This window comes from Mediterraneibacter massiliensis, from assembly GCF_001487105.1.
GTDB lineage: Bacteria > Bacillota > Clostridia > Lachnospirales > Lachnospiraceae > Mediterraneibacter > Mediterraneibacter massiliensis.
Genome location: NZ_LN913001.1, coordinates 1,000,403 through 1,058,073, shown reverse-complemented (window position 1 = coordinate 1,058,073; position 57,671 = coordinate 1,000,403). Strand labels below are relative to the sequence as shown.

The following is a 57,671-nucleotide window of genomic DNA, read 5'->3' as shown; positions in this document are numbered from 1 at the left end:
TCGCAGATACATTGCTATCTTCAGTCTATTTTTCATCGTCTGTTCCTCCCATCACCTTCGCAAACTCATCATTCCACTTCCAGATGATCTCTACCCGTTTTCCACGATACACATAAATTTTCTCTATCAGGTTTTTGACCAGTTCCGCATTTAGTTCGGTACAGCTTTTGTACTTCAAAATAGTACGGAGAAATTGATTCTGCTTATCTACCATTCTGTCAATGGAAGAATACTCTGTATGTAAATCACGTAATGTCTGCCGATCCTGTTCCCTTTTTTCTTCCATCTTCTTCTTTGTTTCCAGAAATTGTACCTGTGAAATGCTCCCGTTTCGATACTCCAGATAATAGGAACTGATCTTCCTGTCAGCACCATCCACCGATTTTTGCAGTTCATCCTGTGCTTTCTGTATCTGTTCTTTTCGTTTTTCTCCTGCCTCTTTATTAAAATCCATCAGTTTTTTCATCTGTGTACTGCTTAAAAGAAATTCTTTTTTCAGCAGATGAAGGATCACTTTCTGAATCTGAAAAAATGTAATCTGTTCATTTGCACATTTTTCTTCATCAATCCGTTTGCTATTCGGGCAGCTATAAAATACAAATGTTTTTACTTCTTTATAAGAAACCTTTCTCTCCGTCACCATACGGCTTAACTTATGTCCGCACTCACCACAATACAAACCCCCACGGAAAATATCTTCCATCGTATCCTTTCTAAGTGGTCTGCGGTTTTGTATTTTAATATTTTCTTCTATTCTTTCCCATACCCGATAAAACACTTCTTCCGAAACCAGAGGTTCGTGGGTATGTTCCGCTGTAATCTGTTCTTTCATGTGCTTACCGGACTGCACAAGATTCCCTATGTAGGCATCGTTGGTTAACAGAAACCGGATAGATTCTCTTTCCCACTGTCTTAACTGCTGTCCCTCCTGCTGATAAACCATTTTGTATTTTTTATAATCGCTTGGACGATGAATCTTTTGCCCATACAGCCATTTTGCAAGAGATACAAATGTCTCCCCGGAAGCATATCGGTTAAAGATTTCCCTGATAATCTCACTGGTCACAGGTTCCGGCACTAAAGTCCGTTTCCCGTCTATCTTTTCGATTTGAAAACCATACGGCGGAATGCTCCCCAGATATTCTCCCTGTTTCATCTTTGCCTGTTTACTTGCTGTAACCTTTTCTGCAATGTCCCTTGCATACAGTTCATTGGCAATATTTTTCAAATGCATGGAAAGCGCTTCGTTGCAGTCCGCCTGTTTAATGCTGTCATACTGATCTGTAATGGCAATAAAACGGACACCTAAAAACGGAAAAATCTTCTCTACAAAATTTCCTGTCTCAATATAATTTCTTCCAAACCGTGAAAAATCTTTTACAATGATACAGTTGATCAATCCATCTCTCACATCTTGCATGAGCCGTTCAAAATCACTTCGCTGAAAATTTGTCCCGGTAGCTCCCAAATCTGAATAGCAGTCATACAGCGTAATTTCTGTATGGGATTTCAAATATTCTTTTGCCATCTCAATCTGCGTTTCAATGGAGATTTCTTTCCCATCATGATTATCCACAGATAATCTTGCGTAAATACCTGCCATGTATGTTTTCACTGATACATTTTCTTGCAGTGATTGGCTTTCTAACCGAACCTTACGTTTGGATGTTCTTGCCATTTAGATCACCTCCTTCACGACTTCCGATTGGGAAGAAAGAAATTCTGACAACACCAACATTTTCTCCATTTCTTCCTGACAGCAAAACTGTACCGATACTTTTTTCTCCTCGTACACTTCTATCCTGTCTACAAAGGCTAATAGGGTATCCCTATCTAATGTAGTAATCTGCATGGTCTCTTTCAGGCGTTCCAGCTTTACACCGGACTGCACACCATTGTAAAACAGTTTCTTTAACATATCCTCCTGTCTTGTCAACGCTTTCTCTGTTTCTACATACTGCTTTTCATAGATTGCGCTAAAATTCTTAAAGTCTGTCTGTGTGATGATTCCCGTTTTCAAATCTTCATAAAGTCCTGCCCGCAGCTCCAGATATTTTTCCTGTTCATTCCTTAATCGAGTAATCTCTTTATCAAATCCGACCACATCCTCAAAGTTCATTTCCTTTGTCTGGATATGCTGCATCTGCCGGTTTACATCAATCAGAAGTTCAACCTGCGACTGTATGATCCGGAATACCACTTTTTTCAAATCTGCTTCTGAAATACTGTGTCTGCTGCACCCCTCACTCCGATTTCTCGTAGAACAGATATAATATATTTTTTCTGTTCCCTTATATCGGTTTATTCTACGTACCATAGGTTCTTTACAATCTCCGCAAAACAGAAGTCCCGAAAACATGTGCGCCTTTTCTTTTCCCTTCCCTGCTCTGGTATCAACTTTTAAAAGCCGATGCACATTTTGGTAATCCTCTTTGGAAACGATTGCTTCATGAGTTCCCTCTACCTTAAACCACTCAGACTCTGGCTTTTCTAAAATCTTATCTACCTTATAATTGACTTTCTCTCGTTTTCCCTGTACCATCGTCCCGGTGTAAATCTCATTCGTTAAAATACGCTTTACCGCCACCGCAGACCATTTGGATACGATTCCTGCATGAAACCCTGTGGCATAATGCTCTCCGTGGGATTTCTTATATTCCAATGGAGAGAAGATTCCATTCTCATTCAAGCGTTTCGCAATGGCAAGGTTGCTCATGCCGTCCAGTTTCCATGTAAAAATATTTTTCACAATCTTTGCTGCATATTCATCTATGACCAGCTTATTTTTATCTTCATGGTCTTTCTGATATCCATAGACTGCAAATGCCCCGATAAATTTCCCTTTCTCCCGTTTTATTTTCTGATGTGATTTTACTTTTTCTGAAATATCCTGACAGTAGGAATCATTCACAAAGTTTTTGACCGGAATCACAAGAGATGTGGTATTCTGGTCCGCAGTCAGACTATCATAATGATCTGTGATCGCAATAAAACGCACAGAAAAAGCCGGGAAGGTCTTTTGAATGAACCGCCCGGCTTCAATATAATCTCGTCCAAATCTGGATAAATCTTTTACAACGACACAATTTACATTTCCATTTTCAATGTCCGCCATCATTCTTTTAAAATCTGGTCGGTCAAAGTTGGCTCCCGAATATCCGTCATCGATATAAATATCGAATAACTCCATATCCGGCTGTTCTCTCACAAAGGAACGTGCCAGCTCTCGTTGGGATGAAATACTGTCGCTTTCTCGTTTTGCGCTGCCATCAATATCTTCATCATCCCTCGACAAACGAAGATAGATCGCAGTATGATAACATACATTTTTCTGCATTTTGCTTCCTCCTGATTTTACTATTTTGATTTCAGTCAGTCGAACCTGTCCTACGAGATTCTTTCTTATAGTAATTTCAGGATTTCACTGTTTTGTCCTGCATCTAAATTACCATGACATCCTGATATTGTAAAGAGCAAATTCAACTTTAATATTTCGTTTCTGCAATTTTTGAAATATACTGTTTCATCCGGTCATTCAGAGTCTCTTTACAGTCAGAATATCCAATCTTCACAACATACTCACCCACCCGGACAAGATAAGGGTTATGTACCTGTTCCACATATTCTTTCACTCTTTCTTGTACTGACTGTTTCGTATCAATCTCAATTTCACTAATATCCACAAGCTCATCTGGATTTACTTCTTTTATATTTACACGCTTCAATTCCTGCAAAGTTTTCCCATCCAAAAGCATAACCCCCTTCCTATTTGAGATTCTATGCGTCCAGAAACTTGTCTCATTCTAAAAAACATTTTTCTTTTTTCAAGGTTCATCCTTACATAAACTCAATCCCAGCGCATGAAAAAAACAAGCATCGAAAAGATTTTCTTTTTTCTGCTTGTTTCTTAACCTCTCCTAAACAAGGTTATTGAAGGAGAAAAACATTTCAGAGCAAGATTCGCCTATGTCCGACAAAAACCCGTTTCCGGTTTTTTGCAGACTTAGCATTTCTTGATGGGGATTTCGGTCTCCGCTCCGCTACGGTCCGTGCTAAGCGGATGTCCTCCGGACATCCAGCACCCCATTCCCTCGATATAAAACCTGCACTTAAAACTTACAGGTTGGCTCTCACAAAAAGTTGTGTTCGCAGCACAATACCGAGGTATTGATGATTTGCATACGCACGAAGAAGAAAGGAGGCTTACTATGACAAAACAAAAAATGCTCTATCCATTCTCGCTATGTCGACATACGATTAACGGACATGGAATACATATCGGCAACAAACACCGTCAAAGTAATCGTACTTACGCTCTCTGAATATATCTGAAAAATGATTTTAGAAGTGAAAATAAAAATGCGATATGATGTAATTACAAATATACCAGAATTACAGAAACTGACCACTGAGTTTAAAAAGATCGGAAGTAACCTCCAACAGATAGCTCGCTATTTTTACATGAACGCTATCTAATCAAAGGTAATGCAGAACGATATTCGTGCTTATATAAATTGTATTTGGAATCTGAAAAACAGTATGGTGAAATGGGAATGTCCTTTTGCCATATCAAAAGGACACACTAATATGATATAAATAATACTAATATTATTAAAATCGAACTCATCTTATCGAATCAGAATTGATATGAGGCGAATTACCACAAAACAGCTCTTTATAATCTATTTTTGGCATTTTCCAATCTATCTTTATCAATAGAAATCATTTTTATTGAAGGATGATTATTTTCTCTATAATATACAATCATATTAGACAAGAGTCTTTCTTTACAACAGATTGCCTCTTTTCTTAATTCAAATTCATTTGTTGCATTTTCAATCCATTGTTTCATAATACTCTTAGGTAACTGAAATGTATATTGTGCACCACATGCTAACTTCCAAGGAAGATTTGGACTAACCCAACAAAGATTATATTCTCCTTCAAACTTATGTTTATTCCCACTCTCTCTAAACAAAAATAGCATCTGCCCTGAATTAGTAATTGCAACTGCCATTTTTTCACCTATCTCATCCGCAAATTCGAATATCTTTCTTTCCTTCTCCGTCTCAAGCAATTCTGTGCTATTAACTATGTTATCTAATATCTCTTTAAAATCCTGCCAAAACACCATCTTATTAAACTCAATCAATGGTATACGATGAGTCACTGCAAATTTTTGTGCTTGAATCGTGTATCCTTCCATGGAAGCAATTGCTACTTGATAGGAACATCGCTCAAAAACATTCATAATACCTCTACGTCTTTGATTTTTACGTTCCTTGAGTTCATTCAAGTCTATCATTTCAAAATGATTAATATCTTCTCTTAATCCCAATACACTCCTTACAGTATTTAATCCTACTTTTTTACTATAATCCTTACACTCAATTAATAATCTCGTTTTATTGAAAAACGGAGTTTGAACTGGCGGTTCTAACAAAACATCTGCGTTGTGCGCTTCACCTAATCCTTGAATCATTTGACCTGGTGCTCCATCAAAGATATAGAAACCATCTGACTTTACTTCCGCAAAGCCAACATTAATAAGAATTCGTTTTACAAATATCTCAAATGCTTTTCCCTTCTTCATCGTATTTCTCCAATTCATCTATCTCACTCGCACATAATATATCATTCACAATTATTTTCAAAGAAAATGATGACTTTGTTTTCACCTTCAAAGTCATCGCCAAAATAAATCTACACTTAATTCTTCTTTGATAGCTGCTGTGCTTCTCTTTCAAATACATGTGAGATATCGTACAATTCCGGCACATCAGAAATCGTACACACACTCACACAATAATTCAGCCACGGAATTTCTTTCGTCATCCGGTAAATTACTGCCATTGCTTTTGCTTCAGACATTTCCTTTGTTGAATGATAACCTGATCCTTGAATGTGTTCAAAGCCATTCTTCTCAAAATATGACCTGACATCATAATACGCATTATGCCAGTCCCCTTTAGGATAATGTTCTTTCAATGCCTCTGTATCTAAATCAAAATTGATACCTTTTCTCTGCGTACTGTCCATTCACTTAATTCCTCAAAAAATCAGTAATCAGATTTTCTTTTTCATTTCCGTTATACCAGAAACATTCCTGTAAATGTTTGGAAATACCTGCTGCACTTTTGAGTGCAAAAATAGCCGCCCAAAACCTTCCGTAATCCTGCTGACGTCCTCTGTCCAAATATACTCTGCGTCCCGGCTCCCGGTTGGCACAACTTAAATCTTCCCTTTCAAAAATCTGATCTGTCTGCTCACAAATTCTGTCCATATCACTTGGTGTCAAATTATCAGAATCAAATTTTAATTCTACTCTATACATTTCATTCACCCTTCCACTTATCTGAATGATTCTTTCCCTGTTTCTCTACAATCATTCTATCACATCTCATCCCAAAAGTCATTTTCTTTTTTACTTGTTGTTTTCCCCTACTTATACTTCGGTAAAATTATAAAACAATTTCCAGCCATGTCGTTTCGACACCTCTGAACGTGTGATTTTAACATCTCCAGACATGTCAAAACGACACGCTAATAATACTGATATAAATAATACTGATATTATTAAAACTGAGTCTATCTTATCATATCAGAAAAAATAAGGATAGAATTCGATTGTATTTTCTCTCCTCCTTATCCTTTTTACGCAAAGATAATTTCTTTCTCCACAAATTCCCTGGCACTCGTGTGTATGTAATTCATTCTCCGTATCCATTCTAATGCATTTTTAGTCTTTAGCTGTTCCGTTATCCCCTGTGCCTGTTTTAATTGCTCTACGAGCCCTTCAAAACGTTCCTGAGCCTGTTCATCAATGTCAGCCAGATAATCATTCAATCTGCCACCCGTAAGCAACTCTAAATATACATCTTTACGATATTCCTTTAGATACTGCAAATGCCGTTGTCCCCATACTCCCATCTGTCTCGTTTCTTTCTCTGCTGGTAAGGCAAGACTAGGGATAAGATAATCACCATGTCTGATATATGTACCACCCATTCTTTCATAAATTGTCTTTTTCAACTCCCATATCACCTTTCTTTCGTTTTACTTCACAAATATAACTCACAACATTGCTACATAATACATTATTCTTCCGGGCGAGAAAGAACTCCACATCACATAGGCAAGCAGTATATTCATATTCCAACTACCATGAGTTATATTATTGCAAGCCGCCTTTTCACCACTCAATTTTGACTTCTGACACCGGTACTCATCATCAAAATTATCATGGTATTTCTCATTTTTTCGTAGGACAAAAGTCAGTGAAACCCTTATATTTACTGGGTTCTTTCTAACTTAACAATATATTAACTCATTCCCCCGTATCTAATATCGCCGCACATACACCCTGTCCTATATACTTGCCGGATATGGTATCTTCACACCAGTATCCTGTCGTTTCTTTTACCCATCTCATACAAACACCTTTTTTACCAGAATATGAATCTTACATCGAAAAGTGTTTATTTTCTTTACCCCTGACCAGATGTCGCCTTATCTTCCACCTTGATCATTCGGTAACCTATCCCTATATGCGTCTGTATATATTGAGGGTGCGCCGTATCTTTCTCGATCTTTTTTCTCAAAGATGCCATGTATACCCGCAAAGAGGACATATCGCTTTCCAGCGCATTAACCCACACCTTATCTAAGATGAACTGATAGGTCAGGACCTTTCCCACATTCTGTGCCAACAGGCAAAGAAGACTATATTCCAGCGGCATCAAATGTATTTCACGCCCTTCTACAGATACTGTTCCGGCTCCATAATCAATCATAAGTTCTCCATTATAAAAAACGCTCGCATTGACAGACTCTGTATGCAACAAATATTGCAGCCTCCGTAGCGTAGAACGCAGTCTTGCAAGCAGTTCTTACACACTGAACGGCTTTGTCAGATAATCATCTGCCCCGACATCCAATGCATCTACCTTATCCTGATCATCACTTCTTGCACTGATGACAATAATCGGCACGACAGACCATGTACGTATCTTTTGTATCACTTCGATCCCGTCCATGTCTGGCAGCCCCTATTAAAATGGTATTAAAATGTTTTTTCTTTTTCCTCACACATTCTCTGAAGAGGCATATTATGTAACTGTAAATAAACATATTTGGAGGATTTCAATATGAGTGAATTAAGTGCTACAAACTGTGGATGCGGATGCGAAAATGGAGGCGGAATGTCTTCCTGTCTGTGGATCATTATCCTGCTTTGCTGCTGCGGCGGATGTGGAAATGGTTTTGGCGGCGGTTTCGGCGGCAATGACAGCTGCCTGTGGATCATCTTACTTCTGTGCTGCTGCGGCGGTTTCGGAAATAACGGCTGTGGATGCTGATCCATATGTGATCACTGATTTTAACAAGCTGCGGCTTGGGCGGGTAAAACATCCGCCCAAGCCGCAGCCTTTTATTTTTTTCTGTGCTCTCCAGTAATACTGTCATTCTTTATATACATGCTAAAATTCAAGTTTTATAACTGTCGATACGATGTTGTCTCAACATCCTTGCCTTCAGTCAAAGAACGATTTTCTCTTGTCTTTATTCTGTTGAGTCCGTTTTTTTGGTTTGTTTCACACTTTTGTCTGTATTCGTCTGTTCTTTTTTCTCCTCCTTCTTTTTTTGAAGCATACATTCCTCATCTAATTCATAAACCGCATTTCCATCAATGATCAATCTTCTTTTCATATTATACGCACCATTTTTTATCTTCTTATTACAATATGTAACGTACAATATATGCGTGTGCCTCCCCTATGCCGTCCCGGCGAAATCATATTTTTGCTTCCAAAGACATATATATTTATAACGCTGTATCCAGGAGCGCTTATGGAGAAAAAAACGCCCAGACTGATGACCCCTTTTGATGCTCTCGTCACCCCTCCTATACTTCAGACATTAAAACTTATACTCCCCTACACGCCTGTATCGGGGCAGCAAATATTGGGAACCTTTATCAAATTTGTCGAATTAAAAGAGACACTGGCCTTTTTCCAAAAACGCGGTCCTGCCTTGCACTCTCAGACGTTTAGCAAGCCTTTCCCCTCTTCCCCGGCAGAAATATTGGATGATATGGCACCCTATCTTCCCCCGGAAGAATCTTCTGCTCTGGAACAATTTTCTAATATGATGCAGATGATGGAAATGCTGAAAGTGTTTCAAGAATCCTATGCTCCTGCTGACTCTGGATCCGAAAACTCTCATCCGCAGATGGGCATTTCTCCAATGGATATGATGATGGGAATGCTTACTCCTGAACAAAAAGAAATGTTTGAGACATATAATTCTCTATTTTCCAATAATGATATTACTAACATACAAAAATCACAAAAAGGAGATGATACGATTGAATGAATGGCTCAACCATCCGGCTATGAAAAATATGGATCCCGCCAAATTAGAACTGATCAAATTGGCGGCACAACAGACTGCCGGAAAATCTGGCAAAGAACTGGCTCCGATCCTGCTTGCACTCATCACAAATGCAAATAAAAAAGGCTTAAGCTTTACCCCCAATGAAGCTTCCCTTATCTTTGAAATACTAAAAGAAGGGAAATCAAAAGAAGAACAGGAACAAATCAATAGAACAATACAAATGACAAACAATCTCTTCCAAAGGCAAAAACATTAAATTAGAATTCAACTGATAAAATGGCGTAAAAAATATGTGTATTTTGCATGAGCGAAAAATTTCGGCAAATCCCTGACGGACCATGCAAAATACACATTTTATGCGCTACTTTATGGATGAACTTCTTATTTCTTCTCTTTTTATTGTTTTTACCTGTATCCCATTTACTTCTATGTGATCATCTACCGGTATTACGAGGCATTGTCTTCCATCTATAATCCTGGTTTCTACCAAATCTGCCCGCTCAGGATTGACTTTGATCACCACGTCCGGAGTCTCAATATTAAATTTCCTTACTTCGGTAATGTTGGATGCCAAAAGAGAGGCTTTTTCTCCTGCATTTTCTTCAAAATTCTTTTCGAAGCCCTCCATTTTCTCGTTAGAAACTCCGCTTTTTTCAAAAATCTTTTTCACATCTGTCTTGTCTAACACCAGTGGTTCCGGTTCTTCCTTATGCTCCTCTATCATTTCATGAAGTGTCTCATGGATATTCCGGACCGTCTCATAATCTCCATCTTCTCCCAAGGTATCTTCTATGATCATCTGAAACGTCTCCTTTTGTGTGTCCGCGGACATTGGCATAGATGCTCCCAGTACATGTTCAGCCATCTCCGGCTGCAGATCTTCCGATTTTTTCGTATAATACAGTACTCCATGAAGATCTGTGCTGCGATCTGTAAACGCTGGGAATAAGAACCCTTTGTCCGGCATATCCACCACCCAATCCCTCACTCTTTCCTCAATACGGTTATCCTGCGCATTGTAGGAGAGTCCGGCTTTCGAAAGAGAAACCGGACAGATACTGCACAGGAGATATTCATATACTTCATCCGATGCATCGAACATCTCTATTCCGTCTGACGATTTTCCCGGTATATCATACATTGCATGGATCAGTATAATATAATAATTTTCTTCATATATGTAACTTTCGATCACTTTATCATAAAATTCTTCCAGAAGCATATCATCTTCCAATTTACTGTTTTTCAGCTTCAGCAAAAATTCCTGTGTGCCGCCCGGCATTTCGGCATCCAGTGGAAACGACATGTTGAGCATATTCTTTCCCATTGTCCCGGATAGAGTCTTCTTAAATATATCAAAATATTTAAATGCCTCTTCCTCCGGCAAAGACAAAAAAGCCTCCTTGGCTTCCATCTTTTTATTCTTTTCATGATCTACATAACACCCGCAGATTCTTGTGATCGCACAATTGGCAGGTGTAAATTGTTTTCGTATCTCTAATACTTCTTTTTTATTCATCATTACTCCCTCTTTCTTGATCATATATATACCGTATGATGCGCAGCACGCCCGCCTGCAAGGCATAAATTACGGGATGCCCGGATGGGCATGCCTTTTTATCTTACAATACATTTCCTTTTTACAAAAGAACTATTTTGCAGCTTTGCAAGAATAGCCGTCATTATCTGGGCGCCCAGAACAGAACTCCATAGTCCGCTTATCCCCATCCTGTCAGGCAAAAACAGCAAAAACACAAACAAAAAGACCGCTTCTGCATACACCAAAATATAGGATTGTATACTCTTTTCACTGGCATAAAAAACAGATGTGGTGATCCTTGTATAAGATAAAAAAAGAAAACCTGCAAGAAAAAACGGCAGCGCCTCTGCCACTTCTTGATTTACCGCAGAGGAAGCCCCAAACAGACTGCCTGCCACTTTCCGCGCAAAATATAAGACAACGGCACTTACAGCTGCCACGGCCGCAGCCATCCTATAAGCCATAGATCCCGCATGGCGCATTTTTTCCTTATCCTGCCGTCCATAATACTGGCTGATCAATGGCTGACTCCCATCCCCTACGCCTTGCAGCAGCATATAAACGATCGTTGTCACATATGCCACACAGGCATAACATGCGACCGCCTCTGTCCCCCCTGTCCGCATTGCAAAACGGTTCATCAACATCAATGTAAGCATGGGAGAAAATGTAATGCCAAAAGGAGACACAGCAATTTTCAGAATTGTCATATATACTGTCTTCTTCCTGTTTACATCCGGAAGGAGAAAGGGGCACCTTTTCCAGACAAAATAGAGCATTCCCCCTGCCGCTGTCACTGCCTGTCCGATCACAGTAGCTGCCGCTGCACCTTTTATCCCAAACGGGAACACCCACACAAAGAAATAATCCAATATGATATTTGCCGCAAATCCTGCTGCCATGCTCCCCATGGCATATAAAGAGCCGCCCATATTCCGGATCAACGGCACCACACCGGTTCCAAATATCTGAAATATACTGCCTAAACTGATCACAAACAAATATTCTTCTCCCAGTTCAAACACCTCTCCTTGCGCCCCCAATAAAATAAGGATTGGACGTCTGGCAAAAAAAGCCAATAACATAATACTTAAACTGCTGATAAGAAGCAGAATTAAAGTGCCGCTAAAGTACGCATTTTGCTCTTTTTGCTTTCCTTGCGCTGCCCGGATAGCATATTGGACAGCGCCTCCCATCCCGATCCCTGTGCCTGCTGCCTGCAGCAATGCCGTAACAGGATAGGCGATATTGATCGTCGAAAGCCCCACATCCCCAATGCTGTTTCCTACAAAAAAACCATCTACGATCGCATAGACACCTGATAGAGCAAACGCAAGAACAGAGGGAATTACACAGATAAAAAATTCCCGTCTGTTATGTCTCATCTTTCTCTCCATCTTCTATATCTGCATCCATGCTGCCAGATCGAAAGCCTTCTAGATCGATCGAAATATATACATAACCGAGTCCTTTTAAGTATTGTATGATCTCCTTTTTTCTTTTCAGTACCTCGCCTAATTCTGCCGCCTTTACCTCTATTCTGGCAAGTTTCCCATGAACCCGCAGCCTGACTGTAGAAAAACCTAGGGATTGCAAAAAACGTTCCCCTTGTTCCGCTTGTTCCATCCGCTCATAGGACAGTTTTGTCCCATAAGGAAAACGGGTAGCCAGACAAGGACCGGATGGACGTTTTGCCACAGAAATCTGATAAGTCTGTGCCAACTCTCTTATTTCCTTCTTCGTCATCCCACATTCTGCCAGCGGGCTTAAAATCCCGAGTTCCTTAATGGCCTGTATTCCCGGTCTGTATACATGCAGATCATCTTCATTGGTTCCTTCTACCAGACAGTTAACTCCTAGTTCTGCCGCCGTTTTTATCATTTTTTGAAATATATATTTCTTACAAAGATAACAGCGTTCTTTCGGATTGTCAGAAATGCCTGCTTCCTTCAATTCATCTACAAAAACAATTTTATGGACAGCTCCTATTTCTTCTGCCACCTTCGCCGCCGTCTCCAGATCCTCCGCTGGGTGCAGCCTGGAATGTACTGTGATCGCATAAACCTTCTGTCCTTCATCTGCCGCTTCACAGGCAAGCTTTAAAAGCAGACTGCTGTCCACTCCACCGGAAAATGCAACCGCCACACCATTCTTCGTACATTCTTTCATTTTTTGAAAAAGTGCCGCGCACTTTTCATCATACCTTATCGTACGGAGCATGCCCGCCTGTAAGTCATGTGCTGCGAGGTGCCCGGATGGATATAACTTTTCCTTATATTCCTCCGCAATAATCTGATAGACCTCCTGGTAAGATTTATCATGCTGTCGGCTCAATGCTCTGACACTTTCATACTCAGGATAAACACGATCACCGTCCTCGATACCGCACACTTTTACCCTGGCTGTCCCCAGAGAAGTCTGCACAGTCTGTATCTCCCGCTTAAGTACCGCGCGCTCTATTTTCTGCCGTCTGATCCCGATCGTCGTTGTCTCCTTAAAAATCATCTTTTCCAGTGCCGAAACCCTTTCCTCTGTACAGATAACACTCAATTGATAAGCCGGCCGGTTCTTCTTCATATAGATTGGAGAATAGTATACGTCTCTTGCCCCTGCTTCAAACAATCTCTCCATCACATATCCAAGGACTTCCCCTGTGCAATCGTCTATATTTGTCTCCAATTTATATATATTGTCTCGTTCTCCCGCCTTTTCTTCCTCATCTGTCTCGATCAACATCGCCCGCAGCAGACTGGGATATGCATAGTTTCTCTTTCCTGCTCCCAGCCCTGTCTTTTTGATATAGAATGTATCTGGCAGTTTATCCGTCGTTTTGATAGCCGCCGCGATCGCTGCTCCTGTCGGTGTTACCAATTCTCCCTCTCTCTGCGTAATATGAAGATGCAGGGCATATGCCTCTGCTGTCGCCGCCACTGCCGGAACCGGTATCGCCATCCAGCCATGCTGACACCGGATAAAGCCAGTCCCCTCATAAAGCACAGGCAGGATCGTCTCCTCAATCCCCAGATTATCCAGACATACTGCTGCCGCTATGATATCTACAATGGAGTCTACAGCTCCCACTTCATGAAAATGCACATGTTCTTTGTCGGTCCCATGTGCCTTCGCTTCTGCCTGAGCAAGAATATGGAAAATACGTATTGCTTTTTTCCTCGCTCCTTCCGTCATTTCTGCGTGATCGATGATTTCCAATATATCTTTTAACCTTCTGTGTACATGATCATGCCCCTGTTGAGCATGGCCGTGCTCGCCATGAGAATGCTCTGTATGCATATGTCCTGTATGTGTATGCCCTGTATGTGTATGCCCCGGATGTATATGTTCTTCCTGTGTTCCATACAGATATTCCATATCGTGATCATAATTTTCATGCTGTTCATCTAAAAGAACCGCAAAATCACAGGCGTCTATCCCAGCCCTTTTGACCCGACTGATACGAGTCGAAAATCCGTCTAAGGGAAGGCTCGCAAGCACTTTATCTAACACCGCTTCATCCGCCCCCAGATCCAGAAGCGCCGCCACCACCATGTCTCCGCTGATCCCTGTATAACATTCCAGATATAATGTCTGTTTCATCTTTTTGCCCCCAATCTATTGATCTGTGTAGCAATATAGCCTGCTCCATAACCATTATCAATATTTACCACTGCAATCCCATTGGCACAGGAGTTGATCATCGTCAGCAATGCCGATAAACCATTTAAATTTGCACCATATCCTACAGAAGTAGGAACCGCGATCACAGGCTTATCCACCAGACCTCCCATCACACTGGCAAGCGCCCCTTCCATGCCTGCCACTGCAACCACACAATTCGCGCTCTGTATCACATCCAGTCTGGACATCAGACGATGGATCCCACTGACACCTACATCATAGATCCTCTCCACATGGCTTCCAAAATACTCCGCCGTCTGCGCCGCTTCTTCCGCCACCGGAATATCTGCCGTTCCTGCCGTACAGACAGCGATCTTCCCGATACGCTTTTTTCCTTTCTTCTCCAACTTCAAAATATGGGAGATCTCATCATACTCTATATCCGGAAGTATGGTTTTCACTAGCTGATACTGCTCTTTCGACGCACGAGTTCCAAAAACTTCGCCATCTTCTTCATACAGCTTTTTATAAATATGGAGCAAATGTTCATCTGCTTTGCCGCTGCAAAATATAACCTCCGCAAAACCCGAACGCAGTTTTCTGTGTACATCCAACTTTGCATATCCCATTTCTTCAAAAGGCGCTCTGCGCAGGTACTGTGCCGCTTCCTCCACCGACATATCCCCCGTTTTCACCTGCTCTAAAATATCCTGTACTTCCATATGCTATCCTTTCCCTTTTTCGCTTCTTCCTTTGGATACAAAAATACAGCAAAGAAACACTGTGTCAGATAAGCAGGTCATTGACTGAAGTGTTCTGATACAGTGTTTCTTCTCATACCTTCATATTTAACTTAATCTGGGAACTTCCTGCCCTCTTAATTCAATGATCGGGCCTCCGGTTCCTTCAATATACTCTCTTGTGATCGTAACCTGTCCGATACTGTCATCTTTCGGGATCTCATACATGATGTCCAACATAAATTCTTCGATGATCGCACGCAAGGCACGGGCTCCTGTATCTTTTTCCATTGCCTTTTCCGCGATCGCCTCCAGCGCGCTGTCGTCAAATCTCAAGTTTACCTCATCAAGGGCAAGCAGCTTCTGGTACTGTTTCAATATCGCGTTTTTCGGTTCTTTCAGTATCTTTACAAGCATATCCTTGTCCAACCCTTTTAAAGTGAAAATAATAGGCAGACGTCCGATAAATTCCGGTATCATCCCGAACTTACGCAAGTCTTCCACTGTTACTTTAGACAACAGTTCTTTATCATGTTCAAATTTATCTTTTAACTCCGAATTAAATCCCATAGAAGTCTTTTGGGACAGACGTTCCTTTATGATCTCTTCCAGATCCGGAAATGCTCCGCCGCAGATAAATAAAATATTTTTCGTATTTACCGTTGTAAGAGGAACCATGGCATTTTTACTGTTGGCACCTACCGGCACTTCCACTTCGCTTCCTTCTAAAAGCTTTAACATACCCTGCTGCACGGACTCTCCACTGACGTCTCTTTGGCTCGAATTCCTTTTCTTAGCGATCTTATCAATCTCATCAATAAAAATAATTCCTTGTTCTGCTTTTTCCACATCGTTATCCGCAGCAGCCAAAAGCTTAGAAACAACACTCTCTATATCATCACCTATGTATCCTGCTTCGGTAAGCGATGTCGCATCTGTGATCGCAAGCGGCACATCCAGAAGTTTTGCCAGTGTCTTAACCAGATAGGTCTTTCCACTTCCTGTAGGTCCGATCATCAGCATATTGGATTTCTCTATCTCGATATCGTCCATCGTATCCGTAGCCACACGCTTATAATGATTATATACGGCTACGGACATCGCTTTTTTCGCATATTCCTGCCCTACCACATATTCGTCCAGCCGAGCTTTGATCTTATGCGGCGCCGGAATATCTTTTATATCCAGTTTATGATATTCTTTCGGCTTTTCCTTTTTCTTCTTGATCTTCTGGCTCTTTGGGATCGTATTTTCCAGATCCGACATATTCAGAAATTGTATTCCCGGCATGTTCATCAAGCGGTTTAAATCTATCGCTCCGCTTGTCATGGCATCAAAACTTTTCTGCATACAGTCCGGACATACCGTAATATTGTTCGGAAGATCTACCATCTTCCCTGTCACGCTCTCCGGTCTGTGACAGATAAAACAGATCTTTTCATAGTCATCTTCTTTTTTTTCATCTTTCTTTTCTTCTGTCTGTACTACTTCTGCTTTATCCTCCGCCGCAGTATCCGGCGTACTTTTTTCTTCTTCTTTTTCTTTCTCATCGATTATGATAAAATCTTTATCTGACATTGTCTTTCCCTTTCTTGCCTCGTATATACTAACCTGTCTCTCATTATAATACACATACTTTACGTTGACAAATGAACTTTTTCTAAACGTCCCGCTCTGCTTTTTGCAGACATCCCTGCTCTATTCTTCCAGCATTTTCAGAAAGTCTTCCTCTGAAATGACCGGGATCCCTAAATCTTTTGCTTTTTTATTTTTAGAAGATGTAGAATCTACATCATTGTTGATCAGATAATTTGTCTTAGAGGTCACCGTACCCGTCACTTTTCCTCCCTTTTTTTCAATCAATTCTTTTATCTCTCTGCGGTTTGCAAAATGTGTAACTGCGCCAGTCACCACGAAATTCATATCTTCAAATATCTGCTTTTCTGTCTCTTCTTTCATTTCCGGCAGTTCAACCTCTGCAAGCAGACGCCTGAACAGTTCCCTGTTTTCTTCTTCCAAAAAATACTCTACGAACACATGCGCGATCACACCGCCGATTCCGGAAATGGCACTTAGTTCTTCTTCCGATGCATTGATAAGGCGTTCCGGCTGCTCGTCAAATGCCCTACAGATCATTTTTGCATTGGACAGTCCTATATTGGGGATCCCCAGGCTGTATAACAGTTTCGGCAGCGTCGTCTGTCTTGCCTGCTCTATACTGCGCATTAGGTTATCATAAGATTTTTCTCCGAATCCTTCCATTTGCTTGATCTCTTCTGCGTACCGTTCCAGATGAAATAGATCCGTAAAATCTTTTACAAAGCCCCGGGCGATAAACTTCTCCAGCGTGGCCTGAGACAATCCTTCGATATTCATTGCGTCCCTGCTTACGAACAGCACGAAAGACTTCACATGCTTTGCCTGGCATTTCGGATTGGTACAATAAAGAGATTTCGTCTCATTCTCCATGGATATCTTCGTTTCACCGCCGCACACCGGACAGGCTTGCGGTATATCCTTCACTCCGCTGCGTGTTAAATTCTCCGCGATCTGCGGGATGATCATATTCGCCTTGTACACCCGGATCTTATCTCCAACGCCCAATGCCAGTTCTTCCATAATACTGATATTATGCACACTAGCACGACTGACCGTCGTTCCTTCCAGTTCTACCGGCTCAAAAACAGCGACCGGATTCAAAAGGCCTGTACGCGACGGACTCCATTCTATCTCCTGTAGGACAGTCTCTCTGGTCTCATCTGCCCATTTAAATGCGATCGAGTCTCTTGGAAATTTAGCAGTTGTACCAAGACTCTGCCCATAGGCAATATCATCATAGGTAAGCACAAGGCCGTCTGATGGTATTGCATTTTCTTTGATATGACTTTCAAACCATGCCACTTCTTCTGCCACAGTACTGCTTGACACAGGATGATTTTCCACGACAGAGAACCCCTGCTCTTTCAGCCATTCCATCTGATAAATCCTGGAGTTTTTAAAATCGATATCTTCCGCCCGCACAAGGCTAAATGCATAAAATTGAACATTTCTCTTTGCAGTGATCTCATTATTTAACTGCCGTACTGAGCCGCTGCATAAGTTTCTTGGATTCTTATATTTTGCATCTACATCTTCAATCTCTGCATTGATCTTTTCAAAATCCCGATAACTGATCACCGCCTCGCCTCGAAGAACAAGTTCACCTTTATAGGGGATCTTAAACGGAAGATTCGCGAATACCTTCGCATTATTCGTGATTACTTCTCCCACTTCCCCGTTCCCTCTTGTCACCGCTTTTGCAAGACTTCCCTGGCGATACGTAAGCACGATCGTAAGTCCATCCAATTTCCAGGAGATCATTCCCTTATGCCCGCCTAAAAACGCGCCTAACTCAGGAACTTCTTTCGTCTTATCCAGAGACAGCATCGGACGCTCATGCCGTTCCTTCGGCAGCTCGCTTAACACCTCATACCCTACATGGATAGTAGGGCTGGAAGAAAGCACCGTTCCCAGCTCTTTTTCCAGTACGGTTAATTCATCATATAACCTATCATATTCTAAGTTGCTCATGATCTCTGTATTTTCCTGTTCATAAGCACGGCGCGCCCTATTGAGCAATTCCACCAGTTCAAGCATCCTTGTCTTTTTCTTATCCACAATATCCCTCCAGCAAGCTTTCCTTTTTTCTCTGTATCTTTGATCATATATATCGTATGGGTTCGTTTGAGGAATCTTTTATCAGTTCATACAATCCGTCTAGTTCCTGATCCGTCAGCTTTCTGTATTCTCCCTCTTTTAAACTTCCCAGGCAGATATTCATGACCCGCACTCGCAACAGATCTTTCACCTTATATCCTAAGGCTTCACACATACGCCGGATCTGCCTGTTCAACCCCTGTGTCAGCACGATGGAAAACGTATACTTTCCTATCTGTTTTATTTTGCACGGCCTTGTCACTGTATCTAAAATATGCACGCCGTCTGCCATCTTCTTTAAAAATTCCGGCGTGATCTCTTTATCTACCGTCACCTTATATTCTTTTTCATGAAAATTCCCCGCACGCATGATTTTATTGATGATGTCACCATTATTCGTCATAAGAAGCAGACCTCTGGAGTCTTTGTCCAGCCTTCCAATATAGGTGACACGTACCGGATAATGCAAAAAGCGCACAATACTGCTGCGCTCTTTCCTTTCTTCCGTACATACAATCCCCACAGGCTTATTTACTGCCAATACCACCATTTCATCCTGCCGGGAGACAATTTTATTTCCCACTTTCACTCTCTGTCCCGGAACGATCTTCATACCGGTAAGCGCGCGTTTCCCGTCCACGCTCACCCGGCCGCTTTCTATCAGTTTGTCCGCCTCACGTCTAGAACATACGCCGGCCTCGCTTAAATATTTATTCAGACGGACAGGCTCTGTTTTTCTGCTAAATTCCTTTTTTATCTGGTTACTCACTTGCAAACACTCCACTTATACTGTTATCCGAAAAGAATGTATTTCCGCTATACAAGAACATCACATCTGTTATACGGTAATTCTCCATGATATTTTGTATATTGCCTCCATAATATCTGGGATCGACCAAAATGATCTCTCTGAAATAGGGAGTCAAAAACTGTACAAAACAATTTGCAAAAGAATCTTTTACAAGCAAAAGCCTTCTGCTGCTGGATGACACTGTCTTAATATCAATGACCGAGGAATTCCCGCCTAAATACACCCCGTATTTATCTCTTGTCTTTAACTTGGCAGAATCATAAATAGACGTTGTTCTGCGCTGCTCGTCTACATAATTTACAATGACGTCGTTATCTTCATCTTTCGGAACATAGATATCGATCGTTTCTTTTACATCCAGATTCACACCGCTTTTCGCAGCAAGTGTTCCGTTGAAACTGTCCGTCACCGGATGTGCCACATATCCGCTTGCAAAATCCTTATCTATGTCCAGCGCTTTTGCTGCCTCATGAAATGTATAAAATGCTCCCAGCGCTGTCCAGTGCGGATCTGTCTTATAATAAATCTTTTCCGACTTATGTTTATTCAATACAGAAACTGCATCTACCCAATTTACAGATTCTCCCAGTTCTTTTCTCACCTGATTGATAAGCTGTGTCTGATCTTCTACCGTGGCAAGAGGCGGTATTGTATCGCTTAAAATATTTGCCGCATCCGGAACAAGAAGCATAGATACAGGAATATCTGGATACGCCTGCATAAAGCCTTGTATCGCCTCTATATTGGCGCTTAGATTCTCTTTGTCCGGTACTTCTATTTTTTCCAGAAGCTGCCCCTTTCTTCCGATCAGCACTCCATTTTCTTCCCTGCTTCCACCCAGACGATCCAAAAAGATCTTCACACTGCGCCATGCGTTCCTGCCTACAAATTGATCTGACAGATAATTTTCATAGCTTTCCATAAAATTGCCGCCTGTCACACTGCTCCAATCCAGCTTCGGCTTTTCTGTCAGCATTCTGTTCTCTTCCTCCGACATCTCCTTGTCAGGGAGCAGGATATTGAGTACCATGATAAGAAGCAGACACAGGATAAATATAGTCCCTATCAAATTTTCAATTTTGCCTTTCTTCTTTCTATTCTTTTCACCCATAGTTTCACCTAAAATCTAAAATATAAAAATGGATTAAATGTATCTGTCACCAGAAATGACACAGAAATAAAAAACATACCTATATAAACAGCTACTGCCATAATCTTTCTGACACGCATATTGCGTGACAGTCCGATAAACCTGTTCAGTATCCGCATTCCCGCTGCTGTACATCCTGCCACTGCCACCACATATAGCAGCCAGTGTGTCAGCACTAGAAAACCTGCCTGTCTATCGAGCAGGCCGGGGGCGCCGATGCCAAACATAACTCCCAGGTACTCGAACGCATATCCCAAACTTGGACTAAAGAAAAATACCCATCCTACCAATACCAGCACCATTGCATAAATATGCCGTGCTATACTGGGAAGATGATCCAGGACCTCGCCCCATACATATTTTTCCAAAATCAATAAAACACCGTAATATAAGCCCCACAACAAAAAATTCCATGCCGCTCCATGCCATAATCCGGTCAGCATCCACACAATCAAAAGATTCGCAATATGACGGGATGTACTGCACCGGTTTCCTCCAAGTGGAATATAGACATATTCTCTAAACCAAGTACTTAAAGAAATATGCCATCGCCGCCAGAACTCCGTGATACTTCTGGAAATGTATGGATAGTTAAAGTTTCTGCGGAACTCAAATCCGAACATTTTTCCAAGTCCCACTGCCATATCCGAATATCCGCTGAAATCGAAATAAATCTGCAATGCATAGGATATACACCCAACCCATGCGGTCACGACACTGAAACTGCCGATCTGCTGTGCTGCTATTTCTTCAAATATGTGTCCGATCGTATTGGCAAGGATCACTTTTTTGGCAAGTCCGCGTATGAACCAAACTGCGCCTTGCCCAAGCCTGCGTCCTGATATGACGCGTTTTTCCAATTGCTGTTCGATATCAATATAACGAACGATAGGTCCCGCTATCAATTGCGGAAACATACTGATATAAAGCGCAAAATATAAAATATTTTTCTGCGGTTTTACTTTTCCCCAATATACATCTGCAATATAGGATAATGCCTGAAATGTGTAAAAGGATATTCCGATCGGAAGCGGAAGTTCCCGATATGGTATGTCCGCTGAAAGTACTGTGTTGATACTGTCCATCAAAAAACCATAGTACTTAAAGAAGCCCAACAGCAGCAGATTGATCACTACCGCAAAGATAAGACTGCGTTTTGCTTTCCTTTCATCCTCCCGCTTTGCGTCTATATCCTGTCCGCAGAAATAGTTCAGCAGGATAGAAAGCAGCATCAAGATAATATATACCGGCTCTCCCCATGCATAAAAAAAGATACTCGCAAGGAGCATAACAATATTTTTAAATTTTTGGGGAACAATATAATAAACTACCATCGTTATAGGCAGAAACATAAACAAAAACGTAATACTGCTGAATAACATCCACTGTTTCCTCCCTGTTATTTATAGGCTCTTGTCAAACACTTCTTTGTACTTTTGTGCCTTAGGGGCAACAGCCATAAAAACATATTTTCCCCTCACGCCACGCTGCGCATCTTCCAGAAGCTTTACTTCTTCCGGCACATACCCTTCAAACTCATTTTTCTTTGTTTCAATATATTCATCTATCGCAGCTGACACTTCCTGCACCTGCTTGTCCTCTTTCACTTTTACTATGAGTACCTCCTCCGCAGACATAGCAGATTCTGACGAATAGAAAAGAACCCCCTCGTAATCCGCGCTGTTCAATCCATAATACCGCTTTAATGCCTGCCCATCCATCTGCACAAGATTAGATGTATCCAAAGATCGTTCCACCTCCGCAGCCACCTTCTCAAAAGGCTGATTACTGCCGCTTGTATACAGCATAAGCAGAACAATATAAATTATGATGACTGCCAGTACAACATATTTCATAATCTCATAAATGCCTGGTCTGTTTTTACTCATAAGGATGCCACCTCCGCCATATGGGAAGCCCAGATAGGATAGAATTCCGGCGTAAAATGCACGCCATCTTCTTCATAATATTGATCTGCTGCTAAAGTTGTATTATCTATATACGCCAGCTGCTTTTCATCGCACAGATCAGACAGTGCTTCATTGTATTTTTCCAGATCCTTAAATGCCGGTTCTCTTTCAATCTCCTGCTTCTGTACCGGAAAGATAGAATTTACAAAGATTTTTGTATCCGGCAATTTTTTTTCCAGCTTTCCAAGCAGATCTGTATACTGTTTTATAAACTCTTTTGTATCACCTTGTGTAGCAATGATATCATTCATCCCATAGGCCAAAAAAATAACCTGTGGATTCAATTTTGCCACCTGGTCTATCTGCTCGTCCAGTTCATCTAATTCCACGCCGATCTTAGAAACTACACTGGAGGCATTTAATACATCGTACTCTGTGAAGCCTTCTGCGATCGAATCTCCCATGACAACCGCACTGGAAAAGATTTCTTTAGGGCTTCTTGTATCTTCCTCTCCGCTCTCCTTTGCTTCTATCTGCGCGATCTTCGTCTCGATCGTCTTGATATCCGCAGATTCCGCCTTTTTAATAATTTCAATTCCCTCTGTTGTATCTGCCTTTGTGGCAGTCACATGCGTAATGATCTCCGTCATAATAAATATAGAGAGCAGAAGCACAATGATTGACGTACTGATATAAACGCTCTTTTTTCCGTGTTTCTTCATCTATGATCCCTTTTCTTCTTTATTCATTATATACACATTATCGGGCAATCCCCGTTTATCCGCAAGGCACATGCCTCCTTGTTTTCTACAAATATACATATTTAATCATACTTTTTTTGCATACAAAAGTCAATGTCTGGCATTGCAAAACAGGAGCAACTATAAAAAAAGAAACGCTCCGGCTTTTCTATGCCGAAGCGTTTCTTGGCTGTTCCTCTTTCTCAAACAGCTGCTTTCTTTCGGTCTTTTATTTTTTATACAGTCTCTGGATTAAAAGCGCTGATCTGTCCCAATGCTCCTTCACAAGAACAGATGCCGAGTATTCGTCTTTCATTTCCAGCGCACGGATCATCCGCTCATGTTCTCTGATCGAATCTTCTAATGGCGTATCTCTGAAAAAGCCATATTCCAGTCTCTGTATGTGTATCCAAAGTACATTACAGAAATCCATGATATATTCATTTTCTGCTGCCTCCAGAATACAGCTGTGGAATTCTTTATCCGCCCGCAATATAGGCATTGGCTTATTTTGTTCTTTTACGCTTTCTATAAATATTTCACTCAGCAGTTTAAGCCGGTCAATATGCATTGGAGTAATTCTTTCCACTGCTAATTTTATCGCAAGCTGCTGCAGTGTGGCCATAGGCAAATACCATTTTTCTATATTTTCCGTCTCGATCTCCGTAACAATCGTCGCCTTCCCAGGATAAGATCTCACCAGCTTTTGCGCCTCCAGAAGCTGTAATGCTTCCCGCACGGGAGTCCTGCTTATATTAAAATATTCTGCAATCTCTACGTCCGAAACTTTTTCTCCCGGCTTAAACTGCCTTTCAATGATCCAGTCTTTCACAGTCTCGTATACCTTCTGCTTGGCGGACGTTCTCTCAAAAGGTATTTCCTGACTTGGCAATGGCATACTTCATCCACCCCGCTTTCTATAATAGAATCATAACAGAATTTTTCCGTATATTCCAGATTTTTTGAAATTTTGCCTGCATTTTGCCTGCATTGACACATCAATCTTTTCAATGTTAAAATATAAAGAAAGCATTTTACAGAAAGCGAGGACAAATTATGTCTAATTTCTTACAAGATTTAAGCGTTCATTACAATATGTTTACACGTTCTCAAAAAATCATCGCAGATTATCTCACCGAAAATTTAAATGCGATTGCTTTCTGTACATTGGAAGAACTCGCGGAAAAGATTAACGTCAGCACAACTACCATTATCCGTTTCTCCAGAACTTTGGGCTATTCCGGCTATAGCGAAATGCAAAAAGACATCCAGAACAACATTCAGACAAAAGTAGGGCTGCCAGAACGTTTGTCCAGTCAGACGTTTTATCCGGACAACACACTGCTTTCTGCTTCTTTTCAAAATGATATCCACAATATACAGCATACATTAGCCACACAGAAAAATGAAGATCTGCAGGCTGTTATCAACCTCATTTCTAAAGCACCTAATGTATACGTACTCGGCATGCGGAGTTCCTTTTCTATCTCCTATTATCTGGCGTCGCGTTTAAGTGAGATCCGGGAAAATGTCCACTTGATCCAGTCCGTCGGTATGCTCTATCCAGAAGAAATCGTAAGCGCCAAGGAAGGAGATGTCTGCGTCGCCTACTTATTTCCGCGCTATTCTAAACTAAGTACGACCATCCTTTCCTGGTTAAAAAATGAAGGAGTAAAAATCATCCTATTCACCAGCCATAATTACAGCGCTGTCCAGGACTACGGAGATATCATCCTTCCCTGTTCTATCTCCAGCCTCACTTACAAAAATTCCTACGCAGCGCCTCTTAGCCTTTCCAACTATCTGATCACTGCTTTGACACAGAAAAACTTTGATGAATCGCAGCGTGTATTACAAAAAACAGAATCTATACTCAATCAGGGATTCTATTTAGGGTTATAAATTGATCGTATAAAAGAAGCGCCTGCATCTGCGCTTCTTTTTTTCTACATACCCCTAGTCTGTTTTCTCAGGCAGACCCGTCTGTGGTCTTGGATAGATCAGGATATCCGGATCTTTTCTTTCGCTTGAGCGGATCGCCTCATCCACCGCCTCCTGAAGACTGTCAAAAGGAAACATAAACATTTCTCCCACATCTTCCTTCTTTATATTCGGACATACGACAAAAATACGGACATGTTTTCTTAATATTTTTGAAAGAAGAAGAACATGATCCATCTGTATCTTATAGTGTTCTTCTGTATAGGCTACCACATTTTCCAAAGATTCGTCAGAACAGAATGCAGAAAGCATATCCGGCGAATTGATGCCTTCTTTACATCCACAGTACAAGATCACCGTCGTACTCTCTTCCAATACTTCCGTCAATGCGATGAGCGCTTTGACTGCCTGATAAAAATCGATATCCAAAGGAAGTCCCGGTGTGGTTATGAGGATATCCGGCTTTTTGAAAGGGACTCCCAATATTTCTTTCACATACTGCACTGCCTGTTCATGACATTCTTTGAGAGTACCAGCATAGACGGCGGACAATTGCAGGGTATTATTCAAAATACAGTTTACGGAAAAATCAATCCGAAACATTTCGGCAGCTTCCAGCATGTCCTCATGTACAGGATTTCCCTCTAATATTCCTATCCCTGCTTTCGGATCCAAGATCATCTCCGGTCTGTGGTTGATCTGTATCGTTTCCTCGCCGGCAATTCCTGGCAAAACAGATTTCCTTCCTCCCGAAAAACCTGCAAATTCATGAGGCTCCACTTTTCCTATTTGAATATGCAGATCGCATTCATAGGCTCTTTGATTTACATAAATAGGGGTGCCTCTTTTGGTATCCCCCAGATACAACAAGTTTTCCTTATCAAAAGGCGTATGGTTTTCAATCCTCACTTTTCCATACAGTTTCCCCAAGATTTCCTGACACTCTGCTTCTGTAGCCGGTCTATGCACTCCGATCGCCACAAAAAAAGTAATATCCTGCAAAGCGATCTGGTTCTCTTGTAATTCTTTCACTACCGCAAATGCCAGTTTTGCCGTAGGAACAGCACGAGTGGCATCTGACACCAAAATGCTGACTGTTTTTGCCTTTTTTTCTTTGACAAGTTCCGTCAATGTTTTCCCAGAACCGGGGCTGCGGATCTCCTGTTCTATTTTCTCCTGCTCACGTAGTTCAGGTATATCCGGTGTCTGCAGCATGCTTACTTCACAAGCTGCAGGAATGGTACACTGCATATGCAGGCGCTGATCTTCATACACCCACCCATCCTTTTCTTTTTTTAATACCATCTTCTCCTCCTAATTAAAGAGGAGGGTACTGTACATGAAACAACACAGCACCCTCTTAAAATCCATACTGAATCTCAGGTCTACAAGATTCCTAATCCAGTGTTACCTCTTTGCCTCCTGTCAGGTCTTCTTTTGGTTTATCGATAGCAGCATAACTTCCCTTTCCCGTCAAGTCTACGATCAAATTACGGAATTCAAAAATCGTTACGAAGAAAAAGGAAACTGGGATAGCCACATATGCGTAGCCATAGGGCATCCGCAGAGCCGGAGTCGGACGGTGTCCCGCAGTAAGTACATACTGGATCCCTATATAGATCACGACGATACAGACAAGTACTGTAATGACCTGTGTCAGTTTTGTCAAAAACGCAGATACCTTTTTCGGCATATGATCCTTAAACACTACGATCGATACGTGCTCTCTCCTTGCAGCAAGAACAGACACACTTAAAAGTCCAAACCATACAAGCAAAATCTTCATAAGTTCTTCTGACCATGTCAAGGAACTATTCAAAACATAGCGGGCGATAACATGTGCCGCAAGAATGCCGACCATAGCGATCAAAACCACACACAAAGCGACTTTTAACACTTTATACAGCCCTCTGACTATTTTATCTAATACTTCGATCATATTCTACCTTCTCCCTGCTTAATAATCACTGATTTCCCCAAGCACTTTTTCTACCTCTGCCAGATAAGCATCTACCTTCTCCTGCCCTATATCATTGGCAACAGACTCGATTGCTGCAGGCTGTGCGACAGATTTCATTTCTTCATGTGCTGCCTCATCCACTTCATTGACTTCCATGCCATAGCCTTCCAGTTCTTCTAAGATCAGGTCCTCTCTTTCTGCATTGCAGAAACGACTGTATTCCATTCCCAGAACAGCGCCGGTCTGCACGATCCCCTGATATTTTCCGGGCAGGCTTTCAAAGAAATCCAGGTTACATACCAATGGCATTGCATCGTAAATATGGTTTGTCAGTGAAAGATACTTCTGTACTTCGTAGAGTTTTTTATCTGTTACATTGGCAATCGGGTTCTCCTGCGCGTCTACTGTATTCTGAGACAGTGCCATATACAGTTCGGAGAATGCGACCGGCGTAGGATTAGCGCCCATAGCCTGGAAGAAACCGATGTGGTTATTATTCTGCATCGTACGGATCTTTAAGCCGGACAAGTCACCCATAGCAGTAACCGGAGATTTATTACTTGTCACCTGGCGGAAACCATTCTCCATAAATGCCAGACCGATCATACCGTAATCCTTCAAAGAATTCAGCATATCTGTTCCAATATGGCTGTCTAATACCATCCATGCTTCATTATAGGTATTATATACAAACGGGATATCCATCACTTCGAATTCCGGATCATAGGATACAACCGGCGCGAAAGAAGCAACTGCCATTTCCAAAGACCCCTGTGATACCTGCTCCAGCGTCTCTTCTTCTCCGCCAAGCTGTCCGCCTGCATAGATATTTACTTCTACATTACCATCCGTTTGTTTCTCCACATATTCCTTCATAACCTGCAGTCCGAGTGTAGCAGGATAAGTCTCTGAATTTTCACAGGCAATACGGATTACATAGCTGCCGCTTATGTCTTCTTCCGCCGCCCCGCCGCCTGCAGTGCCACCGGAGCTGTTCGTACGTTTCATGCCGCATCCCATAGCCCCTGCTGTCATACTCAGCACAAGCGCTGCCGCCAATATAATTCTCACACCTTTTTTCATAGTTTTTCTCCCTTCTACTATTTAAGATACAATTATCCGGTATAGCCCAGTAAATTCGGCAGCCACAATGCTACTTGCGGCACAAACGTGATCAGAAGCAGCACACCGATAGTCACAGCAAGGAACGGTATAGCTTCCCGGACAGTTTCTTCCAGCTTACATCCCGCCACCGGACTCGTTACAAACAAAGTAATGCCGAATGGTGGAGTTGCCAGACCAACTACAAGGTTTACACAAAATACAACGCCGATATGTAACGGATTGATGCCCATAGCCCATGCGATAGGGGAAATGATCGGCGCCAAGATTACCGTTGAAGCATAATCATCCATAAACATACCACAGATGATCATCAGGATATTCACCAAAAGAAGGAACAGCCATGTCGGCATGGAAGATAACGGAGCGCTCAGCATAGCCATCACTCGTTCATTAGCTATACCCCATGCCATTGCCGTACCGGCTCCGGCCAAGATCAGTACCAGACCAGATGTAGAGGCAGCCTCGATGATCATATCCGGAATATCCTTTAATTTCACACTTCTGTTTACAAAAAACGCAAGCAGCGCACTGTAAATAACTGCCACGCCGGATGCCTCTGTGATAGAGAATACTCCACTGAAAATACCGCCTAAGATGATCACCGGAAGCAGCAGCGCCGGAATTGCCTTTCCTGTCGCTCTTCCTTTTTCAGCCAATGTAGTCTTCCCATAAGACGGATAATCTCTCTTCTTCGCCACACGATGCGCAACTGCACACTGCAAAACTGCTATTAAGATAGCCGGCGTTACAGCTGCCATAAAGATACCTGTAATAGAGGTTTTGCCTACCGCCGTACAATACAGGATCATCAATACACTTGGCGGCATGATAGGCCCCAGCAAGGAAGCGGAGGACATTACAGCTGCTGAAAATGGCGCTGAATAGCCTTCTTTTTTCATCATTGGGATCAAGAATGCGCCCAGAGATGCAGCGGATGCTACAGCCAGACCGACGATTGACCCCATAAGTAAGGAAGCTCCGATCGTTACGATCGCGATCGCTCCTTTAAATCTTCCAAACCAAGCATTTACAAATTTGATCAAAGATTCCAGCAATCCTCCTCTGAGCATAAGCTGACCGGTCAATACAAAGAACGGAACTGCCAAAAAGGAAAAGCTGTTCATGCCTCCGTACATCTTGATCGCCATCTGGATAGGATCAAAACCTGCTACAAGTGTATACACTAACGTTGTTACGATTAAGTTGTAAGCGATCGGCAGCCCGATCACCATAAGCAATAGAAAGCATATAATCATTATCAATAAAGATAGCGACACTTTACTTTCCCCCTCTCTTTATTTTTGATAAGGATCATCCCACAGAGTCAATTTGGTACCAATGCCTTTTTCCAAAGCGGTATGATATAAGTCATAGCCCAGACCCACATCAAAAGTAGCCATACCACAGGCAACAAAGGAAACTCTCTCCTTATCATTTGTTCTGCCCGGTTTGGTTCCCTGGATCACATCACCAATACTGGTTGATTCTGCCAGAGGAGGCATCTTGCCGGCATCGATCAGCGTATAGATCGGTCCGCCGATCACACCTCTATAATATCCGGCAATATCTCCAGACTCTACCGCTTCCTGTACATAAGCTTCATGAAGACGTACATTGTCATAGATCAAATTGGTATTCATCCAGAAAGAATCATCTGTCTGCATAGGACCAGTGATCAATAGAGTCACTCCTTCTTTCATCCACTCATCCTTTACATACAATGGTTTTAATCTGGAAGCAGCTACTGTGATCACATCTGCCTGACATACAGCAGCTTCAAGATCCAGAACAACTTCTCCTTCATAGCCCAGTTCTTCTTTCTCCCACTCCAGGAATTTCTCTGCAGCAGCCTCGAAAATGTCATAACAAATCACTTTTTTCAGATTAGGAAGCTGCGTAGCAATGGAGCGTAAGCAGGAACGGTTGATCTGACCGCATCCTAAAACTGTGATCACTTCAGAATCTTTTCTTGCAAGATGTCTTGCAGCTACACCCGGAACAGCGCCTGTACGAGCTGCACTCAGTAAGTTGGCAGACATAAAAGCAAGCGGTTCTCCCGTATCTTTGTCATTTAATGTAACAGTCAGAACAGATCTTGGAAGTCCTTTTTTCGGATTGGCTGCATTGGAACCGTACCACTTATTACCACACACATCAAATCTGCCCCCCAGGTAAGCAGGCATCGCCACAAATCTTCTGTCCGGACCTGCCACCGGCATGTTCGGGAAAGGACTTTCTTTTGGGAATACGATCCCCATTCCATGACTATTGTGATTGCTGCCCCCCATCAGATAATCACCCTTACTTAATAAGGTAAAGACCTCTTCCGCATTGTCAATACATTTCTCTGCATCAAGAACACCTGCTTCAATCGTATCCTTTTCTGATAAATAAAGAAACTCTGTTTTATGTGCCATTTTTCTTCTCCTTTCATCACTTTACTTCACATACTGCATCCTTTACACTCCTACATTTTTGCACACTTCATTTTTCTGTTCTTAATGTTTTATTTAATACATTTATACTATTATAATATATTGCATATGTCAATATTTTCGATATATTTAATGCTTTTTTAGATATTGTCACAATATTCAGCTTTCGTTTTTAGTACTTTTCACTATTTATTTCATTTTTATCATTTATATATTGACATATTCAATATATCACATTATTATTAAAAGTACATTTTAATACATTTTGTTTTTCATTTTTCTTTTAATGTTCTGTTTAATACGATTTATTATCAATTAAGGAAGTAAAGGGGATTATTACTATGAGTAAGATCAAAAATTACGATGCCCTGGTTTCCCATGGAGACGCTGATTCCAGAAAAGTCGTACTGGATATCACAAACAAGACACTGGAACGTTTGGATGCCTATAAGAGAATTAAAAGTATCATGCATCTAGACGGCGATATATTGCATATCGGAACAAAATCATGGGATTTATCAAAAAAGAAACATGTATATCTATTAGGAGCAGGAAAAGCCTGCAACCACATGGCTATGGCTGTAGATGAGATCCTTGGCGATAAGTTGACAAAGGGGATCGCTATTGTAAAGGTCGCAGAAGAAACCGATCATTTTCAAAACACCGATGTCTATGTGGGCGGACATCCTCTTCCAAATCAAGCCGGTTATGAGGCTTGCTTAAAGATTCTCGATTTAGTGGATCACGCCGGTCCCGATGACCTTTTCATCGTAGTGATCAGCGGCGGAAGTTCTGCACTTATGAGCTGCCCTATCGAAGGTATTACACTGGACGATGAGATCAAAACAACGGACGTCATGTTAAAATCCGGCGCCGGTATTTATGAAGTCAACGCGATCCGCCGTCACATTTCCGCAATGAACGGCGGTATGCTGGCAAAACGTATCCAGAAGGTAGGCGCTGAACTGATCGGTTTTGGTATCAGCGACGCAGTCGGCAATCCTGCCACAAAGGATATCGGTATCCCTTATGAAAAATACGCAAGCACACCTATGGGACCGGATAAAACCACACTGGAGGATGCCCGCAGAGTCATCAAGGATTATGATGTAGCAGATCGGCTTCCCAAGAGTGTAGTTGACTATCTGATGAACGTAGGACCGGAAGGCGAAACACCGAAAGCTTTCCCAGACAATACCTATTTTCTGCTAAACACACTGCCGGATTCCTGTATCTATGCCAAAGAGATCGCAGAAGAAATGGGAATCCCAGCTATCATTCTGACTTCCTTCCTGGAAGGTGAAAGCAAAGATGCCGGTTCTTTCTTTGCCTCGATTGCCAGAGAAGTACAGGCATATGGCAATCCGATCAAAGCACCTTGTGTTATTTTAAGCTCTGGAGAGACAACGACACAGATCCTGGACAACAGTCTCATCACCGGACACGGCGGTCCTGGACAGGAACTGACACTTAGCTTCTCCATCTTGGCGGCTAAAACAAAAGGCGCCTGCATGCTTTCCATCGACTCTGAAGGAACAGACGGCACCACACCTGTAGCCGGAGGCATCTGTGACTCCGCCAGTTATAAAACGGCGCTGGAAAAAGGTGTAGATGTATTTGGCGCTTTGAGAGGTCATGCATGCTATGAAGCCCTTTCTGAAATGGGAGATGCCGTATTTACCGGAAATACCGGTACGAACCTTTGTGATTTTAATGTTCTATATATTCCAAAATTGGAGGACTGACCTATGAATTCTAAAATCAAATCTGTCCATGCACGTCAGATCGTAGACTGTAAATGCCGCCCTATGGTAGAAGTAGACGTTGTAACAGAAGACGGTTTTTTGGGGAGAGGCTGTGCTCCTACCGGTTCTTCTGTAGGCATGTTCGAATCCTGTGTACTGCGGGACAATGATCCGGCAGAATATCATGGATTAAGTGTACATAAGGCAGTAGACAATGTAAATACGATCCTTGCACCGGCGCTGATCGGAAAAGATGTCAGCCATCAGGAGGAACTGGATCAGATCATGATCGACTTAGACGGTACACCCGAGAAAAAGAATCTGGGAGGAAATGCGATTTATTCTACCTCTATCGCTCTTTTCAGAGCTGCCGCCGAGGCTTCCCATCAGACCTTATATGAATATATAGCCGGCGGAAATATACAAACTGTACCCGTTCCAAGTTTTAATGTGATCAATGGCGGGCATTATGAAAACTTGACGCAGCCTTTTAATGAATTTATCATCATGCCCTACGGAGCATCCAGTATTTATGAATCTGTAGAGATGGGGATCAATACATTCCAGGAATTGGAAAAAGTACTCACAAAATATTTGGGACACAAACCAGTCGTAGCGCCCTCCTATGGATACGCTTCCCCAAGCGAAGATCCGGAAGTAAACTTAAATCTGATGTCCGAAGCAATTGAAAACTGCGGATATACCGGAAAGATTGGCTTTGCATTCGACTGTGCTTCCAGCGAAATGTATGACAGAGAAACCAATACGTACCTTTTGAAAGGAGAACGTGTTTCTGCGGATGTTTTGATCGATTATGTAAAAGGATTGACAGAAAAATTTAATTTTGTCTTTATCGAAGATCTATTGGATGAGGAAGATTGGGAATCTTATCCGAAAGCACATAAAATAATCACTCGTACCAATCTTCTGGGAGATGATTTTATCGTCACAAACTTAAACAGACTCAAACGAGCGTATGATCTAGATGCCCTGGATGGTTTCATTTTAAAACCCAACCAGGTCGGAACGATCACAGAAGCTTTGCATACGTATGAATTTGCCAAAGCACATCAGCTGATCGCCACCCCTTCCGGCAGAGCCGGCGGCGTGATCGGTGATGTAGTCATGGATCTCGCTGTAGGACTTCAGGTAGGCTTTATCAAAAACGGCGCTCCACGTTCCGGAGAACGTATCGATAAACTGAATTTCCTTATGCGCGCCTGCGACTTGGCTCCCAATTGTAAACTGGCAGATATTACGCCGCTCTTGAAATTTTAATAGTATACGCTTACTTCCTATATTTGAATTTTATGAACTGTATACCCAAAGTGCCTCTATTTCTTCACCCTGCTTTGGGTATACATAAAAAATAGGTTTATAGGAATTTTGTAGTTATTTTGTTTCTTTGCAATATATTGCATATTTCTTTTCGTTTCAAATTCTAAGAAAGAAGGAAAATATAATGAGTACTGACAAATATAATCCTTATGAAAATGTCGTTTCAACAGTGAATAAAGCAGCTGCTATTTTGGGCTATTCACACAGTGATTATGAAGCTGTCCTGTATCCGGAACGTGAGTTAAAAGTTTCTGTTCCTGTCTGCATGGACGACGGCAGCGTCCGTGTTTTCGAAGGATACCGCGTCCAACACTCTACGTCCAGAGGGCCTGCAAAAGGCGGGATACGATATCATCAAAATGTAAATGAAGACGAAGTAAAAGCTCTGGCTGCATGGATGACTTTTAAGTGCGCAGTTGTCAACATCCCTTATGGGGGAGGTAAAGGCGGAATCGTCTGTGATCCTACTACTTTATCAGAAGAGGAGCTCCGTCGTCTGACCCGTCGTTTTACGGCGATGATTGCTCCAATCATCGGACCAGAGCAAGATATTCCGGCTCCTGATGTAGGAACCAATGCCACAGTCATGGGATGGATCATGGATACATACAGCATGCTCAAAGGGCACTGTGTACCTGGCGTCGTAACTGGCAAGCCACTGGAATTAGGAGGCGCATTGGGAAGAAGTGAAGCAACAGGCCGTGGAGTTATGATCACCTCTTTAAATGTACTGCGTGCCTTGCAGATACCGATCAGCGGCACGACTGCTGTTGTACAGGGCATGGGAAATGTAGGAAGTGTTTCTGCTAAACTTCTGCACATGGCCGGTATGAAAATCCTGGGGGTAAGCGATGTATCTGGAGGACTTTACTGCGAAGATGGACTGGATATTCCGGATATTCTCGAATACATAAACGCAAAACGCGGCAATCTTCTGGAAGGCTACGAAAAGGAGAATGTAAAACACATCACAAATGAAGAATTACTAGAGTTAGAAACAACGCTTCTTGTCCCTGCCGCATTAGAAAATCAGATCCATAAAGACAATGCTGACCGCATCCGTGCAAAAGTCATTGTGGAAGCGGCTAACGGACCGACTTCTATAGAGGCGGATGAGATCCTGCAAAAGAAAGGTATCGTACTCGTGCCGGACATCTTGGCAAATGCCGGTGGTGTTGTTGTATCTTATTTCGAATGGGTACAGAATATCCAATCTGTCAGCTGGAGTGAAGAACACGTAAACGAACAGTTAAAAACCATCATGGATCAGGCATTTAAAGCTGTATGGGATATTTCTAAAGAAAAAGAGACTACACTACGTACCGGTGCATATCTGATCGCTGTAAAACGTGTGGTAGACGCAAAAAATCTCAGAGGAATCTGGCCTTAACAAGCAAGGGCTGCCGATGGTAATTTCGGCAGCCTCTTTTATATCCACACTTTCTTCTTTGCTCTATTTTTTGTTTTCGCTCTCTTTCTGGCTTTGCCCGAATGTGTTATACTTATAAATACAGCTTCAACAAAATCTTATGTGCAAAAGCTTGATTCGGGAGGTTTCTATGATTTCTTTAAAACTGACACACACCAAAGAATTTATGCGTCATCTGCTCTTATCTGATACATTTGATCATTTTCTCTTTATCGAAGGCAAGATCGTTACTTTCAACACATTTACGATCGATGGATATATGCAAAAAAATTTTTTCGATGCCGCGGAAGATCTTCCACAGTATTCTTCCTGGAGCGATATACGTGAATATTGCTTTTCTATTATCAAAGGCAAACGAACCCCTTTGAGCTTTCAATTTATTTTCTGTCTGTCTCCTAAAAACATCGCTCGTCTGATCGAACAAAACCAGTTAGATTTTCAGCCGGAATCTGTTCAGGGACTTTATCTGAATCTTAAATACGAAGGTGCTTCTCTAAGCTGTGTAACAGGAACTTCCCTCCATATTTTCACAATGGATAAATCTCTGGAGCATGTCTGGGATAAAAATGTACAAAAGTTTTTTATACAGAAAAAAATTGCTTTTGAACCGGAAATCTAAACACTTTCACTTGCCAAAGCAATCTTATCACGCACAGTCTAAAAAACGGGTAAGCCCGCCCTTTCGCTTACCCGCTTTTTTCATTTACGTACCGCTTTTTCTTATTTTGTCAGAAGCAGCATGATCTCATTGCTTCTCTGCACAAATGCCGTCATTTCTTCCGGACTCAAAGGTTTATGTGCAAGCATTGCCAGATCATAGAGTTGTTTGCAGATGATTGGCACATTTTTACTGCGTTTATGCTCCACAAGGAATTTTACAAGCGGATGGTTTGCGTTTAGGATCAAGGTTGCTTTGCTTCCAAATGCACTCATATCCATACCGCTCATTCCATACATTTTCATCATCTCTTCCATTCTTCTGCTTTCTTCCGAGAGAACTGCCATGGAAGCCACCTGCTCGTCTTTTAGTTTCTCTACTTTAACATCTAGTTTATCATTGTTCAACTCTTTTCTGAAGATCTCTACCAGACTGTCTGTTGTCTTTTTAAATTCTTCCTTTTCTTCTTCCGCCACTTCATCTTTCATAGATTCGTGTACATCCGCGTCTATCCGTAAGAAATGAATATCCTGATGTTTTTGTTCCAGATAGCTTACAAAGGCAGAATCGATATTATGTGTCAGGATCACCGCATCCTGTCCCTGCGCCTTAAACATATTGATATACTGACTCTGCTGCACCTCATCCGTTACATAATAGATATTCGTCTTCTTTTCTTCCTTCTCCGCCTCCTGGGTATCTGTATCCTGCCCTGCTTCAGTTTCCTGTTTTTCCGGTTCTGCTTTATCTGTATTTTCGTCTTGTTCTTCCTGGGAGCCGCCATTTTCTTTGATAACGTCATCTAGTGTCAAATACTTGTGCTCCAGATTCTTATAAAGCATAGAATCTTTCATCTTCTCCCCGAATTTCTCATCTTTCAGGCAGCCGAATTTGATAAACGGACTGATATCATCCCAATATTTCTCATAGCTTTCTCTGTCTGTTTTAAACATTCCGGTCAGTTTATCCGCCACTTTTTTAGAAATATAATCCGCCACTTTGTTTACAAATCCGTCATTTTGCAATGCACTTCTGGATACGTTCAGAGGCAGATCCGGACAATCGATCACACCCTTTAGCACCATCAGAAACTCTGGGATGACTTCTTTGATATTGTCTGCGATAAATACCTGGTTATTGTATAGCTTAATCGTTCCTTCAATAGATTCGTACTCCATATTGATCTTCGGAAAATACAGGATCCCTTTCAAATTGAACGGATAATCCATATTCAGATGGATCCAGAACAAAGGCTCTTTATAATCCATGAATACTTTTCGATAAAATTCAATATACTCTTCTTTCGTACATGCGCTTGGATTTTTCCCCCAGAGAGGATGTATATCACTGATTGAGACAGGACGTCTTACGATTTTTGCCTTCTTCTTTGGCTCGCCTTCTTCTCCCTCTTTCGGTTCTTCCGTAATATGTTCAACCACCGTATCTGTATCCAATACATCCTCTTCATCTATAGTATCATACTGTGGTTCTGCATTCGCCTTGGAAAGGAAAATTTCTACCGGCATGAATGAACAATATTTCTCAAGCACTTCCCGTGCTCTGTATTCATTTGCAAATTCCAGACTATCTTCATTTAAGAACAGAGTGATCTCTGTGCCCACCGTCGTCTTATTTCCATCCTGCATCTCGTATTCTGTGCCGCCCTGGCTTGCCCAATGTACAGGTACTGCTCCTTCTTTATAAGACAATGTATCGATCTGCACCTCATCTGCCACCATAAACGCAGAATAAAAGCCAAGTCCGAAATGTCCTATCATCTCATCTTCTGTAGTTTTATCCTTGTATTTCTCCAAGAATTGTGTAGCGCCGGAAAATGCGATCTGGGTAATGTACTCTTCCACTTCGTCCGCTGTCATACCAAGACCGTTATCAACAAATTTCAGCGTTTTTTCCTCCGGATTTACGATCACCTGGATCTTTGCCTTATACTCTTCCGGAAGTTCATATTCCCCCATCATATCCAGTTTCTTTAACTTCGTGATCGCGTCACATCCGTTTGATACCATCTCACGGAAAAAGATATCATGATCGGAATATACCCATTTTTTTATAATAGGAAATATATTCTCACTGTCAATCGATAAATTACCTTTTTTTGTTGCCATAGATAACACTCCTCTTTCTACATTTTTTCCTCTCTCGGCAAACTATACAGCAAATAAGAGAGGGTACATTCAACATCTAAGAGATATTCTAATACAGCAGATTTTAAAAGTCAATACAAAATTAGCACTCTTTAAATAAGAGTGCTAATAAAATTTTTATAAACTTTTATACGGCAGCTATTCCAGATGAGTTTCTATTTATATTCCATAAATCCTTCTCCGAACACTTCGCTTGTCTCCGTCACCATCACAAAAGCGGCCGGATCCGCTTCATGTGCTGTATTCTTTACTATATATGCCTGTGAAGCAGAACATGCACACAAAAGGACTTCTTTATGCGCTTCTGTGTAGGTTCCTCTCGCCTGTATGGCGGTGGCTCCCCTCTCAATACGATCTCCGATCTTCTCTGCCACTTCCTGCCCATGATCTGTAATGATGATCAGCAGCCTTCCTGCTCCCATGCCATATAGTATTTTGTCAAGCACGACAGAAGTCACAAATGTCGCCGCAAGTCCATACAGAACAGAATCTATATTTCCGAATACCGGCCAGCCGAGCAGAATAATGAAAAGATCGATCGCCATCGTCACTGCGCCGAGAGAAAAGTGCGGTTTCAGCGCCTTGATCGACATAGTAAGAAAGTCGATTCCTCCTGATGAAGACCCCCGCATATAGAACAGAGCCATTCCCACGCCCAAGCATACACCTGAATACAAAGCCGCCAAAAAAGGCGTCCCCACATAAGACGGCGTATACGGAAATATGACATCCAAAAAAATCGTACAAAAGATCATACTGCGTGCCGTCTTAAACAAAAATTGCTTCCCTACAATACGAAAACTTAACATGATCAGTGGGATATTAATGGCAAGTGTTGTCAATCCGATAGGAAGTCCCCATAAATGGTGGATGATCAGCGCAAGTCCGGACACGCCGCCGGGCGCAAAATCTGCTGTCTTAGCAAATGTATAAATGCCCAGTGCGTAAAAAATACTTCCTGCGATATCAAAACCTATATCTATGATCATTTTTTTCGCTCTCTCTTTTTTCATCCCATCTGTATACTCTCCTTTAACTCTTATTTTTCCTCCAATTCATCTTGTATTCTGCTTCTTTTGTCTCCTCATCTATTTCTTCCAAAACGATCCGGAACCCTTCTCTTAGATAGAATTCTTGAGCACGCCTGTTCTTCTGGTACACATGCAGAGTCACGGAAGGATATTTCTGTTTTATCTTATCCAATAATTTTTTTCCAATACCGGCACAGCGGCAGTCTTTCCTGACAAATATTCCCGCAAGATATTCTCCTGTCATTCCTGCAAATCCACAGATCTGCTGCTCCTTTTCATAGAGAAACAGATCTGCCTCGGGCAAAGCCTTTTTTGTCTGCGCATAATGGGAATGCCAATATTCTGCAGGTATAAACGCATGGGCTTCCCTATTTCCTTCCAGCCATATTCGCATAATACTTTCTGTATCGTTCTGCCTATACTCTCTTATCATATATTCTTCTTTCTCTCCGGTCTTCTTTTTATTCTGCGTCTATTCTATTTCCGAACGCACTGTTTCCAGCGCTTTCTCCAACTGGTTATCTGCATCCGGATTCTCTGCGTCCGCCTCATATTCCACCTCTATATCCGGTGTGATCCCGGTTCCGTTGATACTTCTTCCACTTGGTGTATAGTATTCTGCGATCGTTAATTTTAAATACGTTCCGTCTTCCAGATCGATCAGCTGCTGCACGACACCTTTTCCATAGGTCGTCGTCCCCACAATCGTCCCGATCTTATAATCCTGCACGGCTCCCGTGAAAATTTCGGACGCGCTCGCGCTATACTGATTCACAAGTACGGCCAGTGGCTTGGTAAATTTATGTTCCCCGTCACAGGTGATTTTTTCTTCATTCCCATATTTATCTTTTGTGGAAACAATCGTCCCCTCCGGCAGTATCAATTTAAGCATATCTGTCACTGTGTCCATATTTCCACCGGGATTGCTGCGCAGATCTATCACCAGCCCCTGCATACCTTGTTCTTCTAAATCTTGAAGCGCTCCCTTGAATTGTTCATAGGTCACCTCGTCAAATTCGCTGACCGCTATATACCCGATCTGCCCATCTTTCATCTCGTATTCCACTGTCTGCGCCTCGATCTCGTCACGCACGGCAGTCAGTTTCAGTTCCTCACCGTCTCTTCGCACATACAGATCTACTTCTGTTCCTTGTTTTCCTTTAATCCAGGATACGATCTCGGTCAGGCTCTCATCTACTATCGTATGCTCATCTACCCGGTACAGGACATCCCCTTCCTTGAGTCCAGCGTCAGCAGCTGGTGACTCTGCATAAACACTCACGATCACGACCTCCCCCGTAGTCAGATTCTGCGTAAGCGCAGCGCCTACTCCGAAAAATTTGCCGGAAGTCGTTTCTAAAAGTTCCTTTGTCTCCTGCTCATTATAATATTCTGTATAAGGATCTCCCAAAGCCTGTGCATACCCGGAGTAAATACCATCCACCAGGGCATCGCCGTCTATCTTATCACCATACAGATAATACCCGTCTATCCATTTTCCTATTTTTTCCAGTTTCTGGCTGACTTCCTTTTTATCATCTGAAAGAGAAGTCTGGGCTTTTCCTTGTCCCGTTATCACCTTCGGCATTATACTGCCTATGCCCCATATGCAGCCGACCGCTAGCAGCATGGCCGCCGCGCCGGCAAGCATGCCTTTTAAAAACTTTCTGTTTTCTTTCATTTTCTCATCCTGCCTTCTTGCAAAATTTACTTATATCGTCTTTTATCTTTCTGTCTCTAAGTAGCAAAAGACAAAGCAGAGTACTCTCTCTGCTTTGTCCTTCCCCAATCCCTTTCTCTTTGTAAGTTACAAATATTTATCCGGATTGACAGCGATTCCATTTTCTTCTACTTGAAAATGAAGATGTGGTCCCGTAGATTGTCCTGTAGAACCGACAAAACCAATCTGCTGTCCTTTTTCCACATACTGGCCTGCCGTAACACACAACGCACTGTGGTGCATATATTTAGTAGTCAGACCATTCCCATGATCGATAACGACCCAGTTTCCAGCACTGAGACTAAATTCTGCAATCAGAACGGTACCTGCTGCCGCCGCATATGTAGGTGTTCCCTCGGCTGCCGCATAATCATGTCCTTTATGACCGCCGACTTCATATTCCCGGATCTCTCCAAAATAACTGGACTGATAAGACATTCCCGGACAAGGATGGGTAAAATAGCCGTTTCCGCTCACCACATTCCCACCGCTCGGCTCCGTATAGGAAGGTCCTCCACCGCCCTGCTGCTGGGCAGCCTCCTGCTCCTGTTGAATCCTCTTTGCTTCCTCCGCTTCTGCGATCAGCTTCTCTAGATCCGCCGCATTATCACCGATCTGTGTCTCCAAATCTGCCAGCAGAAGATTATTGCTGTCCAACAGTGTCTGTACCTCTGTCTGCTTCGTCATAAGATCTGTCTGCAAGCTACTCAATTCGTCATACTCTGTCTGCAGCGTCTGTTCCTTCTTCTCTACTTCTTCTACTACATCCTGGAAATCTTCCAGCTTTTCCCGGTCGTAGTCAGACAATTTTGACGCATACTCTGCTTTATTTAAGAATTCTCCTAAGGTCTTGCTTTCCATCATGACCTCCAGGATCTTCGTATCTCCGTTCTCATACATGAACTGAATCCGTTTCTTCATGCTCTGATACTGCTGATTCTCATCTACTTTCGCCGCGATCAGATCATTTTCAGCCTTCTCGATCTCACTTTCCTTCTTTGTCATTTCTGTCTGTGTCTCATTCATGTCCGTGATGATCTCATTGAGCTGTGCCGTAAGAGCATTTTTCTCTGCTTCCGCCGCGCTTTTTTGCTGTTCTAATTCTTCCCCTTTTTTCTGTGCATCCTCGATGGTAGTCGCATGTACCTGCAGCGCCATCGTCATGCTCATTGTCAAAACAAGTACCCCGCTTATTATACTCCTCTTTCGTCCCATATAAGCCCCCTATACTTTCAAATGCTTGCGCACTGTGAAGAAACTTCCGATAAATCCAATACCTATACCAAGGACAAGTCCGATCGGCAGCAGATATCTATATACATCTGACACCGGAAGAAAATTAATGATATTCTGTAGAATACTAAACTTCTCCATAATATACAGCACTGCTTTCTCATACAGCATATACAAAAGCAGCAATGGAATGACCGCACCAAAGAGACCCATGATCAAGCCTTCAATAACAAAAGGTGACCGGACAACAAAATCTTTTGCCCCGATATATTTCATGATCGCGATTTCTTCTTTTCTGACCGTAATACCCATTGTGACTGTATTGCTGATCAGGAAGATAGAAACGCCGAATAAGATTGCGATGATCGCTATAGATACATATCCTACCAACTTGTTTACACTGGTCAATGTATTTGCCACTACATCCGATTTATTTACATCCCTGACACCATCCAGACTCTCTGCGAACTTCACAAGATCCTGCTGTGTAGAAGCAAGAGACTTACTTCTCGCCGTCAGATTTTTGGCATCCTCTGATGTTTTCATATATACTTCATAGTTGTCAGAATCCGCAAGCGGGTTGTCATCTTTAAATCCTTCTGCCAATTCTGGTTTATCTTTAAAATACTCTTTCTTGTAATTTTCCCATGCTTCATCTGCTGAGACATATTTTACTTCCGAAACATCCTCTCTGCCGCGCAGCGCTTCTCCTATATCGTCGATCTGCGCCTGGGTCGCATCTTCTTCAAAGAAGACTGTAATGGCGACACCTTCCTCCGCCATTTTTATGATATACTGAAAATTCAAAATAATCGAAAAAAACAATCCAAACAAAAAAATACAAGCCGACATCGTCGCAACAGACGCAAGCGAGAACATCTTATTTCTCCAGATATTCTTAACCCCTTGTTTTCCTACGTATCCAAATGTACTAATCCTCATCTATATACCCACCTTTTTGTTCATCACTAACGATCACGCCCTGTTTCATCGTGATAACCCGTTCGTTCATCTCATTTACAATCTCCTGGTTATGCGTTACAACAAGAACTGTAGTCCCACGTTCATTTGCTTCCTTCAAAAGACTCATGATCTCCCAAGAGTTCGTCGGATCCAAGTTTCCGGTGGGCTCGTCCGCCAACAAAATAGCAGGTTCATTTACGATCGCTCTTGCGATAGCAACACGCTGCTGTTCTCCCCCTGACAGCTCTTTCGGAAAGGACTTATACTTTTGCGCAAGTCCCACAAGCGACAGCGCAGCCGGCACCTTTCTCTTGATCACCCTGGTAGGTGTCTCCGTAACACGCAGTGCAAAAGCGATATTTTCATAGATATTTCTGTCTTTCAAAAGACGAAAGTCTTGAAAGACAACCCCTAAGCCTCTTCTGTATTTAGCAATGTGACGATGTTTCATACGATTCAGGTTTTGTCCGTTCACGATAATAGTGCCTTCTGTAGGATCCAGTTCCTTCATGATCAAACGGATCAAGGTAGATTTTCCGGAACCGCTGTCTCCCACAATGAATACGAACTCTCCCTGTTCGATCTTGACGGATACTCCATTTAAGGCGGCATTTCCCTTAGAGTATTCCTTCGTTACATTTCTTAATTCAATCATATGCTCCTCCTAATTATCCATACTCCTTAGTACTCCAGTGACTCCATGTACTTCATATATTTCACTACCATAAGAGCTATCTTAAAAGTGATCGCATCCTCAAATATGCGCAGATCAAGCCCTGTACTCTTCTGTAGCTTATCCAGGCGGTATACAAGAGTATTTCTGTGAATATAAAGCTGTCTGGACGTTTCTGATACATTTAGGCTATTCTCAAAAAACTTGTTGATAGTCGTCAATGTCTCCTCATCAAAATCGTCCGGAGATTTCCCCTCGAAAATCTCTTTTATGAACATCTTGCACAACGGGATCGGAAGCTGATATATCAAACGTCCGATTCCAAGCGTACTATATGCGACAATATCTTTTTCATCAAAGAATATCTTCCCTACATCCAACGCCAGTTTTGCCTCTTTATAAGACTTGGAAACTTCCTTGATATCATTTACCACGGTTCCGTATGCAATGTGTATCCGCTCATCGCCTCCCTCTGTCTTAAGCGTCTCCAGCATATCCCGCGCCATCTTATCCAGTTCTCTGCTTCCGTCTTTCTCAGAAAGTTCTTTTACAACAATGATATTTTTCTCATCCACTGCCGTAATAAAATCTTTTGACTTTCCGCCCAAAAGATTTCTGACATTGTCCAGTGCCGCACTGTCCTTTTCGTGCGATGTCTCAATAATAAAGATAACACGTTTTACTTCTGTGTCAATATGTAATTTTTTTGCCCTGTTGTAAATATCGACCAGAAGAAGATTATCCAACAAAAGATTCTTGATAAAATTATCTTTGTCAAATCTTTCTTTATACGCCACCAAAAGGCTTTGTATCTGAAATGCCGCAATCTTTCCTAACATGTAGACATCTTCGCTCTCACCGTCTGCCAGAAGTACGTATTCCAACTGCTGTTCATCAAAAATCTTAAAAAACTGGCAGCCCTGGATAACCTGGCTATCTGCTGGAGATTCCACAAATGACAGCACCGCATCCTCAAATCTCTGACCTTCCTCAAATGTAGCGGCGAGTATTTTCCCTTCTGTGTCCAACACGCAGAAATCAATTCTGGAAATACCTTTTAATCCCTCAATTGTGTTTTGAAGTATCTGATTCGAAATCATACTTTTTTCCTCCACTCGTCCACCTAATTCCATGTGCATTTTTCACAAAATTGTTTTCCCCTAAAAAATATATGCGCACATATACAAATATTATATTAAGGCAAAACACCAAAAAAAGAAAGAGTAAATCTATTATTTTTATGCATTTCATTATAATTTTTACAAAAAATTCATATTTCTATGCATATACAAGTTCAACAAAAGGCTGCTCAAAGAAGTCTCTTTTCCTTCTTTTGTTTTTCTACTCTATAGCGAAACAACTTTTTCAAAAAGAATGTCTTCACTTTTCTGCCTATCTTCTTTTCTGTATAATTCTGCATAAGAAGCGGACCGCAGCCTATCCATAACCTTACGTTTAGAAGCGCTTTCTTTTCTGCGATGAACTGCTCCTGCCACGGAGAAGAAAACATGGAAACAAGGCAGTCTGTTTCTGTTCCGTTGATCTCATTGATCACCTTTTCTTCCTGTCCTTCATCCGGTACGAGCGCAGCGCCTCCTGTGATCACGATCCCTCTGTGATAATGCCGTATCTCCTCGGACAGAGACTGTATCTGTTCTTCTTTGTCTGCCAGCAGAAAAATTTTCTTCCTGTTCTTCTGCAAATATTTCAGAAACAGTTTCAAAAATATATGCTCCTCTGCATCCCGTATGCTGTTCTTATCCTGCACACCTGCCGCCTCAAGGATCTCCCGTTCTCCGGGGAGTACCATATCCAGCTTTTTGACCATGTCTTTCCACTGTACATTTTCCTGCTCCTTCAGCAGCATATCCATTGTCACGATCTCAATCGTATGAAGGGATTCCGTCTCCAGATACGCAATAACCTGCTTCATCGCTTCTTTCGCAGTAAAATTTTGCATATACACATCAAATATATTGATTGTCTCTTTCATTCTTATCACCTATGAACTTTCTCCCCAGTCGTAATATTTTAGCAGATATGTATTCTTTTGTAAAGATTTCTTTCAGAAGGTTCAAAGGTGTTCCGCTTGAGAACATATGTTTTATTTTATATTAAACTTTCCGTAATGCTTCCTGCTAAAATAGAATTATTCTTAAGTGGATTTTATCTGCTAAAATATTTTTTCTACAAAGGAGGAGTCTTTTATGACTGGTTATCTACTTATTATTGCCTTCATTCTTTCAATCGTAGTTATGATCACAGCAATTTCAAAATTCAAGATTCATCCCTTCCTTGTAATCATGGGGATCTCTCTGCTCCTTGGGATGATAGCAGGTATCCCACTGTTGGACCAGACAGCAGAAGACGGAACCGTGACATCCGGGCTTGCCACTGTCATAGGCACAGGTTTTTCTGGTACATTTACTAGCATCGGTATCGTTATCATTTTCGGCGCGCTTATCGGAAATATCCTTGAAAAAACCGGTGCAGCGCTAAAACTTGCAGATATGGTCATACACCTTGTCGGCAAAAAACATCCTGCCATTGCCATGGAACTAATGGGCTGGGTCGTATCTATTCCCGTCTTCTGCGATTCTGGCTTTGTTATTCTTAACCCGATCAGGAAGGCTCTTGTAAACCGTACAGGCGCCTCTTCCGTAGCAATGACTGTCTCACTGTCAGCCGGACTCTATATTGCACATGTCTTCATCCCGCCGACGCCTGGACCGATCGCCGCCGCCTCCACTCTGGGGATTGGAGAAAACCTTCTCCTTGTAATGGGTCTTGGCGTACTCTGCTCTGTGTTCCCACTGATCACAGGCGGCATTTACGCATCCTATATAGGCAAAAAGATAACTGCCAATGATGAAACTGCTAGCAATGAACACAAAAAAAGTTACGAACAACTCGTGGCTGAATACGGGAAACTCCCTAACGGTTTTAATGCGCTTGCTCCTATTCTTGTTCCTATTATACTCATGGCGCTAAGTTCCGTCTCTTCCATGGCTGGATGGACTAGTTTTATCAGTATTTTACTGCGTTTCCTAGGAACACCGATCATTGCGCTTTCTGTAGGTACCATATTGGGCATTATCCAGCTTTCTCTTACAAATAAACTTGATACATTCTATGAGCTCACAAATGAAACGTTGAAAACTGTAGGTCCCATCCTATTTATTACTGCCGCCGGGGGTGTCCTTGGGAAGGTCATTTCCTCTACAAATATGATTCATTATATTACACAGAATGCACCTTCACTTAAAACGATCGGCATTTTCTTTCCTTTTATTCTTGCAGCTGTTTTAAAGACAGCACAAGGGTCTTCTACCGTCGCCCTTACGACTACCGCCGGAATCGTAGTTCCAATCCTTCCTGCTCTTGGACTTGACAGTCCAGTTCGGACAGCCCTTGCAGTCATGGCCATCGGAGCCGGAGCTATGACTGTTTCGCATGCAAACGATTCTTACTTCTGGGTTGTCACAAATTTTGGCGAAATGACGCCAGATAAAGGCTATCGGACACAGACGATCGCGACCTTGCTGCTTGGTCTGTCCGGTATACTTGAGATTTTTATTCTTTCACTTTTTCTTCATTAATATTGTTATTTAAACAAGGAAAAGAGAGAATGTCAAACAATCTTTCAAAACTGCTCCATTCTCTCTTTTCATCCATTCGGTGCAAATCAGGATTTTACCTCTCTTTTTTTCTTCGTCACAAGACCTCCTATCCTTCCTGTTTCTTTTGACGTCAGAGATTTCCATCCATTTGCCAGCACTTTATCTAATAATCCTAGTTCCTCTGCGATTTCATATTTGATCTTTTCTTCTGGTTCTAAATTTTTTAGATCGATCGGTTTTTCTTTTTTCTTTGTCATGACAATCCTTCCTTCTTCTTTTTGCTAAAGTATTGCCTGAAAAAGAAAGCTCCATTCAAAACAGCACATTTTGCATGGAGCTTTTCGCAGCTTAAGGTTCTTGTGGAATAATAATGGCGGCGACGATATACGCCAGCACGCCTGAGCCGGTACAGCCAAAGATCACGAACAAGAGTCTGACCAGCGTAGCGTCTATATTAAAATATTCGCCGATTCCACCACATACACCGCAGAGCATTTTATTTGTTCCGGAGCGGTACAGTTTTTTTATTTCCATATCAAATCCCTCCTAAAAATATAGCGTTCACCTTATCAGAATATATCTTCCACTCTTCTTTGTACATCTGAAGTTTCTCTTTTCCATGGTCTGTTATACTGTAATACCTTCTGTTTCTCCCATCAAACTGCCTGTCATCACTGATCAGGCAGCCGTCTTTTAAAAGGCGTCTCAAAACCGGATATAGCGTGGACTCCGACACATCTATCACCTTTCTTACATCCTGTGTGATCTTGTATCCGTATGTTCCCTGTGCTTCCTGGGATACGACTGCCAATACAACTGCATCCAGCAGTGCTGCTCCTGTATTAAAAACCATACCGGCGCCTCCTTCCTCCTCTTCCTGCACAGACTTAAGTATAAAACTTCTGCACACATAATGCTGCTATCGCAAAAGCTATTATTATCCAATATAATGCACCGTATAATATTATATGTCAACCTTTTCTATAAAACTTAATCCCAACTCCATATGTTTGGTACAAAATTCAGAAATATTTCCAACTGATATACAGAAGTACGCTCCATTGTAATAAGAAGAAAAGCAAAACTGTCAAAAAGAAGCCTGGTTTGCGTATTTTATGCCGAAAGAAAAGCATCCCTGCAAGACTTCCTGCTGCACCTCCGGCACATGCGGCTAAAAGTAAGGTTCTTTCCCGGATCCGAAATTTTCCCTTTCTCGCCCTTCTTTTGTCTTCTCCGTACAACAGAAAAGCTAATAGATTTACCGCCGCCAAGAAAAGTATCACGCCTCTCATACCTGTATCTCCTCTTGCAATGTAAATGAATAAATGATCTTTTCCTTTACCGGCTTTTTCAACAGCTGCTCTAAAGCTTTGGCATAATACATAAGCTGCGCATGATATTTTTCTCTCAGTTCTTCCGCCGCATGTACCTGATCGGTCTTATAATCCAGCACCACAAGACCGTCCTCTTCCTCAAAATAGACATCGATGATCCCCTGTACAAGAATCGTCTCTTTTGTCTCTTCCTCAGGATATATTTCTCCTGCATCTACACCCAGAACAAAGGGCTGTTCTTTATAGAGTTTTTTGTTTTTTGCCGCCTGTGACATCCTCTTTGCGCTCTTACTTTCTAAAAAGCATAAAATATCCTCTGTTCGAATACAAGACACCATATCTTCTGTAAGCATTCCTTCTCTTTGTAATTGTCCGATCTGCCTCTTGAGCGTATCTTCATCATACGCAGCCGAAAAATCTAATAATTCCAAAAGTTTATGATAAGCACTTCCGCGGGAAGCGCCTTTTAATTCTTCTTCCTCTTTTAAAAACTCCGGGATCAGAGGCACCATATCCTTCGGCGCATATACTGCTTCTCCGTCTTCTTCCTCCGCCATCTCTCTTTTTTTCAGTTCTGAAACGGTGAATTTTAATTTCAGTTTTCCTTCTTTTTCATAAGGATAGACAAAAGCAAGCTGCTGTATGAGTTCCTCTCTGTACTCCGGTACATATACATTTCCTACATCCCAATTTTCCAATACATCCAACGCCAATCCTTCGGCTTCTTCCTCTGTCCGCCCTTGTACGAGGAAATCTTCCCCTGTCACATGCTCCAGAAGGAAGCAAGTCTCCTGCTCTTTCCAGGATACAGCCGGCAATATCCAGTCCAGATAATTTTTCGCCTCTGCCAAGGTAAGAAAGGACAACGGTTCTCCATTTCTCTGTTCCAGAACTGCTCTGTGTTTCGCTTCTTTCATCTGCTCGTCTGCGTCCTGTAAGCTTCCTGTCAAGACCAATTTTTCTTTTGCCCTTGTCATAGCCACATACAATACACGCAGTTCTTCCCCCAGATTTTCAATCTGTACTTCTCTTTGTATGACCTTTTTCAAAAAAGAAGGGATCTTTGTCCGCTTCTCTAGATCGATCGTATCTATCCCTACTCCCCACTTCGGATGGATTACGATACTTCCAGACGTATCCTGCGTATTAAACTTTTTCCCCATACCCGCCGCAAAAACGATTGGGAACTCCAGTCCTTTACTTTTATGTATGCTCATGATCCGTACCGTGTCTGACTGTTCATCCTCTATACTCGCCTCTCCGTAATCTATGTCATACTTTTTTAACTGCTCGATATAGCGCACGAAATTAAACAGTCCTTTATAGCTCGTCTTTTCAAATGCCACCGCTTTTTCTATCAGCATATGCAGATTTGCCGTTCTCTGTCCGCCTCCCGGCGCCGCTTCCATAAAAAGCCCATATCCTGTCTCTTCCATAATCTCCCACAACAATTCGTGGATAGGCGTATACGGAACCATATCTCGGAACATATTATAATTTTCAAAGAATTTTTTTAATTTCTTACATAAGTTATAAATTTCCACCTCTTTCTTCGTATGGCAATCCAGCTCTCTCATCCAGGCAGATACCGCCTCCGGAAAAGTGAAATCCGGATACGCGGTTTTTATATACGCCAGTTCTCTTGCATTCAGCCTGCCAAAGGGAGAAGTCAAAACTGCCGTAAGCGGAATATCCTGTTGGAAATTATCCAATATTTTCAGATAATCCAGCAATACACTCACCTCATACGTTTCAAAATATCCTTCCCGGCTGGCGCAATATGCCGGAATCCCTTCTTTCATCAGTATATCGGCAAATTCTTTTGCCCATCCTTTCACACTCCGTGTCAAGATCACAATATCTTTGTACTTAGGCCGCCTGTATTCTCCCGTCTGCTTATCCAGCACTTTGCCTTCTCTTATCAATTCCTTGATCTTTGCCGCGATCACATAAGCTTCTTTTTCTTTTTCATCCCCACCCGGGATTGCTTCGTCTTTTTTATCCAACAAAAGCAGCTCTGTCTGATAAAGCGTATGTCCTTCTTCATCTAGCTGCGGCTCGTAGACCGCCCCCGGATACAGAGCGGCGCTTTCATCATAGGCTACGCCTCCCATCTCTTTGCACATGATCTGTCCGAACAAAAAGTTGACACTATCCAGCACTTCCGTACGGCTCCGAAAATTTTTATGCAGATCGATCCGCTGCTCTTCTGCCTCTTTTGTACTGTACGTATCGTACTTCTCCATGAACAGCTCCGGCCTTGAAAGTCGGAAACGGTATATGCTCTGCTTTACGTCTCCTACCATAAAAATATTGTACGCTCCCTGTCTCACGCGGGATACACTGGTTAAAATCGCCTCCTGCAGCAGATTACTGTCCTGGTATTCATCGATCATGACTTCCACGAACTGTTCCTGATATTCCAACGCCGTGACAGACGGAACGAGCACCCCTTCTCTTTCCTCTGTCAAAATAGAAAGGGCAAACTGTTCCATATCATGGAAATCAATCATATTCCGTTTTCTTTTTGCCTCTGAGAAGGCCTCTCCAAACCGGTTCACCAAATGCAGCAGTACCTGTATGGACGGCCTGGCGCTGCGCATATCTGCGATCTGCGTTTCCATCGGTTCGTAAAAATATGTTTCTTTTAAAACATGGATCTGTTTTTTTACACGTTCCCGTATCTTTTTTACCAGCTCTTTTTTCTCGTCTGCTACACTTTCATCTTTTTTCGGGGATAAGCGCTTCCACATGATCTCCGAGATTTTCGCGCTCATCCCGGCAAACGTATCCTCCTTTTGTACCGCCTCTAACCATTCTATATCGCTTTCCAGCGCCGGCCCATACATATATGGACCATCTGCTTCCTCGCATATCTGAAGAGTATCTCTTACTGCCGCAAGGAGGTCTGCAAGATATCTCGCAGCTTGCTGATGGGCCTTTTGAAAGATTTCTGCCTCCGTTCCGTCCTCCTCTATCTCATAAACCGTCTCGCAGCTCTTAAGCCACTTCTCCTTTTGCGGATAACTCAAGGAATACTCATATAGTTTTAAGATAATCTCTTCTATTTTTCTGTCGTTTCTCCCACTGCTGTATCTCTCTGTAAACTCCAGAAATGTCTGTTCTCCTTTCACATATTCTTCTTCCAACAAGGTATCCAACACATCCTGCTTTAAAAGCTTCAGCTCCCCTTCCTCCACGATCCGAAAACCGGGATCCAGATCTATCACATGAAAATGCTCTCGTATGACAGACAGACAAAAGCTGTGGATCGTCGTGATATGGGCACTGTGGATCAGTGTTGCCTGCCTCTGCAGACGCGTATTTTCCGGATACTCATTCAGCTCTTTTTCAATCGCACCTCGGATCCGTTCCTTCATCTCCGCCGCAGCCGCCTCTGTAAATGTCACGATCAGAAGTCTATCTACATCTGTCGGATCTTCTTTATCTGTCAGCATCTTTATGATACGTTCTACCAAAACCGCCGTCTTTCCTGATCCTGCCGCGGCAGAGACGAGGATGTTACGGTGTTTTAGGTCGATCACTTTCTGCTGTTGGGATGTCCACTTGACGCTCATCTATCCGCCCGCCTTTCCTGCTCCATCTTTTTCAGTGCTTCTTCTTTATCATATTTCTCCATTCTATTATATTCACAGCCATCCAGGCGCACATCAAAACCACATATATCATGATAAGCACAATAATCACAGCCTGTCTCCGTGCCCAGCATATAGGGGGCTATTCCTGCATTTCCTTCCTGCATCTGTCTCTCGATCTTTTGCCTCAAACTGTCGGCATATTCCAAAAATAGCGAAAATTCCTCCGGCGTGAATACTTTAGAATTTTTACTCAGGCTTCCGTCTTTATTCTTTCCGATCGGAAGGTACTTGGATGTTCCGCTCAAATTATGTTCCATGTGGTCTAAGACGCTCTCGTCTGCATTAACGATCCCGTCCAGTTTCAGTTCTTTTAAAAACTTTTCTTCCAGTTTCTCCTCATCCATCTCTTTTTCCACGATCGGATCCTGCATCCGGTAATAAAAAATACCGGCCGGAACTACTTCTTTATCTGGATTCTTCTGCTTTTCTATAGCAAGCGCCGCATTTAAATACACCGGAAGCTGTAGCTGCAAACCATGGCAGAATGCCGTAATATCAAAGCTTTTCATGCCTGTCTTGTAGTCCGTCACCCTTACATACACACATTCTTTATCCGCACAAGTATCGATCCGGTCTATTTTACCGCTTCCAAAGTTCAGTTCATACCCACTTGGCACAAAATCTCCACATTCCATCTGCTTTGTAAGCGCCCAGACCGAGCGCTGTATCAGCTTCTTTATGCGAGTGATCAAATATTCATTCCTGGCAGAGCTATACAGCACCGTATTCCCATAGTCCAAAATACTTTCTTCTACACTCTGCTCGATCAGACGGTTCCTTGTCTCCTCTTTCATTTCCTGCCATTTTACCTTTTCTTCTTCCGCCTTTCTGGAAAAGCGCTCCATAGACCGATGTGCGATATTCCCCCAGTCCAACGACTCAAACCGGTATTCCTCCCGCTCAGAAAGACGCAGTCCATAGGAAAGAAAATGCGCATACGCACAAGAGACAAATTTTTCCAGACGAGTCACACTGGAATGTGCCCTCTCCCCAAACAAAAGCCGAGCCTGCTCTTTGGTCACCGCTTCGTTTTCCTTTTTATAAAAAGCCGCGGTCAAAAGATTTTTCAGATTGTCTTTTTCTTCCTCTCTGCCTGCATACCATGTATACAATTCTTTCCACCGATCGCTGACTCCTGACTTTCTTTCCCGTAGTCCTCTTGCCAGATAGGTACGCCCTGTCTTTTCCGTAAGTTCTTTTTCTCTTATTTGTTCTTCTTCCTCTTCTATGCACAGAGCCGGAAATAACCTTCGCAAATCCTGCACTAAATATGCGGGACGCAAAGGTTTTCCCTCTGCTGATACCTTACTGTAAGAAAGGATCAAACTTTCCGTCGGTTTTGTCAGATTCATATATAGATAAAATTTCTGTACATAAGTCTTTTCCTTAGTGCCCGGCGACAAAACAATCTTTTCCTTTTGAAACCGTTCTCTGTCTCTCTGACTCAGCAATCCGCCGCTGTTTAAATTTCCCGGAAGCAGAGTGTCATTGGCTCCCATAAAGAACAGGACTTTTATATTTTTCAGCCTTGTTCTCTCTACATCTCCGATCACTACCTGATCCAGACTCGGCGGGATCACTCCCACTTTCGCCTCTTCCAGTCCTGCATCTAGCAGTTCACTGTATTCCTTTAAGGAGATTTGCTCTTCTCCCAACAACTCTACAAATTTATCAAATAATTCCAGCACGATCCTGTACACCTGAGAATATTCTTTTGAGAGCGCCAGTTTTCCTTCCTCTTGGAATATCTCCTCCATCCGGCTTAATCTATCCTGCATATCCTCCTGTACCAAAAAGCTGTAGACCGCCTGTGTCACATCCTTTACCGTCTTGCTCCTCTGCTTTAGGATAAATACCAGACCGGTAAGCCGCTCGACAAACTGCACCCGCAGATGGTTCAACACATTTAATTCTTCATCTTGTACCTTGTCCGTCTGCCTTGCCCAGACTTCCTGCCATTTCTTCCAGCCCTTTATGCCTAGCGCAAGCACATAATTCTCTAATACGTCTATATCTTCCTTTGTAAAATCTGTCAGATCTGTTCTAAGAAAACGAAATACACTCTCATATGTAAAGTTCTGCTCTATCATGGAGAGCAGACTTCTAAGATACTCCACAAACGCATTTTGAAGAATACTCTTCTTATGATCCATAAAGACAGGGATCCCATATGTCTTAAACGCTTTCTCCAAATGCGCCGCATATACTTCCATGTCACTGCAGATGACAGCTGCTTCCCGATAACGGTATCCCTTTTGTCGCACAAGTCTTCTTACTTCCGACGCCACAAATTCTGCTTCTTCCCTCGGATCTTTCGTTACATGAAGCCGTATGTTGTCCTGTTCTCCCTCGTACTGTCGCCTAGAATACCGAAATAGTTCTGACTCCAGAAAGCCAAGCACAGGGTTTTCCCGAAAGCGGTACACTGGCTTTTCATAAAGTGTGACTGGATCGTCTATCTGCACTCTTTTCTTATGCGCGATCTCTGTAAGAGAAACAACCATCTGTTTACTCAGCGCAAATAGCTGATACGGGTGGTGATACACAAAAGGATCCTCCCGCTCATCCATCTCCACTGTGACAAGCAGCTTTTCGCATACGACAAGAAGTTCTCCCAGCAGACGATTCTGCACAGGCGTAAACCCGGTAAATCCATCAAGTGCGATCACACTGTCCTTTAATAGCTCTGATCTCCCTGCAATGCCGCTTAAAACATCGAGCAATTCTTCTTTTGTTATATATTTATCAGCAAGATATGTTTCAAACCCCTCATATACCTTACGGATATCCTGCAGCTTATAGTACAGATAACTGTTCTCATCCAATGTTTCCAGTAGAGAATCCAGCACGGCAAAATCCACTCCATACTGTGTAAATTCTGAAATAACAGACTTCACCTCGCTGATATATCCTGCTTTTTTCAGATTTCCTTTCAGCACTTTCAACTCTGACTCATAATTGCCTGCAATTTTCCGAAGAAGCAGATTCTTCCCCTCGTCATCCAGCATTTTTGCCTTTCCTGCTCCGGTCTCTTCAAACACTCTGTGCGCCAGCCGTGCGAAACTTAAAACATCAATGTTCATAATACCGCCCCGGGGATGCGCCAGGCATAAATCTTTCTGCGTCTGCATAGTAAATTGTTCCGGTACAAGCACCAAATACTTTTTATCCGGATGGCGAATCGATTCCTTTACAATATATTCATATAAAAAATGGGATTTACCGCTGCCTGCATTCCCAAAAATAAACTGTAACGACATGAAAACCTCCTGTTTACTCTTATGCCAGATCTACCTTCGTATCATGGCAGTATGACTGTACCACTGTTTTCCTGTATGCCGGGAAACAGTATGTTCATTATACCACAGAACCTGCAAAAATATAAAGACAAGCGGCAAGGGGGACATAGAATATAGAATCCTATATGCCTCTTGCCGCTCTGTTTCTTTCGCAACTTTCACATTTTCCACTGTTCTGTTGTCTTTATATGAGAGTCCTCCGGCACATACCGGATGTGTATATTATTTCAGCATCGCAAGTACTGCGCTCTTCGGTTTTGCACCCATATCTCTTGCCGTCACTTCTCCATTCTTGATCACAACAAATGTCGGGATACTCATAACTCCATATTTCTGCGCGATCGCCATCTCTTCATCGATATTCACTTTGCATACTTTCGCGTCCGTCACTTCATTGGAGATTTCTTCTACGACCGGTCCCATCATCTGACATGGGCCACACCAATCCGCATAAAAATCAATCAATACCGGTTTATCAGACTGCATTACTTCCTGTTCAAAATTTTGCTCTGTTAATTTTACTACTGCCATATTTTAATCCTCCTGTCTCCTCGTATAGCAAGGAATTCTATTTTCAGTTTCCGATAATCTGTATGAAATGATTATCTTTGTTATGCTCATAGTATACCACAATATTAAGAAAAGTCTGTGACAAAATCACATTTTTGCCTTCTTATATCCCGGGCAGTCCATGCCACACTAAAGCACACGAGTTTCCTTTACGCCTCGTCGATCGCCTTACCGATATCATGTCTCATATATTTATTATCAAACTGTATCCACTCTGCTGCTTTATACGCATTCGCGCGCGCCTCTTTTAAGTCTTTCCCTTTTGCGGTCACTCCAAGCACACGGCCTCCATTTGTAACGATCTTGTCATTTTCTTTTTTCGTTCCTGCATGGAAGCAATAATATCCTTCCTCGTCGTTGAATTTCTCCAGACCTTCTATCGGGAAACCTTTCTCATATTTTACCGGATACCCGTCAGATGCAAGGACAACACATACAGCGGCATTATCCTCAAACTGCAGTTCGATCTTATCCAATGTACCGTCTATACATGCCTCGACCACATCGATCATATCATTTTTCATTCTCGGAAGTACGACCTGCGCCTCCGGATCCCCAAAACGCGCATTATATTCTAATACCTTTGGACCATCTTCTGTCAGCATAAGTCCGAAAAAGATGACACCTTTAAAGGGGCGTCCTTCTGCTGCCATAGCGTCCACGGTTGGCTGATAGATATATTTCTCGCAAAATTCTTCTACTTCTTTTGTATAGAACGGACTTGGTGAAAAAGTCCCCATCCCCCCGGTGTTTAAACCGGTATCGCCATCCCCGGCACGTTTATGATCCTGCGCCGAGGTCATTGTCTTGATCGTTTTTCCATCCACAAAAGAAAGCACCGATACTTCTCTGCCTGTCATAAATTCCTCGATGACCATCTCATTTCCAGCAGTCCCAAATTTCTTATCCAGCATGATCGTCTTCACGCCTTCTTTTGCTTCTTCTAAGTTCTGACAGATCAATACGCCCTTTCCCAGCGCGAGTCCGTCTGCTTTTAGCACGATAGGGAACTTTGCTGTCTCCAGATAGGCAAGCGCCTTATCTGCATCTGTAAAATTCTCATAAGCGGCCGTCGGAATATGATACTTCTTCATCAGGTCTTTGGAAAATGCTTTGGATCCTTCCAGGATCGCCGCGTTTTTTCTTGGACCAAATGTACGGATCCCCGCTTCTTCCAT

The 57,671-nt window shown here is 42.3% G+C and carries 52 protein-coding genes and 1 pseudogene (2 of these 53 running past the window's edge); 9 read left to right on the top strand and 44 right to left on the bottom strand.

The window, feature by feature from the left end; translation table 11 throughout:
• The 9 genes and pseudogenes from BN3282_RS09355 to BN3282_RS15580 all read right to left on the bottom strand — a co-directional run.
• Positions 1 to 36 carry the start of a recombinase family protein gene (locus BN3282_RS09355; RefSeq protein WP_059068632.1) on the bottom strand. Its footprint begins 1,512 nt before the window's first position, so the window shows 36 of its 1,548 coding nt (coding positions 1-36); the start codon lies at positions 34 to 36; its stop codon lies beyond the left edge, outside the window.
• On the bottom strand, positions 26 to 1,678 hold the full coding sequence (locus BN3282_RS09350) for a recombinase family protein (protein WP_059068630.1): 1,653 nt from the start codon (positions 1,676 to 1,678) through the stop codon (positions 26 to 28). Before BN3282_RS09350 ends, BN3282_RS09355 begins: the two co-directional genes overlap by 11 nt.
• The gene (locus tag BN3282_RS09345) at positions 1,679 to 3,337 is read right to left on the bottom strand and encodes a recombinase family protein (protein ID WP_059068629.1); all 1,659 of its coding nucleotides are present in this window, start codon (positions 3,335 to 3,337) and stop codon (positions 1,679 to 1,681) included. It lies immediately after the preceding gene.
• Between the two features lie 148 nt (positions 3,338 to 3,485).
• Positions 3,486 to 3,755, bottom strand: coding sequence for a DUF6870 family protein (locus tag BN3282_RS09340; RefSeq protein WP_059068627.1), 270 nt, complete (start codon positions 3,753 to 3,755; stop codon positions 3,486 to 3,488).
• 920 nt (positions 3,756 to 4,675) lie between these two features.
• Positions 4,676 to 5,593 carry a hypothetical protein gene (locus tag BN3282_RS09335; protein WP_059068625.1) on the bottom strand — a complete coding sequence of 306 codons (918 nt, stop codon included), beginning with the start codon at positions 5,591 to 5,593 and terminating at the stop codon, positions 4,676 to 4,678.
• 116 nt (positions 5,594 to 5,709) lie between these two features.
• Positions 5,710 to 6,039: a hypothetical protein gene (locus tag BN3282_RS09330; protein WP_059068622.1), complete on the bottom strand. Its 330-nt coding sequence runs from the start codon at positions 6,037 to 6,039 to the stop codon at positions 5,710 to 5,712.
• 4 nt (positions 6,040 to 6,043) lie between these two features.
• Positions 6,044 to 6,334 carry a hypothetical protein gene (locus tag BN3282_RS09325; RefSeq protein WP_059068620.1) on the bottom strand — a complete coding sequence of 97 codons (291 nt, stop codon included), beginning with the start codon at positions 6,332 to 6,334 and terminating at the stop codon, positions 6,044 to 6,046.
• Positions 6,335 to 6,654: 320 nt separating this feature from the next.
• Complete coding sequence (locus tag BN3282_RS09320) at positions 6,655 to 7,008, bottom strand: TnpV protein (protein ID WP_408606326.1); 354 nt, start codon at positions 7,006 to 7,008, stop codon at positions 6,655 to 6,657.
• 479 nt (positions 7,009 to 7,487) lie between these two features.
• Positions 7,488 to 8,048, bottom strand: a pseudogene (locus BN3282_RS15580) (winged helix-turn-helix domain-containing protein); the annotation flags it as partial.
• Positions 8,049 to 8,147: 99 nt separating this feature from the next.
• On the opposite strand from BN3282_RS15580, the gene BN3282_RS09310 reads away from it, so the two are divergent.
• Positions 8,148 to 8,357: a chorion class high-cysteine HCB protein 13 gene (locus BN3282_RS09310; protein WP_082667519.1), complete on the top strand. Its 210-nt coding sequence runs from the start codon at positions 8,148 to 8,150 to the stop codon at positions 8,355 to 8,357.
• A 202-nt stretch (positions 8,358 to 8,559) separates the two neighbouring features.
• On the opposite strand, the gene BN3282_RS09305 is transcribed toward BN3282_RS09310, so the two are convergent.
• Positions 8,560 to 8,706: a hypothetical protein gene (locus BN3282_RS09305; RefSeq protein WP_162858239.1), complete on the bottom strand. Its 147-nt coding sequence runs from the start codon at positions 8,704 to 8,706 to the stop codon at positions 8,560 to 8,562.
• 141 nt (positions 8,707 to 8,847) lie between these two features.
• Between BN3282_RS09305 and BN3282_RS09300 the strand changes: the two genes are divergently transcribed.
• Together BN3282_RS09300 and BN3282_RS09295 are read left to right on the top strand one after the other, a co-directional pair.
• Positions 8,848 to 9,372: a hypothetical protein gene (locus BN3282_RS09300; RefSeq protein ID WP_059068611.1), complete on the top strand. Its 525-nt coding sequence runs from the start codon at positions 8,848 to 8,850 to the stop codon at positions 9,370 to 9,372.
• Positions 9,365 to 9,649 (top strand): hypothetical protein, encoded by a 285-nt coding sequence (locus BN3282_RS09295; protein WP_059068609.1) that lies wholly within the window; start codon positions 9,365 to 9,367, stop codon positions 9,647 to 9,649. Before BN3282_RS09300 ends, BN3282_RS09295 begins: the two co-directional genes overlap by 8 nt.
• Before the next feature lie 105 nt (positions 9,650 to 9,754).
• On the opposite strand, the gene BN3282_RS09290 is transcribed toward BN3282_RS09295, so the two are convergent.
• The 12 genes from BN3282_RS09290 to BN3282_RS09235 all read right to left on the bottom strand — a co-directional run bounded on the left by BN3282_RS09290 (position 9,755) and on the right by BN3282_RS09235 (position 24,493).
• Positions 9,755 to 10,912, bottom strand: coding sequence for a DUF4317 domain-containing protein (locus BN3282_RS09290; RefSeq protein WP_059068608.1), 1,158 nt, complete (start codon positions 10,910 to 10,912; stop codon positions 9,755 to 9,757).
• Between the two features lie 98 nt (positions 10,913 to 11,010).
• Entirely contained in the window at positions 11,011 to 12,318 is a 1,308-nt protein-coding gene (locus tag BN3282_RS09285; protein WP_059068607.1) for an MATE family efflux transporter, read from the bottom strand.
• Complete coding sequence (larE, locus tag BN3282_RS15480) at positions 12,308 to 14,527, bottom strand: ATP-dependent sacrificial sulfur transferase LarE (RefSeq protein ID WP_082667518.1); 2,220 nt, start codon at positions 14,525 to 14,527, stop codon at positions 12,308 to 12,310. The genes BN3282_RS09285 and larE overlap by 11 nt, the downstream gene beginning before the upstream one ends.
• Positions 14,524 to 15,270 (bottom strand): nickel pincer cofactor biosynthesis protein LarB, encoded by a 747-nt coding sequence (larB, locus tag BN3282_RS09275; RefSeq protein WP_059068605.1) that lies wholly within the window; start codon positions 15,268 to 15,270, stop codon positions 14,524 to 14,526. Before larB ends, larE begins: the two co-directional genes overlap by 4 nt.
• 126 nt (positions 15,271 to 15,396) lie before the next feature.
• Complete coding sequence (clpX, locus tag BN3282_RS09270) at positions 15,397 to 16,866, bottom strand: ATP-dependent Clp protease ATP-binding subunit ClpX (protein ID WP_059068603.1); 1,470 nt, start codon at positions 16,864 to 16,866, stop codon at positions 15,397 to 15,399.
• 120 nt (positions 16,867 to 16,986) lie between these two features.
• Complete coding sequence (gene ligA / locus BN3282_RS09265) at positions 16,987 to 18,945, bottom strand: NAD-dependent DNA ligase LigA (protein WP_059068601.1); 1,959 nt, start codon at positions 18,943 to 18,945, stop codon at positions 16,987 to 16,989.
• 43 nt (positions 18,946 to 18,988) lie between these two features.
• The gene (locus BN3282_RS09260; RefSeq protein WP_059068596.1) at positions 18,989 to 19,753 is read right to left on the bottom strand and encodes a pseudouridine synthase; all 765 of its coding nucleotides are present in this window, start codon (positions 19,751 to 19,753) and stop codon (positions 18,989 to 18,991) included.
• The gene (locus tag BN3282_RS09255; protein ID WP_059068595.1) at positions 19,746 to 20,906 is read right to left on the bottom strand and encodes a DHHW family protein; all 1,161 of its coding nucleotides are present in this window, start codon (positions 20,904 to 20,906) and stop codon (positions 19,746 to 19,748) included. Before BN3282_RS09255 ends, BN3282_RS09260 begins: the two co-directional genes overlap by 8 nt.
• Before the next feature lie 8 nt (positions 20,907 to 20,914).
• Positions 20,915 to 22,327 carry an MBOAT family O-acyltransferase gene (locus tag BN3282_RS09250; RefSeq protein ID WP_059068593.1) on the bottom strand — a complete coding sequence of 471 codons (1,413 nt, stop codon included), beginning with the start codon at positions 22,325 to 22,327 and terminating at the stop codon, positions 20,915 to 20,917.
• A 21-nt stretch (positions 22,328 to 22,348) separates the two neighbouring features.
• The gene (locus tag BN3282_RS09245; protein WP_059068591.1) at positions 22,349 to 22,834 is read right to left on the bottom strand and encodes a DUF4358 domain-containing protein; all 486 of its coding nucleotides are present in this window, start codon (positions 22,832 to 22,834) and stop codon (positions 22,349 to 22,351) included.
• Positions 22,831 to 23,577, bottom strand: a complete 747-nt coding sequence (locus tag BN3282_RS09240; RefSeq protein ID WP_059068589.1) for a GDSL-type esterase/lipase family protein — start codon at positions 23,575 to 23,577, stop codon at positions 22,831 to 22,833. The genes BN3282_RS09245 and BN3282_RS09240 overlap by 4 nt, the downstream gene beginning before the upstream one ends.
• Before the next feature lie 247 nt (positions 23,578 to 23,824).
• Positions 23,825 to 24,493: a GntR family transcriptional regulator gene (locus BN3282_RS09235; RefSeq protein ID WP_059068587.1), complete on the bottom strand. Its 669-nt coding sequence runs from the start codon at positions 24,491 to 24,493 to the stop codon at positions 23,825 to 23,827.
• Positions 24,494 to 24,651: 158 nt separating this feature from the next.
• On the opposite strand from BN3282_RS09235, the gene BN3282_RS09230 reads away from it, so the two are divergent.
• The gene (locus tag BN3282_RS09230; protein ID WP_059068586.1) at positions 24,652 to 25,497 is read left to right on the top strand and encodes a MurR/RpiR family transcriptional regulator; all 846 of its coding nucleotides are present in this window, start codon (positions 24,652 to 24,654) and stop codon (positions 25,495 to 25,497) included.
• A 54-nt stretch (positions 25,498 to 25,551) separates the two neighbouring features.
• Here BN3282_RS09230 and BN3282_RS09225 read toward each other — a convergent pair whose 3' ends face one another.
• The 5 genes from BN3282_RS09225 to BN3282_RS09205 form a co-directional block, all read right to left on the bottom strand.
• Positions 25,552 to 26,841 (bottom strand): nickel-dependent lactate racemase family protein, encoded by a 1,290-nt coding sequence (locus tag BN3282_RS09225; RefSeq protein WP_059068584.1) that lies wholly within the window; start codon positions 26,839 to 26,841, stop codon positions 25,552 to 25,554.
• A 91-nt stretch (positions 26,842 to 26,932) separates the two neighbouring features.
• The gene (locus BN3282_RS09220) at positions 26,933 to 27,475 is read right to left on the bottom strand and encodes a TRAP transporter small permease (RefSeq protein WP_059068583.1); all 543 of its coding nucleotides are present in this window, start codon (positions 27,473 to 27,475) and stop codon (positions 26,933 to 26,935) included.
• Positions 27,476 to 27,493: 18 nt separating this feature from the next.
• Entirely contained in the window at positions 27,494 to 28,579 is a 1,086-nt protein-coding gene (locus BN3282_RS09215; protein ID WP_059068582.1) for a DctP family TRAP transporter solute-binding subunit, read from the bottom strand.
• A 32-nt stretch (positions 28,580 to 28,611) separates the two neighbouring features.
• Positions 28,612 to 29,877, bottom strand: a complete 1,266-nt coding sequence (locus tag BN3282_RS09210; RefSeq protein ID WP_059068580.1) for a TRAP transporter large permease — start codon at positions 29,875 to 29,877, stop codon at positions 28,612 to 28,614.
• Between the two features lie 39 nt (positions 29,878 to 29,916).
• A complete protein-coding gene (locus BN3282_RS09205; RefSeq protein WP_059068578.1) occupies positions 29,917 to 31,038 on the bottom strand; it encodes a tyramine oxidase subunit B in 1,122 nt (373 codons plus the stop codon).
• A gap of 359 nt (positions 31,039 to 31,397) precedes the next feature.
• On the opposite strand from BN3282_RS09205, the gene BN3282_RS09200 reads away from it, so the two are divergent.
• From BN3282_RS09200 to BN3282_RS09185, 4 genes are all read left to right on the top strand, one after another.
• On the top strand, positions 31,398 to 32,801 hold the full coding sequence (locus tag BN3282_RS09200) for a glycerate kinase type-2 family protein (protein WP_059068577.1): 1,404 nt from the start codon (positions 31,398 to 31,400) through the stop codon (positions 32,799 to 32,801).
• A gap of 3 nt (positions 32,802 to 32,804) precedes the next feature.
• Complete coding sequence (eno, locus tag BN3282_RS09195) at positions 32,805 to 34,079, top strand: phosphopyruvate hydratase (protein WP_059068574.1); 1,275 nt, start codon at positions 32,805 to 32,807, stop codon at positions 34,077 to 34,079.
• Between the two features lie 184 nt (positions 34,080 to 34,263).
• Positions 34,264 to 35,529 (top strand): Glu/Leu/Phe/Val family dehydrogenase, encoded by a 1,266-nt coding sequence (locus BN3282_RS09190; RefSeq protein WP_059068571.1) that lies wholly within the window; start codon positions 34,264 to 34,266, stop codon positions 35,527 to 35,529.
• A gap of 169 nt (positions 35,530 to 35,698) precedes the next feature.
• Complete coding sequence (locus tag BN3282_RS09185) at positions 35,699 to 36,187, top strand: DUF5721 family protein (protein WP_059068569.1); 489 nt, start codon at positions 35,699 to 35,701, stop codon at positions 36,185 to 36,187.
• 101 nt (positions 36,188 to 36,288) lie between these two features.
• Here BN3282_RS09185 and htpG read toward each other — a convergent pair whose 3' ends face one another.
• The 9 genes from htpG to BN3282_RS09140 form a co-directional block, all read right to left on the bottom strand.
• The gene (htpG, locus tag BN3282_RS09180; RefSeq protein ID WP_059068567.1) at positions 36,289 to 38,352 is read right to left on the bottom strand and encodes a molecular chaperone HtpG; all 2,064 of its coding nucleotides are present in this window, start codon (positions 38,350 to 38,352) and stop codon (positions 36,289 to 36,291) included.
• A gap of 194 nt (positions 38,353 to 38,546) precedes the next feature.
• Positions 38,547 to 39,404: a YitT family protein gene (locus BN3282_RS09175; RefSeq protein WP_059068565.1), complete on the bottom strand. Its 858-nt coding sequence runs from the start codon at positions 39,402 to 39,404 to the stop codon at positions 38,547 to 38,549.
• Between the two features lie 19 nt (positions 39,405 to 39,423).
• Positions 39,424 to 39,855 (bottom strand): N-acetyltransferase, encoded by a 432-nt coding sequence (locus tag BN3282_RS09170; RefSeq protein WP_059068563.1) that lies wholly within the window; start codon positions 39,853 to 39,855, stop codon positions 39,424 to 39,426.
• A 39-nt stretch (positions 39,856 to 39,894) separates the two neighbouring features.
• Positions 39,895 to 41,103 carry a S41 family peptidase gene (locus BN3282_RS09165; RefSeq protein ID WP_059068561.1) on the bottom strand — a complete coding sequence of 403 codons (1,209 nt, stop codon included), beginning with the start codon at positions 41,101 to 41,103 and terminating at the stop codon, positions 39,895 to 39,897.
• 126 nt (positions 41,104 to 41,229) lie between these two features.
• Positions 41,230 to 42,357 (bottom strand): murein hydrolase activator EnvC family protein, encoded by a 1,128-nt coding sequence (locus tag BN3282_RS09160; protein WP_059068559.1) that lies wholly within the window; start codon positions 42,355 to 42,357, stop codon positions 41,230 to 41,232.
• 9 nt (positions 42,358 to 42,366) lie between these two features.
• Positions 42,367 to 43,317 (bottom strand): permease-like cell division protein FtsX, encoded by a 951-nt coding sequence (gene ftsX / locus BN3282_RS09155; protein ID WP_059068556.1) that lies wholly within the window; start codon positions 43,315 to 43,317, stop codon positions 42,367 to 42,369.
• Positions 43,307 to 43,993 (bottom strand): cell division ATP-binding protein FtsE, encoded by a 687-nt coding sequence (gene ftsE / locus BN3282_RS09150; protein WP_059068555.1) that lies wholly within the window; start codon positions 43,991 to 43,993, stop codon positions 43,307 to 43,309. Before ftsE ends, ftsX begins: the two co-directional genes overlap by 11 nt.
• A gap of 26 nt (positions 43,994 to 44,019) precedes the next feature.
• Positions 44,020 to 45,111: a PucR family transcriptional regulator gene (locus tag BN3282_RS09145; RefSeq protein WP_059068553.1), complete on the bottom strand. Its 1,092-nt coding sequence runs from the start codon at positions 45,109 to 45,111 to the stop codon at positions 44,020 to 44,022.
• A 209-nt stretch (positions 45,112 to 45,320) separates the two neighbouring features.
• A complete protein-coding gene (locus BN3282_RS09140; protein WP_059068551.1) occupies positions 45,321 to 46,004 on the bottom strand; it encodes a WecB/TagA/CpsF family glycosyltransferase in 684 nt (227 codons plus the stop codon).
• 214 nt (positions 46,005 to 46,218) lie between these two features.
• Here BN3282_RS09140 and BN3282_RS09135 point away from each other — a divergent pair, with 214 nt between their 5' ends.
• The gene (locus tag BN3282_RS09135) at positions 46,219 to 47,610 is read left to right on the top strand and encodes a GntP family permease (protein WP_059068550.1); all 1,392 of its coding nucleotides are present in this window, start codon (positions 46,219 to 46,221) and stop codon (positions 47,608 to 47,610) included.
• An 86-nt stretch (positions 47,611 to 47,696) separates the two neighbouring features.
• Here the strand turns inward: BN3282_RS09135 and BN3282_RS09130 are convergent, their stop codons facing one another.
• The 8 genes from BN3282_RS09130 to purD all read right to left on the bottom strand — a co-directional run.
• Positions 47,697 to 47,888, bottom strand: a complete 192-nt coding sequence (locus BN3282_RS09130; protein ID WP_059068548.1) for an alpha/beta-type small acid-soluble spore protein — start codon at positions 47,886 to 47,888, stop codon at positions 47,697 to 47,699.
• Between the two features lie 91 nt (positions 47,889 to 47,979).
• Positions 47,980 to 48,165 carry a PspC domain-containing protein gene (locus BN3282_RS09125; RefSeq protein ID WP_059068545.1) on the bottom strand — a complete coding sequence of 62 codons (186 nt, stop codon included), beginning with the start codon at positions 48,163 to 48,165 and terminating at the stop codon, positions 47,980 to 47,982.
• Position 48,166: 1 nt separating this feature from the next.
• Positions 48,167 to 48,484 (bottom strand): PadR family transcriptional regulator, encoded by a 318-nt coding sequence (locus tag BN3282_RS09120; RefSeq protein ID WP_059068544.1) that lies wholly within the window; start codon positions 48,482 to 48,484, stop codon positions 48,167 to 48,169.
• 169 nt (positions 48,485 to 48,653) lie between these two features.
• Positions 48,654 to 48,923 (bottom strand): DUF1294 domain-containing protein, encoded by a 270-nt coding sequence (locus BN3282_RS09115; RefSeq protein WP_059068542.1) that lies wholly within the window; start codon positions 48,921 to 48,923, stop codon positions 48,654 to 48,656.
• Positions 48,920 to 52,543 carry a helicase-exonuclease AddAB subunit AddA gene (gene addA, locus BN3282_RS09110; protein WP_059068540.1) on the bottom strand — a complete coding sequence of 1,208 codons (3,624 nt, stop codon included), beginning with the start codon at positions 52,541 to 52,543 and terminating at the stop codon, positions 48,920 to 48,922. Before addA ends, BN3282_RS09115 begins: the two co-directional genes overlap by 4 nt.
• Complete coding sequence (gene addB / locus BN3282_RS09105; protein WP_059068539.1) at positions 52,540 to 55,884, bottom strand: helicase-exonuclease AddAB subunit AddB; 3,345 nt, start codon at positions 55,882 to 55,884, stop codon at positions 52,540 to 52,542. The genes addA and addB overlap by 4 nt, the downstream gene beginning before the upstream one ends.
• A 261-nt stretch (positions 55,885 to 56,145) precedes the next feature.
• Positions 56,146 to 56,454 carry a thioredoxin gene (gene trxA / locus BN3282_RS09095; RefSeq protein ID WP_059068535.1) on the bottom strand — a complete coding sequence of 103 codons (309 nt, stop codon included), beginning with the start codon at positions 56,452 to 56,454 and terminating at the stop codon, positions 56,146 to 56,148.
• 188 nt (positions 56,455 to 56,642) lie between these two features.
• Positions 56,643 to 57,671, bottom strand: the 3' portion of a protein-coding gene (gene purD / locus BN3282_RS09090) for a phosphoribosylamine--glycine ligase (RefSeq protein ID WP_059068534.1). Its footprint extends 243 nt past the window's final position; 1,029 of the gene's 1,272 nt are visible here — the last part of the coding sequence; the start codon falls outside the window, past its right edge — the gene reads right to left on this strand; it ends in the stop codon at positions 56,643 to 56,645.

Excerpts from the sequence above, each read along its gene's own strand:
- BN3282_RS09350 (WP_059068630.1), bottom strand. The coding sequence starts at position 1,678 with ATGGCAAGAACATCCAAACGTAAGGTTCGGTTAGAAAGCCAATCACTG.
- BN3282_RS09345 (WP_059068629.1), bottom strand. The coding sequence starts at position 3,337 with ATGCAGAAAAATGTATGTTATCATACTGCGATCTATCTTCGTTTGTCG.
- BN3282_RS09340 (WP_059068627.1), bottom strand. The coding sequence starts at position 3,755 with ATGCTTTTGGATGGGAAAACTTTGCAGGAATTGAAGCGTGTAAATATA.
- BN3282_RS09335 (WP_059068625.1), bottom strand. The coding sequence starts at position 5,593 with ATGAAGAAGGGAAAAGCATTTGAGATATTTGTAAAACGAATTCTTATT.
- BN3282_RS09330 (WP_059068622.1), bottom strand. The coding sequence starts at position 6,039 with ATGGACAGTACGCAGAGAAAAGGTATCAATTTTGATTTAGATACAGAG.
- BN3282_RS09325 (WP_059068620.1), bottom strand. The coding sequence starts at position 6,334 with ATGTATAGAGTAGAATTAAAATTTGATTCTGATAATTTGACACCAAGT.
- BN3282_RS09320 (WP_408606326.1), bottom strand. The coding sequence starts at position 7,008 with ATGGGTGGTACATATATCAGACATGGTGATTATCTTATCCCTAGTCTT.
- BN3282_RS09310 (WP_082667519.1), top strand. The coding sequence starts at position 8,148 with ATGAGTGAATTAAGTGCTACAAACTGTGGATGCGGATGCGAAAATGGA.
- BN3282_RS09305 (WP_162858239.1), bottom strand. The coding sequence starts at position 8,706 with ATGAAAAGAAGATTGATCATTGATGGAAATGCGGTTTATGAATTAGAT.
- BN3282_RS09300 (WP_059068611.1), top strand. The coding sequence starts at position 8,848 with ATGGAGAAAAAAACGCCCAGACTGATGACCCCTTTTGATGCTCTCGTC.
- BN3282_RS09290 (WP_059068608.1), bottom strand. The coding sequence starts at position 10,912 with ATGAATAAAAAAGAAGTATTAGAGATACGAAAACAATTTACACCTGCC.
- BN3282_RS09285 (WP_059068607.1), bottom strand. The coding sequence starts at position 12,318 with ATGAGACATAACAGACGGGAATTTTTTATCTGTGTAATTCCCTCTGTT.
- larE (WP_082667518.1), bottom strand. The coding sequence starts at position 14,527 with ATGAAACAGACATTATATCTGGAATGTTATACAGGGATCAGCGGAGAC.
- larB (WP_059068605.1), bottom strand. The coding sequence starts at position 15,270 with ATGGAAGTACAGGATATTTTAGAGCAGGTGAAAACGGGGGATATGTCG.
- clpX (WP_059068603.1), bottom strand. The coding sequence starts at position 16,866 with ATGTCAGATAAAGATTTTATCATAATCGATGAGAAAGAAAAAGAAGAA.
- BN3282_RS09255 (WP_059068595.1), bottom strand. The coding sequence starts at position 20,906 with ATGGGTGAAAAGAATAGAAAGAAGAAAGGCAAAATTGAAAATTTGATA.
- BN3282_RS09250 (WP_059068593.1), bottom strand. The coding sequence starts at position 22,327 with ATGTTATTCAGCAGTATTACGTTTTTGTTTATGTTTCTGCCTATAACG.
- BN3282_RS09245 (WP_059068591.1), bottom strand. The coding sequence starts at position 22,834 with ATGAGTAAAAACAGACCAGGCATTTATGAGATTATGAAATATGTTGTA.
- BN3282_RS09240 (WP_059068589.1), bottom strand. The coding sequence starts at position 23,577 with ATGAAGAAACACGGAAAAAAGAGCGTTTATATCAGTACGTCAATCATT.
- BN3282_RS09235 (WP_059068587.1), bottom strand. The coding sequence starts at position 24,493 with ATGCCATTGCCAAGTCAGGAAATACCTTTTGAGAGAACGTCCGCCAAG.
- BN3282_RS09230 (WP_059068586.1), top strand. The coding sequence starts at position 24,652 with ATGTCTAATTTCTTACAAGATTTAAGCGTTCATTACAATATGTTTACA.
- BN3282_RS09225 (WP_059068584.1), bottom strand. The coding sequence starts at position 26,841 with ATGGTATTAAAAAAAGAAAAGGATGGGTGGGTGTATGAAGATCAGCGC.
- BN3282_RS09220 (WP_059068583.1), bottom strand. The coding sequence starts at position 27,475 with ATGATCGAAGTATTAGATAAAATAGTCAGAGGGCTGTATAAAGTGTTA.
- BN3282_RS09215 (WP_059068582.1), bottom strand. The coding sequence starts at position 28,579 with ATGAAAAAAGGTGTGAGAATTATATTGGCGGCAGCGCTTGTGCTGAGT.
- BN3282_RS09210 (WP_059068580.1), bottom strand. The coding sequence starts at position 29,877 with ATGATTATATGCTTTCTATTGCTTATGGTGATCGGGCTGCCGATCGCT.
- BN3282_RS09205 (WP_059068578.1), bottom strand. The coding sequence starts at position 31,038 with ATGGCACATAAAACAGAGTTTCTTTATTTATCAGAAAAGGATACGATT.
- BN3282_RS09200 (WP_059068577.1), top strand. The coding sequence starts at position 31,398 with ATGAGTAAGATCAAAAATTACGATGCCCTGGTTTCCCATGGAGACGCT.
- eno (WP_059068574.1), top strand. The coding sequence starts at position 32,805 with ATGAATTCTAAAATCAAATCTGTCCATGCACGTCAGATCGTAGACTGT.
- BN3282_RS09190 (WP_059068571.1), top strand. The coding sequence starts at position 34,264 with ATGAGTACTGACAAATATAATCCTTATGAAAATGTCGTTTCAACAGTG.
- BN3282_RS09185 (WP_059068569.1), top strand. The coding sequence starts at position 35,699 with ATGATTTCTTTAAAACTGACACACACCAAAGAATTTATGCGTCATCTG.
- htpG (WP_059068567.1), bottom strand. The coding sequence starts at position 38,352 with ATGGCAACAAAAAAAGGTAATTTATCGATTGACAGTGAGAATATATTT.
- BN3282_RS09175 (WP_059068565.1), bottom strand. The coding sequence starts at position 39,404 with ATGAAAAAAGAGAGAGCGAAAAAAATGATCATAGATATAGGTTTTGAT.
- BN3282_RS09170 (WP_059068563.1), bottom strand. The coding sequence starts at position 39,855 with ATGATAAGAGAGTATAGGCAGAACGATACAGAAAGTATTATGCGAATA.
- BN3282_RS09165 (WP_059068561.1), bottom strand. The coding sequence starts at position 41,103 with ATGAAAGAAAACAGAAAGTTTTTAAAAGGCATGCTTGCCGGCGCGGCG.
- BN3282_RS09160 (WP_059068559.1), bottom strand. The coding sequence starts at position 42,357 with ATGGGACGAAAGAGGAGTATAATAAGCGGGGTACTTGTTTTGACAATG.
- ftsX (WP_059068556.1), bottom strand. The coding sequence starts at position 43,317 with ATGAGGATTAGTACATTTGGATACGTAGGAAAACAAGGGGTTAAGAAT.
- ftsE (WP_059068555.1), bottom strand. The coding sequence starts at position 43,993 with ATGATTGAATTAAGAAATGTAACGAAGGAATACTCTAAGGGAAATGCC.
- BN3282_RS09145 (WP_059068553.1), bottom strand. The coding sequence starts at position 45,111 with ATGATTTCGAATCAGATACTTCAAAACACAATTGAGGGATTAAAAGGT.
- BN3282_RS09140 (WP_059068551.1), bottom strand. The coding sequence starts at position 46,004 with ATGAAAGAGACAATCAATATATTTGATGTGTATATGCAAAATTTTACT.
- BN3282_RS09135 (WP_059068550.1), top strand. The coding sequence starts at position 46,219 with ATGACTGGTTATCTACTTATTATTGCCTTCATTCTTTCAATCGTAGTT.
- BN3282_RS09130 (WP_059068548.1), bottom strand. The coding sequence starts at position 47,888 with ATGACAAAGAAAAAAGAAAAACCGATCGATCTAAAAAATTTAGAACCA.
- BN3282_RS09125 (WP_059068545.1), bottom strand. The coding sequence starts at position 48,165 with ATGGAAATAAAAAAACTGTACCGCTCCGGAACAAATAAAATGCTCTGC.
- BN3282_RS09120 (WP_059068544.1), bottom strand. The coding sequence starts at position 48,484 with ATGGTTTTTAATACAGGAGCAGCACTGCTGGATGCAGTTGTATTGGCA.
- BN3282_RS09115 (WP_059068542.1), bottom strand. The coding sequence starts at position 48,923 with ATGAGAGGCGTGATACTTTTCTTGGCGGCGGTAAATCTATTAGCTTTT.
- addA (WP_059068540.1), bottom strand. The coding sequence starts at position 52,543 with ATGAGCGTCAAGTGGACATCCCAACAGCAGAAAGTGATCGACCTAAAA.
- addB (WP_059068539.1), bottom strand. The coding sequence starts at position 55,884 with ATGTCGTTACAGTTTATTTTTGGGAATGCAGGCAGCGGTAAATCCCAT.
- trxA (WP_059068535.1), bottom strand. The coding sequence starts at position 56,454 with ATGGCAGTAGTAAAATTAACAGAGCAAAATTTTGAACAGGAAGTAATG.